The sequence below is a fragment of the Nitratireductor aestuarii genome (genome assembly GCF_014641695.1).
In the GTDB taxonomy this organism is placed as follows: Bacteria; Pseudomonadota; Alphaproteobacteria; order Rhizobiales; family Rhizobiaceae; genus Chelativorans; species Chelativorans aestuarii.
In genome coordinates this window covers 1-56222 of the sequence record NZ_BMIF01000010.1, presented here as the reverse complement: position 1 = coordinate 56222, position 56222 = coordinate 1, and the positions used below count along the sequence as shown (strand labels likewise).

The window sequence follows — 56222 nt, the reverse complement described above, 5'->3', positions numbered from 1 at the left end:
TTCCGCCGCACATGAAGGTGAGCGTTCCGGCTGCAGCACCACCAACGCCGCCCGACACCGGCGCATCGAGCGAGGCAAGCTGCCGGTTCTGCGCAGAAGCCAAATCGTGAGCCTTGCGGGCACTTTCAACGTCGATGGTCGAGCAGTCGATGACAAGTGCCCCAACCTTTATGGATGGCAGGATCTCGTTCCAGACGGAGAGCACGTGCTTGCCGGCGGGCAGCATGGTGATGACGATATCGGCGCCGTTGACGGCTTCAATCACCGACCCCACGATCGAAGCACCAGCCTCTTTCGCTTTGGCGCAAGCTTCTGCCGACAGGTCGAAGCCGGTAACGCAATGCCCGCCCTTCACCAGATTGGCAGCCATCGGGCCACCCATGTTGCCCAGCCCTATAAAGGCAATCGTCTCAGCCATGCTCGCTCACTCCTCCCAATCTACTTGTCAGCCCCGATGGTGGACCACCGTGCGCTGCCTGAACTGCGGCTCCGCTTCGCGCGGCAGGAAACATCGATTGATCTCCTGCTCCGGCACGCCGGCCAGCGTGGGCGGGTTCCAGCGCGGGTTGCGGTCCTTGTCGATGACCGCAGCGCGCACGCCTTCGAGGAAGTCCGGTCGTTCGATCGCGCGCGATCCCGAGCGATATTCGTTGAGCAGACACTCCTCGACGGTTTCGGCGTCCCGGGCGAGACGCACCAGCCGCAGCGCGAGCTTCACGCTGAACGGGCACTTCGATGCAATCGTGGCTCGTGTTTCGCGTGCAAATGGCGTCACCGAGCGTTCCAGCGCCGCCATGATCTCTTCGGCATCGTCATGGGCAAAGGCCGCATCAATCTCGTCGCGATAGGTGGGAAGGACGATGCCATAGGCCGGCTCCTCGAAGCGTTCGAGGATGCCTTCGATTTCGCTTACGGTTTCGATCCTGCCCAGCTCTTCCACCAGCTCTTCCAGCTTGTCAGAAGGGATCATCCGATCGGCAAAGCCGAGCTGGATCGCATCGCCCGCCGCGAAACTCTCGCCGGTCAACGCAAGATAGGTCCCAAGCTCACCTGAAGCGTTGGCCAGATACCAGGTGCCGCCCACGTCCGGCACAAAACCGATGCCGACCTCCGGCATGGCAAGGCGGGAACGTTCCGTCACGATCCGGTGGCGGCCATGAACGGATATGCCGATGCCGCCGCCCATCACGATGCCGTCCATGATGGCGATATAGGGCTTGGGGAAATTCGCGATGCGGGAATTGAGCTCGTATTCGGTGCGCAGGAACCCCGCGCCTTCATCGGTGCCGGCGCGGCCTGCATCATACATGGCGCGGATGTCACCGCCCGCGCAAAGCCCACGCTCGCCCGCGCCATCGAGCAACACCGCGACCACATCATCCTCGGCCTCGAAGCGGTCCAGAGCCTCCATGACGAGACCCACCATTTCGTTGCTGAGGCTGTTCAGCGCCTTGGGCCGGTTGAGCCTGATCCGGCCAAGTGCCCCTTGCCGGAAGACGAGTACAGGCCCTTCAAGCACTTCAGTCATATTGTCCTCTGCAATCCATCAACGCCCAATGAGACTGCGCGCCACGATCAGCCGCATGATCTCGTTGGTTCCCTCCAGTATCTGGTGCACCCGCAGGTCACGCACAATCTTTTCAATTCCATAGTCGGCGAGGTAACCGTATCCGCCATGAAGCTGCAGCGCCTGATTGGCAATCTCGAAGCCACGATCCGTGGCCACGCGCTTGGCCATGGCGCAGAGTTTTGTCGCTTCGGGAACCTTGGCGTCGAGCGCCGCCGCTGCCCGCCACAGCAGAGATCTCGCCGCCTCCAGTTCGATCTCCATGTCGGCGAGCCGGAACTGCGTGTTCTGGAAATCCGCGATGCGCTGACCGAAGGCCTTGCGCTCCTTCGTATAGGCAAGCGCCTTGTCGATTGCCGCCTGCGCGCCGCCAAGCGAACAGGCGCCGATGTTGAGACGACCACCATCAAGGCCCGCCATGGCGATCCGGAAACCCTGGCCCTCCTCGCCGATGAGGTTTTCAGCCGGGACGCGCACATTTTCGAAGATCACAGCGGCGGTCGGCTGGGCGTTCCAGCCCATCTTCTTTTCCTGTACACCGAAGGAAAGCCCTGGCATGTCCTTCTCGACGACAAAGGCCGAGACGCCAGACGGTCCGGCACCTCCGGTCCGCGCCATGACCAGATAGATGTCGGAGGTTCCGGCGCCGGAGATGAACTGCTTGACGCCGTTCAGCACATAATGGTCGCCGTCGCGCACTGCGGAAGTCGAGAGTGCGGCAGCATCGGAACCCGCGCCCGGTTCGGTCAGGCAATAGCTTGCCAGCATCTCCATGGAGCAGAGCGGGGGTACGTAGCGGGCGCGCAGCTCCTCCGAGCCGAACCGGTCGATCATCCATGTCACCATGTTGTGGATCGACAGATAGGCCGAGATTGCCGGGCAGCCTGTGGCAAGCGCTTCGAAGATCAGCGCCGCATCGAGGCGGGTGAGCTCGGAGCCGCCGAACTCGTCCCGCGTATAAATGCCGGCCATCCCCAGTGCTGCTGCCTCCCGCAGCACGTCCACCGAGAAATGCTTCTGCTGGTCCCAGTCGAGCGCATGGGGAGCAATGCGCTCCTGCGCAAAGGAGAGCGCCATGTCCCGGATGGCGATCTGATCCTCGTTCAGCGCGAACTGGCTCATGGCAGGCCCTCCTCCCTGGCGGTCGCCCTACTTCATCGTCGGGATCGAAAATTCCGCGCCGCTGCGGATGCCCGAAGGCCAGCGGGAGGTCACCGTCTTCGTCTTGGTGTAGAAGCGGATCGAATCCGGGCCGTGCTGGTTCAGATCGCCGAAGCCGGAAGCCTTCCAGCCGCCGAAGGTGTAGTAAGCGATCGGCACGGGGATCGGCACGTTCACACCGACCATGCCAACGTCCACGCGCGAGGTGAAATCGCGGGCGGTGTCGCCGTCACGCGTGAAGATGGCGACGCCATTGCCGTATTCGTGCTCCGTCGGCAGGCGCAGCGCTTCCTCGTAATTCTCGGCGCGGACAACCGAGAGCACTGGGCCAAAGATCTCTTCCTTGTAGATGCGCATGTCGGGCCGCACTTCGTCGAACAGGCAGCCGCCCATGTAGAAGCCGTTTTCGTAGCCCTGCATGGTGAAGTTGCGTCCGTCGACCAGCAGCTTTGCGCCTTCCTGAACGCCGAGGTCCACATAGGAAAGCACCTTGTCGCGGTGCGCCTTGGTCACCATCGGGCCGAAGTCGGCGGTCGGATCGGTCGAAGGTCCAACCTTCAGCGCCTCGACGCGCGGGATCAGCCGCTCAACCAGCGCATCGGCGGTCGCCTTGCCAACAGGGACGGCGACGGAGATCGCCATGCAACGCTCGCCCGCCGAGCCGTAGCCCGCGCCGATGAGTGCATCGACCGTCTGGTCCATGTCGGCGTCCGGCATGATGATCATGTGGTTCTTCGCGCCACCAAAACACTGGGCGCGCTTGCCCGATGCCGTTGCCCGCGAATAAACATATTGCGCAATTGCCGAGGAGCCGACGAAGCCAACTGCCTTGATGTCCGGATCGTCCAGGATTGCGTCGACGGCTTCCTTGTCGCCGTTGACGACGTTCAGGATGCCAGCCGGAAGCCCAGCCTCGATCATCAGCTCGGCAAGCCGCATCGGCACGCCCGGATCACGCTCCGACGGCTTCAGGATGAAGGCATTTCCACAGGCGATCGCCGGCGCAAACTTCCACATCGGGATCATCGCCGGGAAGTTGAAGGGCGTGATGCCGGCAACGACGCCGAGCGCCTGGCGCATGGAATAGATATCGATGCCGGGACCTGCACCTTCGGTGAACTCGCCCTTCATCAGGTGCGGGATGCCGCAGGCAAATTCGACAACTTCAACGCCGCGCTGAATGTCGCCCATCGCGTCCGGCAGGGTCTTGCCGTGCTCACGCGCCAGGAGTTCGGCCAGCGAATCCATCTCCTTGGAGATCAGCTCCAGGAATTTCATGAGCACGCGGGCGCGGCGCTGCGGATTGGTTGCCGCCCATGCGGGCTGTGCGGCCTTTGCGTTTTCCACGGCCTCACGCAGTTCGGCTTTCGACGCGAGCGCTACCTGACCGATCACCTCGCCGGTCATGGGCTGGTAGAAATCAGTCGTCCGGCCAGACTTGCCCTCGACGTGCTTGCCTCCGATGAAATGCCCAACCTGGCGCACGGTAACCTCCCTCAGCATTGCTTTGCATTGATCATTGGACTGATATCAGCGATATGATGCGCAGCGAAGAGCCAATTTTCCAGAATGGCTGTGCAAAAATGAGCCAACCTTCGAAGAACCTCGAGTGGGACGACATGCGCTTCTTCCTCACGGTCGCGCGTCTCGGCACTCTATCAGCCGCCTCTGTTTCCCTGAAGGTCGACCACACGACGGTCGCCCGCCGCATCAGCCGCCTCGAAACCTCGCTCAACACCAGTCTCTTCCTGCGCAAGAACAGCGGCTATGAGCTGACGCCCGCAGGCGAAAAGCTGCTCACCACCGCCGAAGCCATGGAAGCCGCCATGATAGCCGCGGAAACAGAGCTTGGCGACCGCAACCATTCGCTCGCCGGCGTGGTGCGCATCGGTGCGCCCGATGGCTTCGGCAGCTACTTCATCGCGCCGAGGCTCAAGGAACTCTGCGACGCCAATCCGTCGCTCGAGATTGAACTTGTGGCAACGTCGCGGATCTTCAACCTGACGAAGCGCGAGGCCGATATTGCGATCAGCCTCGCCATGCCACAGCAGGGGCGCGTCGTTGGCCGCAAGCTGATCGACTACACGCTCTACCTGTACGGCACTGACGAATATCTGCAGTCCACCCCTGCCATCCGGACGCCGGACGACCTCGCCCGGCACCGGCTGATCGGCTATATCGAGGATCTGCTGTTCTCGCCGGAGCTGAACTACCAGCCGAAGGTAACGGCCAATCATGTTCCCCAGCTTCGCAGCGCGAACCTCATCGCGCAGCTGAATGCGGTGCTGGCAGGCCTCGGGCTCGCGGTCCTGCCCGCCTTCATGGCGAAGTCGTTCCCGAACCTCGCCCCGGTGCTGCCGGGCAGGATCAAGCTCATCCGCACCTTCTATCTGCACCTGCACGAGGATGGTCACCGCATATCGCGCATCCGCGAAACCGCCGACTTTCTCATCGCTGAGGTCGCGAAGAACCGAAACCTGTTCAACCCGCCGATGTGAGGCGCGTGCGCAGCTCGGTCTTCAGCACCTTGCCGTAGCTGTTCTTCGGCAGTTCATCGATGAAGACGTAACGCTTCGGCTTCTTGAACGAGGCGATCTCCTGCTTGCACCAGCCCTCAAGGATCTCATGGCTGAGGCTCGCGCCCGGTTCTGCCACGACGAAGGCCACCACCTGCTCACCCCATTCCGGCTCGTGTTCTCCAACCACAGCCACCTCGAAGACATTCGGGTGACGCAGCAGCACCTCCTCCACCTCGCGGGGATAGATGTTCGTGCCGCCGGAAATGATGACGTCCTTGGAACGGTCGGTAAGGTAGAGGAAACCTTCTTCGTCGAGATGACCGAGATCGCCGGTGCGCAGCCAGCCATCCTTGATGGCATCCGCCGTCGCCTGATCGTTGTTCCAGTAACCCTTCATCACCGTCGGGCTCTTTACGCAGATCTCGCCTGTTTCGTTCGGTCCCAGAACTTCACCGTTCGGACCCATGATTTGCAAAGACACGCAGGCATGGGCGATGCCAACCGAAGTGCGGCGGTCCCGCCAGCGAGCTTGAGTCTCATCCGCAACGAGGTCACGTGAAAGCGTCGAGATCGTCATGGGCGTTTCGCCCTGGCCATAGATCTGCACGAAACGCGGGCCGTAGAGCTCCAGCGCCTCATCGATATCGTTGGCGTACATGGGGCCACCACCATAGACGATGGTGCGGATGCCTTCGCCCCGATAGCCAACCTGTTTGGAGGCTGTGATCAGGCGCTTCACCATGGTGGGTGCAGCGAAGAACGTGAGGTTGCCGCAGGATTTCGCCAGCGCGATGATCTCGTCGCAGTCAAACCCGCGCGAGGCGGGAACCAGATGCCGTCCTGCGGCGCGGATCTGCGCCAGCATGTAGAGCCCCGCGCCATGGGACATGGGCGCGGCATAGAGCATGTGATCGTCGCAACGGGGCAGATCCACGTCCATCGCATAGCAGAGCGACATGACGAGCAGATTGCCATGGGTGATCATGACGCCCTTGGGTCGCCCGGTCGTGCCGGACGTGTAGAAGAGCCACGCGGTCTCATCGGCGTTGGCCGTCACGGGTGGTGTCACCTCCGCCCTGGCTTCAACCGGGGCGGCAACCTTCGTCTCCTGCACGCCTGGCGTATTCGAAAACAGATTGCCATCATCGGTATAAACCAGCTTCGCTCCGGAATTGCCGATGATCCACTCGGCTTCTTTCGGATGCAACTTGGCATTGACCGGAACCGCAACGGCACCGATCCACCAGCAGGCGTGTAGGATCTCGATATACTCCGGCGCGTTCTTGGCGAAGATGGCGACGCGGTCGCCTTCCCCAATGCCGTACCGCGTTGAAAGCTCTGCCGCACGGTTGCAGACCGCCTGCAGAAGCTCACGATAGTTCTTGAGAACTCTCTCCCCCTCGAGCACGGCAGGTCGTTCAGGCCAGCTGAGAGCCGCCTGGTAAAGCCAGTTCGCGATGTTCATGCTTTCCTCCTCCGGACGATTCCCGCCCTACAAGAGACGGGAACCGCTATTTCAAAAGCGCGCGCTCAAGCCCGATCGGCCTTGAGAACGCTCGCGTAATTGGCGACGGCTGCGCCGCCCATGTTGAAGATCAGACCGAGCTCGGCGCCCTTGCGCTGCATCTCGCCCGCCTGGCCGGTGAGCTGCCGATAGCCCAGCGCATGCATGGAAACGCCCGTCGCTCCCACCGGATGACCCTTTGCCTTGAGGCCACCCGACAGGTTGACCGGCGTCTTGCCGTCGGCAAGCACCCGGCCCTCCTCGATTGCCCGGGCGCCCTCGCCCTTCGGCGCAAGCCCCATGGCCTCGTAGATCAGCAGTTCGGCGATGGTGAAGCAGTCGTGCACCTCGGCGAAATCCACGTCATCGATCGTAATGCCGGCATTCTTGAATGCAGTCTGGATGGCCCGCTCCGGACCTTCGAAGGCGAGAAAATCCCTGCGGCTCATGGGCAGATAGTCAGAAACGTGCTCAGCGGCCGCCATGCGAACGCGACGCTCGGCCGATGCCGCCTTGCCTTCGCCGCTGCTCAGCACGATTGCCGCCGCGCCATCGGTGATCAGCGAACAGTCGCTCAGCCGCAGTGGCGGAGCGATCAACGGATTCCTGTCAGAGACATCACGGCACTGTTCGAAGGTCAGCGGACGGTGCATCTGCGCCAGCGGGTTCTTCATTGCGTTGGCGTGGTTCTTGGCGGCAATGCGCGCCATCGCATCCATCGGATCCTGGTAACGTTCCTGATAGCTTTGCGCGGCGATCGCAAAGACCTGAGGGAAGCTGAGGCTCGCCTCATGCGGGTCGTTTTGGTAGCCGGCACCGGCAAGCGCCGTCGTCACGTCAGCGGTGGAGCGATGCGTCATCTTTTCGACGCCCACGACCAGCACGTTCTTCGCCTTGCCCGCCTCAATCAGGTTCATCGCGTTGAAGATCGCTGCAGCGCCGGAAGCGCAGGCGTTTTCACAACGCGTCGCGGGCTTGAAGCGGAGTGCGGGATGCGCCTGCTGGACAAGGGAAGACGCGAAGCCATCGGAGACCAGGCCTGAATTGAAATGGCCGAGGTAAATCGCGTCGATCTCAGCGGGATCGATTGCGGCCTCCGCGATCGCCTCCTGCGCGGCTTCCACCAGCAGTTCCTCAAGGTTCTGGCTCAGCCGTCCGAACTGGGTGTGCCCGCTTCCGATGATATAGATGTTCGAACTCATTAGGGCTCCTCTTCCGCCTAATTATTTAGACAATGCAGGTGTCAAACAATACGAGCAAATACGTAAGTATCTACGTATAATCTACGTAGGTACCTGCTTCGCGCGACCGATACCAATCTGCCAAGGTGAGACAAAGTGATGGATGCTTCCGCCCTTCCCGAGACCGAGCTGTTGCTGACCGGTTTCCTGCACGCTCCCGCTGCCATTCTCGTGTTGTCCAATCGACACATAGTGGCTGCGAACGAGGAAATCGAGAGAACGTTTGGCTGGCCACGCGAAGATCTGGAGGGACAGTCGATCCGCATCCTCTATCCCTCCAATGTTGATTTCGAGAAGGTTGGCACCCGCTGGCAACGCTGGCTGAAGGCGCAGGACACCTACGAGGACGAGCGGTTCATGCAGCGTCGCAACGGCGAGATCATCTGGGTACGCGTTCGCGGACGTACGCTGACGCCGGAGGAACCGTTCAAGCTGACGGTCTGGACGCTCGAACACCTGAAGGACCGCGCGCCGGTGACGGCAGCGCTGACCGCCAAGGAACGCGAAGTGGCGCGCGGCATGGTCAATGGCTACACCAGCAAGGAGATCGGGCTTGCCATGGGCATCTCGCCGCGCACCGTCGAGGTCCATCGCCGCTCCGTCAAGCGAAAGCTGGGCGTCCACAAACCGGCCGAGCTTGCTGCAAAGCTCCTCTCCTCGCGCCCGCTGGATCTGCACGAGTAGAAGTGGACTTGCCTCAAACCTGCTCTGACAGCACGAAGACCGGCACGGAAGTCCCGTTGCGTTCTTCCCGAAAGCGGACGCGGACCCGCTTGCCGATCGCAAGATCGTCCGGATCGCAGTCGACGATGTTGGTGAAGATGGAGATGCCCTCGTCGAGCGTCACATAACAGGGGATCTGTCCGCCGTTCCGCCGCAGAACGGTGAAGGTGTAGATGCTGCCCTCCCCGCGCGACTCCACCCATTCGGTCTCTCCCGAGCCGCAGTGCGGACAATGGGTGCGCGGATACCAGTGATGCTCATCACAGGCAGTGCAATGCTTGATGAGCAGCCTGCCCTCCTTGGCGGCGTTCCAGAAGGTCGCCGTCTCGGCATTGCCAAAGGTCTGCGGATCGAGCTGTTCCGTATTGGTTTCGCCAGCCATCAAGCTTCCCTTTCCAGAATGACCACACTGCCGGCGTGGCGGGCACCAAGCCAGCCGCCGATGCCGCTGGCGAGCGCCAGATCGCAGTTCTTTACCTGCACCGCAGGATGCGCTTCGCCGCGTAGCTGCCGCACCGCCTCGATGATCTTCGTCATGCCGCCGCGGTTGTTGGGATGGTTGTTGCAGAGCCCGCCGCCATCGGTGTTGAACGGCAGCCGGCCGACGCCCGAAATCAGATTGCCGTCGGCCACGAAGCGACCACCCTGCCCCTTCTCGCAGAAGCCGAGATCCTCGATCTGCATCAGCACCGTGATCGTGAACGAGTCATAGAGCGAGACGTATTTGATGTCCTGGCGGTCGATGGCGGCTTCCTCGAAAGCCGTCCGCGCTGCCTTGGCGACCGCAGAAAAGGAGAGATCAACCTTACCGCCGTTCTGACCCTTGATCGTCTCACCCATGCCGATGACGCCGACCTTTGGCCGGTTGAGCCGTGCCGCCACTTCCGGGCTGGTGACGATGAGCGCACCGCCGCCATCCGTAATGACGCAGCAGTCGAGACGGTGCAGCGGGTCCGCCACCAGAGGCGAGTTCACCACCTCCTCCACGGTGACCACATCGCGCAGCAGCGCGCGTTCGTTGTGCTGCGCATGATGGGAGGCTGCGACCTTGACCCACGCCAGCTGCTCGCTCGTGGTGCCGAACTCGTACATGTGCCGCTTCGCGCACATGGCATAGGAACCGACGATCATGTTGCCATAGGGCAGCTCGAACGGGATTTCCGGCTGGGCATGGTGGTAGGGCCGAACCATCGTGCCGGTGTTTGCACCTTCCGCGCGTGGCCTGCCGCCGAGCGTGATCAACGCGACGCTGCACTTGCCAGCCTGTATAGCTTCCACCGCATGGGCCACATGGATCATGTAGGAGGACCCGCCAGTGTCCGTGACATCGATATGGCGGAGCTTCAGGTTAAGGTAATCGACGATTGCAAAGGCGCCGATGCCCGGCATGTCATTGCCGCAGAAGAACCCATCAACGTCGAGCAGCGAGAGTCCGGCGTCTGCGAGAGCGCCAAGCGCGGATTCCATATGAAGCTGGGCAATGGTCTTGTCCGTGGCAAGACGCGTGGGGTGTTCGTAAGCGCCCATGATATAGGCGCGGGCTTTTCTCCTGCTCATGCTACTTCTCCCCTGCTTCATAATCCGCGAGACGCTGGCTCTTGTCGGCCATCTGCCGCAACAGAGGTGCGGGCCGCAGGTCTTCATCTCCAAGGCTCTCTGCCAATGCGTCGAGCGCGTCGGCTACGGCTTTCAGGCCTTGCGTCTCGGCGTAGTGCATGGGCCCACCCTTGTCGCGCGGCCAGCCGTAGCCGTGGAGATAGACCACGTCGATGTCGCCGGGACGCTCGACAATCCCTTCGGCGAGGATCTTGAAGCCTTCATTGATGAGCGGGTAGAGCAGCCGCTGGTGGATCTCTTCTCGGCTCACCTCGCGCTGGGTCACACCCAGTTTGCTGGCGACGCCGGCGACCATTTCCATGACTTCCGGGTCGTCGACGGCCGTACGGCTGCCTTCGGGGTAGAGATAATAGCCCTTGCCCGTTTTCTGACCCCAGCGCCCGGCATCCGCGATCGTGTCCACCGGCTCCATGCGCTCGCCGCGTGCCTTGCGCAGCCGCCAGGCAACATCCACGCCCGCCAGATCCTGCATCTGGCAGGGACCCATGCGGAAACCGAAGTCCGTCAGAACCGTGTCGATCTCGCGCGGCGAACATCCTTCGAGCAGCAGCTTCTGGGTCTGCACGGTGCGCTGCCATAGCATCCGGTTGCCGACAAAGCCGTAGCAGACGCCGACAACCACGGGCACCTTTCCGGTCTTGCGGGCGAGGTCAAGCACGGTGGCGAGCGTCTCCGGCGAGGTCGCCTCGCCGCGCACCACCTCAAGAAGCTTCATGACGTTGGCCGGGCTGAAATAATGCATGCCCAGCACCTTGTCCGGCCGGTCGGTCTCGCGCGCCAGTTCGTCGATGTTCTGATAGGACGTGTTGGACGCGAGGATCGCATGTTTGGGTGCAAGCCGTGACAGGCCCGCAAAGACCTGCTTCTTGAGTCCCATGTCCTCATACACCGCCTCGATGACGACGTCAGCATTGGCGACCCCGGCTGCCATGTCGGTGGTCCAGTGGAAGCGGGCCTGCGCTGCCTCCGCAGTCTTGATGCCCATGCGGCCGCGACGGACCTGGTCTTCATAGGTGGCCGCGATGCGCTCCTGCGCAGCTTTCAATCCGTCTTTGGAAGCGTCCACGACCTGAACGGAATAGCCGGCGTTCGCCAGCGTGATGGCAATCCCGCCGCCCATGGTGCCGGCGCCGATCACCGCAACCATTTCGACCTTCGAACGGGGTGTTTCACGCGTTACGCCGCGTACGTGATTGGCCGCACGTTCCGCGAGGAACGCATGGATGAGCGCCTGTGCTGCCGGACCATTGCGCAACTTGTGGAATGCCTCGAACTCCCGCGTCAGCGCATCATCGAAGTCGCCGTCGAACGTGTCGGCAACCGCGGCAATGGCCGCCCGCGTGGCCTCCCTGCCATCCTTGGCAAGCTCAGCCGCCCGAGTGTCAAAGGCCGTGCGCGCTTCTTCCAGAGAGGCTGCCTTGCCCTGCGGCGAGCGATCGCGAGCACGCGGCAACGGATTTTGACCCGCCAGCTGGCGGACAAGCCTCACGGCTTCGTCAATAAGATTGCCGGAGACGACCGCGTCCACGGCGCCAAGTTCCAGCGCTTCCTCGACCGGGATAGGCTTTCCCGTCACGATCATCTCGAGCGCCGTCGCTGCACCGACGAGGCGCGGCAGACGCTGCGTGCCTCCAGCACCCGGAATGAGCCCGAGCGTCGTTTCCGGCAATCCGACCTTGATGCCGGCGAGCGCCACGCGGCCATGGCAGCCCATGGCGATCTCAAAACCACCGCCGAGTGCCGTCCCCTGCATGGCAGCGACGACGGGTTTATCCATACCCTCCACATAGGCCAGCAGGTCGCCGATCGTAGGTCCTGTCCTGGGCTGGTTTATGAGCTTGATGTCAGCTCCTGCGATGAACACCTTGCCCGTGCCCGTGAGGACGACGCCCTGAACCGCGCCATCCTCGTTTGCCTGCCGCATGCGTTCGTTGAGCCCGATGCGCACGTGAGGCGACAGCGCATTTACCGGCGGATTGTCGACCCTGAGGACAGCGATGCCATCCAGAACCTCGTAAACAATTCCCTCAGCCATGCGGCCATTTCTCCGATCTTGCGAACTATCAATCTTTTTGATGTATCTATGCCGCGATGGTCAAAGTGCTAGTATACAGGCTGCCAATCCCCTTGCGGTAGTATACAGGCGATCCAATAAACACGTTTAAGTGCATAATTTTCTTCACGTAAACACTCACATCGCACTCGTGGGTGTAGCCGATCGCGCCGTGCATCTGGATCGCCCCGCGTGCAGCCAGAAAGGCAGCATCACCGCAGCGCGCCTTGCAGGCGGCGATCCGGCTGGAGGCGTTTTCGGCATCCGAAGCGAAGAGTGCCGCAGCATTGGCGAGCACCGAGTTGGCAAGTTCCAGCTGAACGAAGATGTCGGTCGCGGTAAACTGCAGAGCCTGGTTGGCGCCGATCGCGCGTCCGAACTGCTTGCGCTCACGCAGATAATCGAGCGTCATCTGAAAGACGGTCTCCCCTGCTCCAACCATTTCGGCGGAGACGGCGAGCCGGGCGAGATCCAGAACCCGATCGAGACAGGCCGCACCCTCGGCGCCAGACGTGATCACGGCGTCAGATGGCAGGGTCACGTTCTGAAGCTGAACGGTGGATGCCTCAGTCTTGTCGACGCTATAGGCGGGCTGCACGGTGAGCCCATCGGCGCCAGCAGGCAGCCAGCCAAGAACCACACCGTCTTCTGATCGGGCGGCGACGATAATGGCGTCGCTGCGGCTCGCCCATGGCACGAAGCGGGCTGTGCCGTTCACCGTCCAGCCGTCAGCCGTCCGTTCGGCGACCGGACCGCATCCGGAAGCATCAAGTGCGCCACTAGCGCCCTGCCATGCCAATGTCGCGACGATCTCCCCGCTACAGATGCGATCAAGGTTTTCGGCAAACGCAGGGTTCTTTGCGTCCGCGAGAACACCTGCTGCGAGGATCCCGCAGGCCACGACCGGCTCCGGCAGAACCCTGCGGCCAAGCTCCCGGTGCAGCGCCACAACATCGCTCGCATCAAGCTCGCCTTCAGACATGTGCATCATGCCGATCCAGCCGAGCTCGCAGAGCTTCTTGTGAAAAGCGAGATCGAATGAGCGCTCCTCAGCGAGCCTGCGCACTTCGGTCAATGGACGGTCGGCGAGCAGATCCGCAGCGCTCGCGCGCAGCATCCGCCGATGTTCCGGCTCATGGGTGATGATTGCCTTTGCGAACATGCATGCTCCCCTTTCAAGTTTGCGAATTTTATTGCATGCACATTCCAGATGGTCAACAATACGAATACTGTTTTAATATCTGAATAAAGGTTGCAGGCGAGGAAACGGGATGGCGACGTTTGATTATAGGGGTGCGTCTGTCTTCGTGGCGGGCGGAACCAGCGGCATCAATCTGGGCATTGCGGACGCGTTTGCGGCTGCAGGCGCCAATGTGGCCGTAATGAGCCGCAAGGCGGAGAATGTTGAAACCGCGACGCGCCAGCTGGAGCGGCATGGCGGCAAGGTCCTGGGGCTTGTTGGCGATGTGCGTCACATGGATCAGGTCGAGGCTGCCATGAAGGCTGCCCACGACGCGCACGGGTCGTTCGATGCGCTTGTCTCCGGCGCGGCCGGCAATTTCCTCTGCCCTGCCACCGATCTTTCACCCAATGGGTTCAAGGTCGTCATCGACATCGACCTCAACGGCACGTTCCACGTCATGCGGGCCGGCTTTGATCATGCCCGCAAGCCCGGCGCCTCCTTCATCAACATCTCTGCGCCGCAGTCGATCTCGCCCGCGCCCATGCAGGTGCATGTCTGTGCCGCCAAGGCAGGACTGGACCAGGTCATGCGGGTGCTGGCCATGGAATGGGGTGAATACGGAATTCGCGTCAATTCCATCATGCCGGGACCGATCGAGGGAACAGGCGGGCTCGACAAGCTGCTTGCCGAGACCGAACGCGACCGGTTCGAGAGCCGCGTTCCGCTCCGCCGTGTGGGCCAGAAGGAAGACATCGCCAACATGGCGCTGTTCCTCGCCTCCCCACTGGCCAGCTATGTCACCGGCGCGCTCATCCCGGTCGATGGCGGCACCGCACTGCTCGGCGGCCGCAACTACGCGGGCGAGCCAAAGCCGACGCCACGCACTTAAAGTAGATCATCTGTTGGATGAAATGATCCGGTAAAGTTATTGTTATATCTAATCCTGAGGGACAAACCCGATGTCACAAGAGGTCACGGAAAGCGCGGTCGCAGAAGCATTGGCCGTTTCCACGGAAGGCGGGGTAACCGTGTGGCAGATGAACCTGCCGCATCTCAGAAACCCGCTGTCGCTCGAACTGAAGACCGCGTTCGCACAGAACATCGAGCTCTTCGCCAACGACCCTTCTCAGCGTGTGCTCATCATCACCGGCAAGGATAATGCCTTCTGCGCGGGCGGCGACCTGCGCACCATGGACGACACCCCCGGTACCGTCGCCACGCGCGAGCGTATGGCGCTGTCGCACAGTTTCGTCCGCCGCTTCGCCCGGGTGGAAAAACCCATCATCATGGCCGTCAACGGCGCAGCCGTAGGCGCCGGCGCTTCGCTAGCCATGCTGGGCGACATCGTCGTTGCCTCGCAGTCCGCCTATTTCGCTGCCGGCTTCCCCCGCGTCGGCGTTCTGCCGGATCTAGGTCTCCTCTGGACTCTGCCTCGCGTCATCGGGCTTGCACGAGCGAAGGATTTCGTCCTAAGCAACCGCACCTATAGCGCTGAGGAGGCACTGCAGATCAGCATGGTGAGCCGTGTGTTGCCGGACGAAAGTTTCCTTGATCAGGTGAAGGACCTTGCCGCAAGCATCGCACGGGGACCCGGAGTGTCGATCGGCATGTCAAAGCTGCTGATGGACGCGGGGCTCAACGACACGCTCGATGCCTATCTCCTGCGCGAGGAAATGGGACAGGCGGTGGTGTTCGGGACCCAGGATTTTCTTGAAGGAACGCGCGCCTTCCGTGAAAAGCGCAAGCCGGTGTTCACCGGACGATAGACATGGCACGCAGCATGCGACGCAGCATGGCAACCCGGAACTGGGCAAAGAATGACTGAACCAAAGACAGCGCAGCACGCAACTCCCCGCTCTGCCGACCGGTTGCTGGCAATTCTCGAGATGCTTGCAGAGGACGACAAGGGCATGACGCTCGCCGTCCTCAGCCGGCGCATGGAGACGCCAAAGAGCAGTGTCCTCAATCTCATGCGCGCCCTTACCCAGTCCGGCTATGCCGAATATTCGAATGGCGTCTATCGGCTGGCGGGCCGCTCGTTCAGCCTCGCCTCCGCTATTGTCGCGCGTCGCCGCTTTCCCGAGGCTGCCCTGCCGACGCTCCACCGGCTGGCCGAGCGGACGCAGGAAACTGCCATGATCTGCGAGCTTGCCCCCGGCGGCGAGGAGTTTTCCTATATCGCCAAGGCGGAGTCGAACCAGGCACTGCGCTTTGCCGCGACGGTCGGCGATCGCCGTCCGCTCTATGCGACGGCGGGTGGGCTCATCCTGCTCGCCTATTTGCCCAAGCGTTTTGTCGACGATTACCTGTCGCGTACAGAGTTCCGCAAATTGACGGAACACACGGTCACCGACCGCGCCTCGATCGAGGCGCAGCTGCAGGAAGTCCGCGAGCGAGGATATGCGCTGACGATCGGCGCTTCCACGGTGGGGCTCGCCGGTATTGCGGCCCCCATCTTCGGCAGCGGCGGGCTGGTGGGCGGCGTGGTGCTTGGCGTGCCGGTCGAGCGCTTCAAGCTGAACAGCGAACGCCTTGTTGCCGAGACCATCGCGGCTGCCAAGGAGATCTCGCAGGTGCAGGGTCAGATCAGCGAGACGCAATCCCTCTGACATTTCGCCGTTGTAGAAGGCACAAATAGCAAGAGCGGCCCGCGAGCCGCTCTTTTTGTTTTGCTGTCTGTCAGACCGGCTACATCCGGTTCGGCAGCACCATCACGATGTCGGGGAACAAGGTCAGCAGGACGACCACCACCACTTCCGCACCGATGAACCATGTCAGGCCCTTGAAGATGGTGCCGAGGCTGATCTTGTCGCCAACGATCCCCTTCACCACAAAAGCGTTCAGGCCGACGGGCGGCGTTATCAGGCCGATCTCGATGAACTTCACCACCATGATGCCCATCCAGACCTTGTCGTAACCGACGGCCTGGAAGAATGGCAGGAAGATCGGCACGGTGAGCAGCAGAAGCCCAAGCGGATCGAGGAACATCCCGAGGATGAGATAGATCATGCCCACGAATAGCAGCAGCAATAGCGGACTATAGGCCATTGTCTCGGCAAGTCCGGCCATATATTGCGGCAGGCCGCAGAAGGTCAGGAACCGGCTGAAGAAGATCGCCCCAAACGAGATGAAGAGGATGGTGGCAGTGCTCTTCAGCGCGTCGACGACCGATTTCTGCATGACGTCGAAAGTCAGATTTCGGCTCATGGCGGCCATGACAAGGGCAGCAAAGGCGCCCACGGCGGCTGCCTCGGTCGTGGTTGCGAGGCCCGTATAGAGCGAGACGACCACGATCAGGATCAGCACAGGCAATTGCCAGGTGTCGGCCAGCGCCCACAACCGTTCAGACCATGTCACCCGCTCCTTGAGTGCTGGCGCCAGTTCCGGATTCCAGCTGCAGCGGGCAACGATCATGATCGTATAGACAACGGCCGTCAGGATGCCCGGCAGGATACCCCCGATGAAGAGCTTGCCGATGGATGTTTCCGTCATCATGCCGAAGACGATCAGCATGATGCTTGGCGGAATGAGCGAGCCGAGCGTTCCCGCCGCCGCGACGACGCCTGTGGCAAGCCCCGGATTATAGCCGTAGCGTTCCATCTCCGGCAGCGTCAGTCGGCCCATGGAGGCTGCAGTTGCCATGCTGGAGCCGGAGGCAGCTGCAAAGCCTGCGCAACCGAAATTGGTGGCGACGGCAAGCCCGCCCGGCAGCCAGGCAAACCACAAGCGCATGGTCTTGAACAGGGAGGCGGTAAGGCCTGAGTAATAGGCAATGGAGCCCATCAGCAGGAACATCGGAATGGCGGAGAGCTCCCACTTCGCCACGAAGGCATAGGGCATGCTGCGAGCGGCGCCATAGACGGCATCGACGCCGCGAATGAGGCCGATCCCGATTAGCGACACGGCACCCAATGCCACCGCAATGGGAACCCGGAGCGCCAGCAGCACGAACAGCACTGCGATCCCGGAGAATCCAATCATCAAGGGGGTCATCGTAAGCTCCAGGTCAGTGGGTCACTGTTTCACGCGGCGGAAGACGCCCCGAGCGAAAGCTTTGGGCAAGTTGCGCGAGGATCACCACGCACATGGCAGCGAGCCCTACCGGCACCAGCAGCCGGGTCGGCCAGAGCGGCAGGTCCGACTGCAGGATGGTGACCACCTCGTTGCGGGTGAACGACCGCATGGTCTCCTGCCAGCCCCAATAGCCAATGAAGGCGGTGTAAACGAATGTGAAGCACTGGGCGAAGCGGTCGATCCAGACATTCGCACGCTGCGTGAAGAGCTGGCTAATCACCTCCACGAAGACATGACCGCGCTCTTCCTGAACGCGACCCAGAGGGAGGAAGACCACGACCACCATATAGAAATAGGTGACGTATTCGAGGGTGCCGACAATATGCGCGCCGAAAAGGAAGCGGCTGAAGACATCGATGCAGATGTGCAGCATCATGGCTGCCATGCCCACCGAACCGGCGATCATGAGCAGAGAAGAAGTTGCCCGGACGACGCCGGGCAATTCATCTTTCTGAACGACGGGCGTCCCCATGCCGCGCTCAGTCGACTTTGCTGTAGATTTCGGTCTGTAGCGCCTGGGCATAGGCATCCCAGTCGTCGCCGATCTCCTTCATCTTGTCGTCCCACTTGGCGATCAGTTCCTGGAACTTAGCGAAAAGCTCGTCGACATTCTTGAGGCCGCGGCTCTCTGCAAGCTCCTTGGCACGCTTCAGCTCGTCCTTCTTGAACTGCTCAAGAGCTTCCACAAGTGCCGGATCAGGATCGGCGAAGACAACTCCAGCCGCCTTCGACTTCTCGACCGCTTCCGCGTCGGTCTTGATCGCACCCTCGGTCAGGTTCGCCATGGCCTGCGGGATGTTGTCGATGAAGGCCTTGCGCTCCTCGTCGGTCAGCCCTTCCCACACGCTCGTGTTGGCGTTGTAGACATGGGCGCCGTGGAACGTGCCGATCGGCAGGTTGATCACGTATTTCGCCACTTCGAAGAGCGAATAGTTGGTAAGCGCGGGAATGTTGATGAGGGTGCAGTCCACCTGCCCGCGCTGCAGCGCTTCATACTGCTCGCCGGACGTGATGTTCACCGGCGTCGCGCCGATGGCCTGCGAGAAGATTGCCCAGGCGCCCGTCGCCCGGATGCGGGCGCCCTTGAAGGACTCGAGCGTCTCGAACGGCTTGTTGCAGATCAGGTGATACGGAGAGCTGGCGTAGACCGCCAGGATCTTCAGGTTGTTGTCTTCCGCTTCCTTGACGCAGCCTTCGCAATTCAGGACCTGCATCTCGTTGATGGCCGCGGTCATGACGGCAGCATCCGTGCCGAGCATTGCAAGCTCGGTCAGGATCGTGCTCGTCTTGAGGTCGTTCGGCGTATAGAAGTCGACGATGGTCGACATGTCGATCAGGCCGTCGCGGATACCCTGCAGAGAGTCTCGGCCGCTTACCAGCGTGCCGTCAGCTGCCAGTTCAAAGGTCAGCGAGCCGCCTGTCGCCTCTTCCACAGCCTTCATCCAGGGAAGAACGCTGTCGACATTCGTGGAATGGCGGGCGCCGAGATAAGTACCGTATGTGAGCGTTTTCGCTTCAAGGGCCGTCGGAGCAAATGCCATTGCAGCAATGCCTGCAGCCAGGCAAATTGTATGCTTCATTTCTTCCTCCCTAACACGCCTCCGTCCTCCCGGCGTGTAATGAAAACTCAAATGTGTGTGTCGCTTTCAACAATCATTTTCGAGTACATTATGCGTAGCAGGCACCCGGGCATCGTTCAAGAATAAAAATACCGTTCTGATAATTGACCGATGGAAATTCGGCGGCTACGTTTTCCCGGACGATGCCATCAAGTGGCACGTCGAGGGAGAGCCTGCAGACATGACCGACTACAATTCTATGCCGGAAGCTGAATTCCGGGCCATGGTCCGAAGCTATGTTGACAGCATATTTCCGCCGGACCTGCTTCACGCCACCCGCCGCATCGGCCCGCTTGAGGTCGCTGATTATAACAAGAAGATGTCGGAGCGGGGCTGGATCGCACCAGCCTGGCCCGTGGAATACGGCGGCATGGGCCTCGATATTCCGCACCAGATCGCCTTTGCGGAAGAGTTGAGCGCCATCGGCGTTCCCCGCCTGCACGAGATGGGTCTGGTGATGCTCGGCCCCCTGCTCATGCAATTCGGCACCGAGGAGCAGAAGCAGCGCTACCTGCCCAAAATCATCAGCACCGAACACATCTGGTGCCAGGGCTATTCGGAGCCGAATGCAGGATCGGACCTTGCTTCTCTCCGCCTTTCCGCCGTTCAGGAAAATGAACACTGGGTGCTGAACGGCCAGAAGATCTGGACCACCATGGCGCACCAGTCGAGCATGATGTTCATGCTGGCGCGCACGGACCCCAATCCGCGCATCCGCCAGGAAGGGATCAGCTTCTTCCTGGTTGATCTCGCGACGCCCGGCATCACGGTCCGGCCGATCCGCACGCTTTCCGACGAGCTCGAATTCTGCGAAGTGTTCTTCGACAATGTCCGCATCCCCCTCGACAGCCTCGTGGGTGAACTCCACAAAGGCTGGACGATTGCCAAGGCGCTGCTCGGCCACGAACGGCTTTTTGTCGGCAGCCCGCGCTATATCAAGGGTGCGATCGACCAGCTTGATGCGATCGCGGCACGCGGCGAGGACGAGCTTCCGGGCTTCAGCCTGGAACGGTACACGAAGCTCCGCCTCGACTATGAGGACTTCCTGGCGCTCTATGCCGACTATTCCAACTTCGTGAAGAATGGCGGCGAGCTCGGGCCGGAAGCTTCGATCCTGAAGCTGCTCAGTTCCGAAACCTATCAGGCGGTGACCGAGGAAATCCTCGCGATCACCGGCGAAGATGGCGTGGTTGCGGACGGCGACAACGCCGGTCAGGCGGACAGCGCGACCATGTTCTTCCAGTCGCGGCCCTCCACCATCGCCGGCGGCACCAGCCAGGTCCAACGGAACATCATCGCCAAGGCGGTCCTGAACCTGCCGGGCAACTGAGTAAGACACCCAACTGCATCCATCTGCGGGCGAGTTCGAATGAACGCACCATCGATTACCAAGTCGTACGACTTTGCTTCCATCAATGCCCTTCTGGAGCCCCGGTCCGTTGCCGTGATCGGGGCCTCCGCCGAGCGAAGCCGTATCGGCGGCAGGCCGATCTGGTGGATGCTGGAGGCCGGCTTCAAGGGCACGATCTATCCGGTCAATCCCAATCGGGACGAGATCCAGGGCCTTAAGGCCTATCCCTCCATCGAGGACCTTCCGGAAGCGCCCGATGCGGCCATAGTCGCCCTTCCCGCCCAACACGTGGCCGATACTCTGCGGCGGCTCGGACAACGCGGATGCAAGGCGGCGATCGTCTTCTCGTCGGGCTTTGCCGAAATGGGAGCCGAAGGAGCCGCCGCACAGGCTGAACTCGCCCGGATTTCACGGGAGAGCGGCCTGCGAATGCTTGGGCCGAACTCGCTCGGGCTTTTCAACGCGCGCTGTGCTTGGTTTCCGACCTTCACGACCACCTTCGAGACAGGCTGGCCGATCGATGGCGGCGTCAGCATCGTCAGCCAGTCAGGCGCTTTCGGCTCGCATCTGGCAACGCTTGCGCGCAATGCGGGCATAGGCGCCCCGCTCTGCGTGATGACCGGCAACGAGGCGGACGTTTCCGTCGGCGAAGTCATCGGATGCCTGGCATCGGATCCGAAAACCCGCGTGATCGCCGCCTATATGGAAGGCATCAAGGACGGCAGTGCGCTCATGGCTGGCCTGGCCGCCGCACGCGACGCCGGCAAGCCGGTGCTCATCATGAAGGTGGGACGAAGCCAGCTCGGAGCCAAGGCAGCAGCATCCCACACCGCCTCCATCGCCGGTGACGATCTCGTGGCTAATGCCATTTTTGAGGAATTTGGCGCAATCCGCGTCCAGTCGGCCGACCAGCTGCTCGATTTCGCGCGAGTGGCGGCACATGGCATCTATCCAGAGCCGAACCGTCTCGGCGTGCTGACCGTGAGCGGCGGTGCCGGCGTCCTGATGAGCGATGCAGCCGAGGACCGTGGCGTAGACATGCCGGAAATGCCGAAGGCAACGCAGGAACGTCTGCACGACGTCCTGCCCTTTGCTTCGTTCCGCAACCCGGTCGATTGCACGGCCCATATCGTCAACGATACGTCGCTGCTCCACACCTGCCTTGAGGCAATGACTACGGAGGCTGACTACACCTCGATCATAGCCTTTTTCGCGCAGGTGGCGGGCACGGAGTCCTTCGGCAAGCTGCTCTATTCAGAGCTTCTTGAGAAACGGCAGCGCTTCCCTGACAAGCTGTTCGTGCTCGTCGCAGTACTGACGGCAGCGCAGCGTAAGGCCTATGAGGACATCGGCATCGCCATCTTCGAGGATGCTGACCGCGCGGTTGCTGCTGTCGCGGCCATGGGCAGGCTTGGTCGTTCCTTCGCCAACCGAAAGCGTAGGGAAGAGGCCGAGGGCCTCTTGCCGGTGGAGCTTCCAGCAAGCACGCCGAGCGAGGCGAAAGCCAAGAAGCTGCTTGCCCGGCACGGTATCGGTTTTGCCCGCGAGCAGGCTTGCGCGACCGTCGAGGTGGCGCTGGCTGCAGCGGAAAGCATCGGTTTCCCCGTGGTGATGAAGATCCTCTCGCCCGATATCCTCCACAAGACCGAGATGGGCGGCGTGCTCGTGGGTCTCAACAGCGCGGATGAAGTTGCGAGCGGCTTCGCGACGCTAATGGAACGCGCACGCGCCAAGGCGCCAAATGCGCGCATCGAAGGCGTTTTAGTGGCCCAGATGGTCAAGGGCGGCACGGAAGCGATCATTGGCATCAAGCAGGATCCGGTGTTCGGACCGATAGCGATTTTCGGCCCCGGCGGCATCTTTGCCGAACTGATGCCCGATGCCGTGCTCGGCCGCTGCCCGTTCTCTGTCGATCAGGCGCGCTCGATGATTGAGCGCAGCAGGCTCGCCCCGATACTGAAGGGCGCGCGCGGCAAACCAGCCGCTGACATCAATGCGGCTGCAACGATGCTGTCAAACCTCTCGAAGTTCGCTGTGAGCGCCGGGCGCCGCCTGAAGAGCATCGACCTCAACCCGGTCGTGATCCTCGATGAAGGTAAGGGCGCGGTAGCGCTCGATGCGCTGATCGAGGTTGATCGCGTTTAAACCGTTCAGGCGGAAGGTGGGGGCAATTCCCTTGCGTCCACCAGCCGCCGCGTCAGCGTGAACGGCGCGACGGCCAGGAACACACTGAGGCTCGCGACAAAGAAGCCAACCATGTAGTCTCCCGTCAGATCGTGCAGCAGGCCGGACAGCCACGCGCCGAAAGCCGATCCAAAAGACATCAGCATGAAGATCAGCCCGTAGATGGAGCTCACCCTGCCCCGCGCAAAGATGCGGGCGTTTAGCGCGCTGATCACCGGCCCGCGCGCCCCCTGGCTGGTGCCGAAGGCCAGAACCCAGAGCAGCACCCAGGAGGGATGCGGCCAGAGCGCGAAAAGAAACAGGCCGAAAATGCCCAGGAACGTGCCGAAGAAGGAAATCACCGTCGCGCGGCGGATGCCGAAATGGACATTGGCCCAGCCCGACACCATCACGCCGCCGATCGACAGCATTCCGGCCACGCCGAAGGCAAGAGCGGCCTCAATGGCCGGATAGCCCCGGTCAATCAGGAAGGCGATCACCTGTATCGTGGTGAGGTAGGCTGCAACTGCCGTGAAGAAGAACGCCTGCACGAGCAGCCAGAATTCCAGCGTCCGGATGGCGCTGCGCACGTCCCATTGCCGAGCGGGCGTTTCCTCCGCCGAAGGCTTCTTAGGACGGCGTGCCGCCATGGCGCGCGGGTTGCCGGGAGCGCCGTGGGCAATCCGCTTCCACGGCAGGATCGCAATCAGCGGCACCACGACCAGCATGCATAGGAAAATGATGCGGTAGGTCTCGCGCCAGCCGAACGCATCGATACTGGCCTGCGCCAGCGGTACGATCGCCAGCATGCCTGAGCCGAAGCCGGCATAGGCAAGGGCGATACCAACACTCATCTGCCGGTCGTACCAGCGGCCGACAAGAGCTGCGGCTGGAACCATGCCCATCAGAGAGGAGCCCATGCCGCACATGACGCCGACCGTCAGGTAGAAATGCCAGATTTCAGACGCCTGAGAGGCGATCCACATGGCAGCCGTCATCAGGGTGGCCCCGGCGAGGTAGGACACGCGCGGCCCCCAACTGTCGAGGATCGCGCCTGTCAGCGGCGAGAACACGCCGAGGGTAAGAAGGTAGATGGAGTAAGCCTGGGTCAGCGCGCCATGACTCCACCCGAACTCCTTCTCCAGTGGCAGCATGAACACGAGATACGTATCCACGATGCCTCTTGCCACGAAATTGCAGAGGAACCCGATGATGACGACAAGAGCCGCGATCCGCGTCGTGTTCCAAAAACCCTGCGACAGATCCCCCTCGGTCGTCGTCATTGCCTGCCTTCACCCCCGCCGCATGAACCCCGGATTACTTCACCATCGCAAGGATCTTGCGCGCCGCCCGCTCGTGGGGCTTGTCGATCATCTTGCCGTCGATGTTGACCACGCCCTGATCCGGATTTGCGTCAAAGGCCTGCACGACCTTGCGGGCCCAGGCGATTTCCTCTTCCGTCGGCTGGAACGCGGCGTTGACCGGGTCGACATGGTTCGGGTGGATGACGGCCTTGGCCGAAAAACCGTCGCGTCGCGCCGCCCGCGCCTCGGCTGCCACATAGTCGAGGTCGCCAAGATTGGTGCAGACCGTGTCTATGGCGCCCACACCTGCCTGGGAAGCCGCCATCAGGCACAGATTGCGCGCGAGCAGGAACGGACCGCTATAGACCTCGCCGTCGCGATTTCTCGTGGCGTTGATCGAAGCGATCAGATCCTCGCCGCCCCACAGCAGACCGCGCAGGCGCGGATCCGGCTTGTAGGTCGAGAGCCCCAGCACGGATTCGCCCGTCTCCGTGGCAACGGCCACGATGCCGGTCTGGCCACGCTCGATGCGGTTAGCCGCCTCAAAGGCGCTCAGGTAATGGCCGAGCAGTTCCACGTCGGCGCCACCCCGGCACTTCGGCAGCATCACCGCATCCGGTGCATAGGGCATGACCGCCGCCAGATCATCGAGCGTGATGCCCGTATCGAAGGCGTTCACGCGCACAATCAGGATCTTCCCGGCGCGGTCAGCCTGCAGCATGTCTGCAACCGTCACGCGCGCACCGACCTTTTCCGATGCGGCAACGGAATCTTCCAGATCAAGCACCAGCGCATCGGCATTGGTGCCCATGGCCTTGGCGAATTTGCGTGGGCTGTCGCCCGGAACAAACAGCAGCGAGCGCATCATGCCGCTGGCCTCTTGTGCATGAGGCCCATGCGGCGGCAGCTCGCGACAACCTCGCCACGCTGATTCAAGCAGGTATGTTCAAACTCGACGATGCCGGCGGTCGGCCTTGACGCGCTCTCACGCTTGCTGACGATCCTGGTGGTCGCCCTGAGCGTGTCGCCTGCAAACACGGGCTTCGGGAACTTCACGTCGCTCATGCCAAGATTGCCGATGGTGGTGCCGAGCGTTGTGTCCTGCACCGACATGCCGATCATGATGGCAAGCGTATAAAGGCTGTTGAAGAGCGGCTTGCCCCATTCCGTCTGTTCGGAAAAATGGTTGTCGATATGAAGCGGCTGGGGGTTCAGCGTCATCAGGCTGAACGAGATATTGTCGTATTCCGTAACGGTGCGCGAGAGCGGGTGCTCGAACACGTGCCCCACCTCGAACTCTTCATAATATAGTCCTGCCACTTCTCTCTCCCATGCTGGTCGATGCGCCAAAACCGGCGCTGAATTTCAAAACCTAATCAATCACTCCGGCAGCCTTGAGGCTTTCGACCCTGTCGCCCGAAACGCCCCAGCCTGCCAAAACTTGTGCCGCCTCATCGCCGCCCCTGCCCTTCATTTCCGGAATGCCCGCTGGCGTGCCGGAAAATCTTGGCGCAGGTGCTGGCTGCAGCTTGCCGGAAACCTCGACATGCGCGCGGCGTGCCCGGTTGTGCTCGTGCGCCTGAGCTTCATCGAAGTCCAGCACCGGGGTCACACAGGCATCCGTGCCCGCAAAGACCATCTCCCAGTGAGCACGAGGCTTCGAAGCGATCTGCGCTGCAAGGATGCGGCGAGCCTCCGGCCAGTTCTCCTTGCTGCCCACATCCGGAAACGTATCAGCCGCAAGGCCCAGACCTTCCAGCAGCTGCATTCTGAACTTCCCTTCGATCGGAGCGATGGACAACCACTTGCCGTCCGCACACTGATAAACATCATAGTGCGGCGCGCCGGTGTCGAGCAGATTTTCGCCCCGCCCGCCATTATGGATGCCAGCGCCGATGAGACCCAGCAGAGGCACAGCCAGGAGCGACACGCCGTCCACCATGGCAGCGTCCACCACCTGCCCCTTGCCGGTTTCGCGCGCCGAGATGATAGCCGCGAGCATGCCGAAAGCCATGAGGAAGCTGCCGCCGGCATAATCGCCCAGAAGATTGATGGGCGGTGTTGGCGCCTGTCCGGCTCGCCCGAGCCGATCCAGAACACCGGTCAGCGCCAGATAGTTGAGATCATGTCCGGCGGTCTCAGCCAGCGGGCCATCCTGCCCCCAGCCGGTCAACCGCCCATAGGCGAGCTTCGGATTGCGCGCGAAGCAAGGCTCGGGCCCAAGCCCCAGCCGCTCCATGACACCGGGACGAAATCCTTCGATCAGGCCGTCAGCCTTGGCAACCAGATCAAGAACGAGCCCGCGGCCTTCCGCCTGCTTCAGATCCACCGGAATGGCCACGCGTCCGCGCAGGCCAAAGTCGAAGTCACGCGGTCGCGCAATGCCGGCGTCACCCGGAGCAAGGCGCTCGATGCGGATCACCTCGGCACCCAGATCCGCCAGCATCATGGCGGCGAGCGGTGCGGGGCCGATGCCCTCCATCTCCACGATGCGAATGCTTGCAAGCGGACCGCCTCTCTTCGCGCTCAAAGCTCGGCTCTCCCCTCAAACCACGCCCGTTCCAGCGCCTCGCGCCATTGCGGCGCGGCGATGGCGATCAGCCGCTTTGCGCGCTCATCGAGGCTTTGGCCCCGCAGTTCCGCCGCGCCATGTTCGGTGACAATGACGTCGACGTCCGAGCGCGCACAGGTGACGGTGCCGACTTTCGGCACGATGCGGCTCCTGCCGTCGCGGGTCGTCGATTGAAATGCGATGATCGCCCGGCCGCCTTCCGAATAGCGGGCGGCGCGAACAAAATCGACCTGCCCGCCGACTGCGCCGACGTGGCGTCCGCCGACTTCCTCGGCGCCCACCTGGCCCGTCAGGTCCACTTCAAGGGCCGAATTGATGGCGAAGAAATTCTTGAGCTGCGCGATATAGGAAAGGCTGTGCGTCTTCTGCGGTCCGGCAAGACGGAAAGCGGGATTGCGATGGGCGAACTCATAGAGCTTGCGGCTGCCGAGAAGAATGCCCGTCACCGAGACGCCCTGATCCACTTCTTTCTTCGCGTTGTTGATGACGCCACTTTCGGCAAGATCGACCAACTCGTCTGGAGCGGCGCCCGAGTGGAAGCCCAGATCCTTGTGGCTGACAACCGCCCGCAGCACCGCTGTCGGAATGGCGCCCACGCCCACCTGAATGACTGCCCCATCGGGGATGAGTGCGGCCACGATTGAGGCGATCTTCTCCTCCGTTTCGCCGACCACGGCCGGCGGAACTTCCACGGGCGGATGCTCGGCCTCCACGATATGTGTCAGTTCGAGGTCATAGCCTATTTCGCCGCCCCGGCAGGCCGGAAGCCACGGGTTGATCTCGGCGATCACATGCTTGGCGCGCCGCGCTGCATCGACAACAAAATCACGTGCAAGACCAAGATTATAGCCGCAACCCTTCAACGAAGATCTGAGCTGAAGAAGAACCGTTTCGACCGGCAATGATCCATCTCGGAATGCCTCCGCGAGGCTCGAGAAATGCTCCGGAAAGACGTGCAGTCGCTTGTCGCGCGCGAGCTTCGATGCCGCGCCGATCGCCCCATAGCTCTCGAACCGGATGTGCTCCGGTGCCTGGCCTGCGAACGTGTCCGAGAACGTTGGTCCGATGAAAAGGCTGCAGGGAGGCAGTTCGCCCGCCTCCCGCATGAACGCCCGCGTCAGCGTGAGCGGCTCGGCCGTTCCCTGCCCGACCAGCACGCGACTGCCCTCCGTCACGACGGAACGCAGTTGCAGATCTTTGGCAAGGATGGCGCTCATGGCTCAGTATGACTTCGGCATGCCGAGGACGCGTTCCGCGATAAAGCTCAGCACCAGCTGCGGGCTGATCGGTGCGATACGCGGAACCATGACCTCGCGCAGGTACCGCTCGACATGGTATTCCTTGGCATAGCCGAAGCCGCCGTGCGTCATCACAGCCGTCTGGCAGGCCTCGAAGCCCGCCTCGCCCGCGAGGTACTTGGCGGCATTGGCCGCCTCACCGCAGGGCTTGCCATTGTCGTAGAGCCAGGCGGCCCGCATCACCATCAGCCAGGCGGCCTCAAGCTCGCACCAGCTTTTCGCCAAGGGATGCTGAATGCCCTGGTTCTGCCCGATCGGCCGATTGAAGACGACGCGTTCGCGCGCATATTGGCTTGCCTTCCTGAGGGCTGCCATGCCGAGACCAACCGCTTCTGCCGCGATCAGGATGCGTTCCGGGTTCATACCCTGCAGGATGTACTCGAACCCGCGTCCCTCCTCGCCGATCAGGTCCTCTTCAGGGATCTGGAAATCATCGAAGAACAGTTCGTTGGAGTCGACGCACTTGCGGCCCATCTTTTCGATCTCGCGGGCGCGGATGCGCTCCCTGTCGAACTTCGTGTAGAACAGGCTCAGGCCGTGCGTCGCCTTCTTCACTTCTTCCAGTGGCGTGGTGCGCGCCAGAAGCAGGATGCGGTCGGCCACCTGAGCGGTCGAGATCCAGACCTTCTGCCCAGACACGTGATAGACGCTGCCGCGCTTTTCGGCCCTGAGCTTGAGCTGCGTGGTGTTGAGGCCGGTGTTGGGTTCCGTAACGGCGAAGCAGGCCTTCTCCCGGCCTTCCGCCATCGGGCGGATCATCCGGTTCTTCTGCTCTTCCGTGCCGTAGATGTCGACAGGCTTCAGACCGAAGATGTTGATGTGAACGGCGGAAGCGCCGGACATGCCTGCACCGGATTCCGCGATCGTGCGCATCATGATCGCTGCCTCGGTGATGCCGAGACCCGCCCCGCCCTGCGCTTCCGACGTGCAGATGCCGAGCCAGCCTTCCTTGGCCAGCGCATCATAGAAATCCTGCGGGAAGCCACCCTCGCGGTCGCGCTTCAACCAGTAGGCGTCATCAAAACGGGCGCATATCTGCCCCACGGCTTCGCGAATGGCTTCCTGTTCGCTCGTTAGACCAAAATCCATGTTCAACCTCTTTTTGCTGCCAGCGGCGCAGATGGCGCTGCGACAATCCCTTGTTCCAGAAGCTCTGCGATCTGGCCTTCGTCCTTGCCCATGTCCCGCAGCACCTCGACCGTATGCTCGCCCAGCACGGGGGCGAGACGGTTGGTCTGTGTGGGCTTTCCGGACATGAGCACCGGATTGGCCATTGAAATGATGTCACCCTCGCTCGGGTGCGTAACGCGCTGGAAGAAGCCCACCTGCGACAGGTGCGGATCCTCCAGCACAGTCTCGAACGTGTGCATCGCCATGACCGGGATGTCGTTCTCGTCGAGAAGCGCGATCCACTCGGCCGACGTACGCGTGAGGAAAAGCTCCTTTAGCCAGCCATAGACGTGATCGACGTGCTCCATGCGCGAGGAAAAATTCGCAAAGCGGGGATCACGCTCCATCAGGTCTGGTTCGCCGATCGCCTGAACGAAGCGTTGCCAGTGCTCATCCGTATAGACCAGCGCGCAGACGTAGCCATCCGAAGTGCGGAAGGGCTTGCGGTCCTTGGCAAGCTGGCGGGGATAGCCGCCCTTGTCGAGCGGCGGGTCAAACGTCAGCCCGCCCAGATGATCGCCAAGGATGAAGCTCACCATGGTCTCGAACATCGGCACGTCGACACGCTGGCCGCGACCGGTCTTGTGACGCTCGAGAAGTGCGGCAAGGATGCCGCTCAGCGCGGTGAGGCCCACGATACGGTCGGCGATGGCGGCTGGAACATAACGGGGTTCCGGCGAACCTGAGAGGTTGAAGAGGTAGCCGAGAGTGGCGCCGCCCTGGATCAGATCATCATAGGCCGGGCGTTTGGCATATTGTCCGTCCTGACCGTAGCCATAAAGTCCGGCATAGACGATCCTCGGATTGATGGCCGAAACTTCCTCGTAGGACAGACCGAGACGCGCCATGGCCGCCGGACGCACGTTATAGACCAGCGCATCGGCTTCCCGGCAAAGATCCAGCAGAAGCGCACGGCCTTCCGCCTTCTTCAGGTCGATGACGATGGACCGCTTGGAGCGGTTGGCGTTCAGGAAGATCGGCCCCATGCCTGGCGAACGGCTTGGCCCGATGCTGCGGACGAGGTCCCCCTTCGGCGGCTCGATCTTAATGACGTCCGCACCGAAGTCTCCCAGGAACTGGGTGGCGTACGGCCCCATCAACACGGCCGTCAGGTCTATGATCTTTACTCCGGCAAGCGGCCCCATCGGAAATGCCACTCCTGTTATGGTTCGCAACTATGAATTATTTGTACATATATTTGGATCATATGGTTGCGGCGTGTTCAAGCATCAATTTGCTGCAGCACCCATTTTTTGAACCTGATGGCGATTTTTCGAGCCGTCGTCAGCCTCTTTGTTCACAAATATGAACAAATGCTACTCGCCTGGCTTGTCCTGCGGCGGGCCTTCCATCAGCCGCAGCGGGGTGTAGACCATCACCGTCTCGCCGCGCTGATTCACGACATGATTGCGCGTTCGGACCAGCCCTCGATTGCCTTTGGAAGCCGCACGCTGCTCCACAACGGTGAGTTCGACGTGGATCGTGTCGCCCTGTTGAACCGGCTTTTCGACCGACAGCTCCATGTGCAGGAAGGCTAGCCCGGTGCCCTGCGCACTTGCGTTCAGCACCAGCCCTTCGCTCAGAGCAAGCACCAGCGCGGCAGGCGCCGGTCGCCCAGGGATGGCCGAGTGCGCGGCGCGGTATTCGGAATCGACGAAAAGCGATTCAAGCATCCCGGCGACAGAGACGAAGTTGACGATATCGGTTTCAGTGATGGTGCGTCCGAAGGTGCGGAACGAGGAACCTACCTCCAGTTCCGTCCAGTAGAGGCCCTTGCCGACCAGTTTCATGAAAAATCGCCCGGATCGCGGGAAGCCGGACTGTTGCCCGACCTCACAATTGCGATCAATTGGAAAGAGATAGAGCGGGATGGGGTAGCAAATTGCTTTCCTCATCCCGCTCCACGCAGCTCCCGGGACGGGAATCCTTGGGAACTGCAAGCACCAGGACTTTGTGCAATGCCGGCCGAAACCGGCGCACAGTGCCCGGAATTTCACATGGACCGGATCAGAGCGCGTTGCGGAACGCTTCCAGGATTTCTGTGCCCGGCTTGCCGCGCTTGTCGAGGTCCTCAGCCCAACGCTGGCTCACCGTGCCGAGAACTTCTTGAAGCTTTTCCTGATCGGCTTCTGAGAACGTTACGAATTTCACGCCTGACTCGGCGATCTTCTGCTTGTCCTCACCGTCCATGCGGTCGGCAACTTCGCAGCCGTGCAAGGTGGCAGCTTCACCCGCGTCCGCCAGGATCTTTTGCGTGGACTCGTCGAGCTGGTCCCACTTGTTCTGGCTGATCACGTAAGTCACCACGAACGAGCCGAAGTTCACATCCTGCGTTGCGTATTTCAGGAAGGGCAGCACCTCGTAAGGCAGGATCGAGGAATGCGGGAAGAGCAGTGCGTCAAGCGTGCCGCGGGACAGCGCATCACGCGTGTCGGGTGCAGCGATCTGGATCGGCACCGCACCCACCAACTGCGAGGCAAGCTCCTTGGCGCCGCCCGTGCTGCGGATCTTCAGACCCTTGAGGCTGTCGAGGCCCGAAATCTCGCGGTTGGAGGTGAAGACCTGATACGGCGGCAGCACCATCACCATCAGAACGCGCACGCCGTTCGGCGCAAACTCCGCCTGATCCAGCGCACCGCCGGGCTTGGCGATCTGCCAGAAGGCTTTTGTGCCCTGGCAAGAGGTGGTGAAGGCTTCCGGCATCTCGCCGACGGAGGAAAGCGGCAGCTTGTCGCTCACGTAGGACGCGCCAACGTAACCGATGTCCATGACACCGCTCTGGGTCAGCGAGAGCAAATCCTTGGCCTTGCCCAGCTGTTCGGCCGGGAAATATTCGAAGTCGACCTCGCCGTTGGAAGCCTTCTTCACCTCTTCCATCCAGACCTTGGTCATGTTCTCGGAGATGTAATGACCGACGGGGAATGAATCGCCGATCCGCAGCGTTTCAGCCGATGCCGGCATCGCCCATGCCGCCGTAAGCGCAAGAAGTGTGACGCCTGCCTTGAGTAAGTTCTTCATACTAGTCCTCCCAGTTTCAGGTTCCAATGTAGACGAGGCAGCCATCTCCCAAGGCCGATCGCCCGCTTCAAATTCGTTCCTCAGTTCATCGTTGACGGCAGCCACAGGACGAGGCCCGGGAACAGCGTCAACAGGGCAATCACGATCAGGTGCGCCCATACGTGGGGCATCACGCCCCTGAACAGTTCGCTGATCGGTCGCCGCGTGTAGCGGGCAACCACGAAAACGTTCATCCCCAGGGGTGGCGTGACCATGCCTACCTCCGCCGTCACAACCACGATCACGCCGAACCACACCGGATCAAATCCAAGCGCGATCACGGTCGGCAGCACCACGGGCACCGTCAGGATCAGGATCGCAATCTGGTCCATGAAGAAACCGAGGATGATGTAGCCGACGAGGATCAGCGCCATGATCGTCAGCGGCGCCAGCGGCAGTGCGGCGACCCAATCCGTCAGGTCGTTGGTGACCCGCGTCAGGGTGATGAAATAGCCGAAGACATGCGCGCCCAGGATGATGAACAGGATCATGCAGCTCGTCTGCGCCGAGGTGCGCAACGCAATCCAGAGCGTCGACAGGTTGAGCTTGCGCTCCCAGATCGCAAGCAGCATGGCGACAAACGCGCCGATGCCGGAGGCTTCCGTCGGCGTGGCGATGCCGGAGTAGATGGTGCCCGTGATCGCCACGAACAGCACCAGCATGGGGCCTACGCGCTTCAGGGACGCAATCTTCTCGCGGAAGGAATAGGGCTGTCCCGCGGGAGCAGATTCCGGCCAAAGAATGACCAGGATCCAGACGGTGAGCACGATCGCAAGCGTCACGATCAGGCCTGGGATGACGCCGCCGATCAGCAGGGCCGAGATCGAAACATCGGCCAGAATGCCATAGAGGATCAGGGCAACCGACGGCGGGATCAGCATCGCGAGCGTTCCGGAAATGGCAACAACGCCGCCTGCAAGCTTGGCCTCATAGCCCTGCTTCATCATCTCCGGCAGCGAGGTAGCAGCCAGAGTTGCCGCCGCTGCGGTGCTGGATCCGGAGATCGCTCCGAAACCCGCGCCGGCAATGGCCGTCGCCATGGCGACACCACCCTTGATGCGCCCCACCCAGATGGTGGCTGCCTTGAAGAGGTCGCCTGCTATCCCGGAAAGGATCACGAATTCCGCCATCAGGATGAACATCGGGATGGTGATCATTTCGTAGGAATTGGCGGTCGTGAGCGGTGTCGTGTTCAGGATGCCGCCGAGAATTGGCATTCCGCCGTAAAGATAGAGCCCAATAGCGCCGGAAACGGCCATGGCGAAGGCAACCGGAAGCCCGATGAAGAGCAGGAAGCCCAGGAGCAGCAGGACGAATGTTACGAGCATAGGCTAGATCTCCTCCGCGCCCATTTCGGGCGGCGGTGGCATGTCCACCAATTCTCGTCCCGTGATCGATGAAGCCAGATGGCCGTAAACCCGCACGAGGCAGCGCAGCACCAAGGCGGCGGAGCCAAGGGCTACGAGGAAATAGGCGATCCACGTCGGCCAGGGGATGAGGGCAGCGATGTGCTCACCCCGCACAAAGGCCGTATGGAAACGCGTAATCCCGCCCCAAGCGATGAGGACCACAACCCAGGTCGAAAGCGCGTATCCGATGCCCAGGAAGAAGTGTCGCGCGCGGAACGGGATGAGGCGCTGGAAAAGATCGACGGCGATGTGTCCGTGATGGTGCAGCGTGTCAGGCAACGCAAGGAAGAACACGGCCACCATCAGGTAGAGGCCGATGAGGTCATAGGACCATGTCAGCGGCGCCGACATCGTATAACGCAGCGTTGCATCGAGCGTCACGACCAGCATGATGATGCCCATGGCCGCAGCCGCCACCAGCATCAGACTGAAATCTATGATTTCCAGACTGCGTTCGAGACGCGTGCTCTCCCCGCGCGCGGAACTTCGTATCATTCTTTCCTCCCGGCAGCGGATCTCGGAATGACACGAGACCCCGCGCTGACATATGCTTGTTGGCAGATTGCATTCAGCAATATGAATATTCGCCAGAATGTGGGCAACGTCAACAGTTCTCTGAACAGTATGTCCACATATATGGAATTTTGCCCAATTGGAGACGTTGAAGACATTTTATTGCTTAACGCAGCCATATAGTTCATATATATAGACAACCGCTGGCATTGCCGGCTTAGAACAACGTGGCGGCAGGTGGGGCAGACGTGGTACAGGTTCGGCAGGTTGCAAACGTACTAGACCTACTCGAGTTTTTCGCCGAGCACGGCAAGCCTGCTAGCCTGGCTGAGATTTCGCAGCACTTCGATTGGCCGAGATCATCGACCTTCAACCTTCTGTCGACGCTCACCACACGCGGCTACCTGTTTGAGCCGGAAATGCGTGGTCGCTTCTATCCGACGCCCCGCTGGCTTTCGATTTCCCAGACGATCGCTTCGGCGGAACCTGTGCCGGAAGCACTGGTACGGCTTGCGACCGACCTGAATCAGCGGACGGGAGAAACCGTCTGTATCGGTAGCGCGTCGGGCAATTACCTGATCTTCCTCGAAGTCATTCAGTCGAGGGCCATCGTGCGCTATGCCGCTGAGGTAGGCCAGCGGATCCCGATCCACGCAACCGCTTCCGGCCATGCCGTGTTGAGTCAGTGGCCTGCGCGCCAGCGAAGCGCCCTGCTCCGCAAGGTGACCTTCGAACGCTACGGTTCCGGAACACCCATGAGCGTCCAGGCGGTTGAGGACCAGATCCAGGCTGGCCTGTACCGAGGCTGGTTCCGCTCGGCCTCCAATTACAGCGTAGACCTTGGCGGTGTGTCGCTGCCAATCATTCTTTCGGAGCGGATCTTCTCCATCACGGTCGCGGGACCGTTGAACCGCATGGAGAGCCGGATGGTGGAAGTCGCCAAGATCATGCATGAGGCGGTCGGGCAGCATCTCGGCCCCCGTTTTCTCTCCGAGAAGATCAAGGGGCTCACCGTTCCGCCGCTCGATCGGCTCTAGATCAGGCCACTTGCAGCAACCAGCACCGGCAAACTTTTGCCTTTTGGGTGGAATTCATCACGCGGGTCAGCTTTATTGCTGATCGTGCGCGAGAGCCCCACTGAACCGAATGAGGGTTTGGATACATGGAACCATGCGCTGGTTTCATGCATTATTTGCCGCCTATTCTATATTTGTGCAGCTGTATTTTCGTAGTACGCTGCACCAATTCTGCCGTCGACGCTTGTGACTATTGCTCAGAACTGAGGGGACAGCGATGCAAATGACGAAGTCCGGAATTCTTGCCGCTGCCTTGTTCGCCATCACCACATTCGGCGCGAATGCCCAGGTTGTGGTCTCGTCCAAGATCGACACGGAAGGCGGCATTCTGGGTAACATGATCGTCCTGATGCTGGAGGCCAACAACATCGAGACAGAAAGCAGGCTGCAGCTTGGCGCAACGCCGATCGTCCGGCAGGCGATCCAGGCAGGCGAAATCGACATCTATCCCGAATACACCGGCAATGCCGCGTTCTTCTATGATCGCGCAGGCGATGCGGTGTGGAACGACGCGGCCAAGGGCTATGAAGAAGCCAGGAAGCTCGACTACGAGGGCGCCAAGATCGTCTGGCTGAAGCCGGCGCCCGCAAACAACACCTGGGCGATTGCGATCCGCGAGGAAGTCGCCAAGGAAAACAACCTCACCACGATGAGTGAGTTCGGCCAGTGGGTCGCCAACGGCGGCGCGGTGAAACTCGCGGCCTCCGCGGAATTCGTCAATTCCGATGCCGGCCTCCCCTCCTTCGAGAAGACATACGGTTTCAAGATTCTGCCCGAAGGACTGGTGACGCTTTCCGGCGGTGACACGGCGGCAACCATCCAGGCAGCCGCTCGCCAGACCAATGGCGTCAACGCAGCGATGGTCTATGGCACCGACGGCGGCATAGCGCCTTCCGGTCTTGTTGTTCTCGATGACGACAAGAGCGTGCAGCCGATCTACAACCCCGCTCCCATCATCCGCGAGGAAGCGCTGAAGGAGCATTCCGAGATCGAGACCATTCTGGCGCCTGTTTTCGAATCGCTCGACCTGAAAACTCTGCAGGAGCTGAACGGACGCGTTCAGGTGGGCGGCGAGCCGTCTCAAGCGGTGGCGGAAGATTATCTGAAGAGCGGCGGCTTCCTGAAATAGCAGCTCGGGAATCCCGCGCATGAACAGCGGAGCAACCCAGACGTCCGAGGACTTGCGTGATGGCGGGCGCGCGCTCTGGTACGACAAGGTAGGGCTGCTCGTAGCACCCATCGCCGTCGCGGCGATGTTTCTGCCGTTTATGAGCTTTGCCGCAAACCGCATTGTTGAAGCGGAATCGCGGTCCATCCTCGCATCACTGCCGCAAACTTATGCCGTTATGCTGTTGGCAGCCCTTGGCGTCGCGGCCCTCCTTCTGCTGGTCCGCACGTCCACCAAGCTCCGCGCAGTTTCAGCTGGCGCTGCGATCGCATTGCTACTCGTGGCGGCGGGCCTGGCAGCGGATCACCTTTCCGCTGATGCAAACACCTATGCGCGGGTGCGGCCGGCGAGTGGCTTCTGGCTGCTGCTCTTTGCCTTCTCGCTGGGCCTGACCGACGCCATTACCCGGCTAAGGCTTCGCCCGACCACACGCATTGCGCTGGCGACAGCCGCTTTGGGCGCGCTGTTGCTTCTGGTTTCAAGCGGGCTCTGGTCGAACATCTCGTTCCTCAAGGAATATGAAAACCAGGCGCAGCTATTCTGGCGCGAGGCGCGGCAACACATCACGCTTTCCGTCGGTTCCATGCTGGCTGCCTGCATCGTCGGGATTCCGCTCGGCATCACCTGCCAGAACCAGCGCGGTACACGTTCAGCGATCCTGAACACGCTGACCTTCGTCCAGACGGTCCCGTCGCTGGCGCTCTTCGGGCTCCTGATCGCGCCGCTGTCGTGGCTCGCAAGCAACGTGCCCGTCGTCTCAGCACTTGGCATCCGGGGCATCGGCACGGCACCGGCGCTCGTAGCGCTCTTCGCCTATTCACTTCTGCCAATCACCGGAAATACGCTTGCCGGTCTTGAAGGCGTCTCAACAAGCGCACGGGAAGCGGCGCGCGGCATGGGCATGACGCGGCATCAGCGTTTGCTGCGCATCGAGCTTCCGCTGGCGCTGCCCGCCATCCTTGCCGGCATCCGCATTGTGCTCGTGCAGAACATTGGTCTTACGACGATTGCCGCGCTTATTGGCGGCGGCGGCTTCGGCGTCTTCGTCTTTCAGGGGCTTGGCCAGGCGTCGATCGATCTGGTGCTGCTCGGCGTCATCCCGACAATCATCCTCGCATTTGCATCCGCCGTGCTGATGGACGCGTTCATCGACATGAGCCGCAAGGAAAGGCGTGAACACCGATGATCGAAATCGATGCCGTTTCGAAGATTTATGGCGCGATGACCGCGGTGGAGACTGTGAGCTTCAACGTCGAAGCCGGCACGGTTGCGGCCATCGTCGGCACATCGGGCTCCGGAAAGACCACGTTGCTCCGGATGATCAACCGCCTTGTGGAGCCTTCTTCGGGCGCAATCAGGATCGACGGAGAGGACACGCGGACGGTGAAGCCATTCGAGCTGCGCCGGCGCATCGGCTACGTGATCCAGGGCTATGGCCTTTTCCCGCACAAGACGGTGGCTGAGAACATCGCGACCGTGCCGCAGCTTGTGGGTTGGGAGCGCGCCCGTATTGATCAGCGCATCAATGAACTGCTCGATGTTTTCCAGCTAAACCCCGCCGAATATCGTGACCGGCTGCCAAGTGAACTTTCGGGCGGCCAGCAGCAGCGCGTCGGCGTCGCCCGAGCACTTGCCGCCGAGCCGCATATCCTGCTGATGGATGAGCCCTTCGGTGCGCTCGACCCGATCATCCGCAACAAGGCGCGGGACGACCTTTCCGCGATTCAGAAGAAGTTCGGGACGACCGTCATCCTCGTTACCCATGACATGGATGAAGCGATCCAGCTCGGCGACATGATCGCCGTCATGGATGGCGGGCGGCTTCTCCAATATGACACTCCTCAGAACATCCTGCTCCATCCGGCCCACCCATTCGTCGCAGACCTCATCGGCCAGAATGAAAGGCCCTTCCGGCTTCTGTCGCTTGCGCCGGTCAGCACCGCTGTCGAAAGCGGTGACGCGGAGGGCGCTCCGGTTGCCGAGACGGCAACGCTGCGCGATGCCTTTGCAGAAATGCTCTGGTCAAGGCGAAGTGCCCTGCCCGTAGTCTCTGCGCGCAACGAACGCATCGGGCGCGTGACCATGGACGCGATTTCCAGACGAGCCGCGAAGATGCAATGAGGGCGGCATGGCTCATCCGCCTATGCTTGTGGCTTCTGCTCTGCCTGTTTCTGGCTGAACCGCAACTGTTCGCGGATATCCTGAGGCCGCTCAATCGCGAAAACGCACCCACAATCTATACGCAAGGCGTGCTTTGGCAGCTGACGCTGATCCACCTGACGCTGACTGCCGTTGCCACACTTGCGGCAAGCATCGTCGCCATTACGCTCGCAATTCTGGTGACGCGGCGTTCCGGACGGGATTTCCTGCCACTTTCCCGCAGCGTCGCAAATATCGGCCAGACCTTTCCGCCCGTGGCCGTGCTGGCGCTCGCCGTTCCGGTGCTGGGCTTCGGCTCCGCGCCGACGCTGGTCGCGCTTTTCCTCTACGGGCTGCTACCGATCTTCGAGAATACGGTGACGGGTCTCACCACCATCCCGCCCTCTGTGAGCGAAGCCGCGCGTGGCGTCGGCATGACCGCCGCCCAGCGCCTTTTCAAGGTTGAACTGCCGCTCGCAGCGCCGCTGATCCTGACCGGCATTCGAGTATCCGCCGTTATTTCGCTCGGCACGGCGACGATCGGTTCAACGGTCGCGGCGCGCACGCTCGGCGAAGTCATCATCGCCGGGCTGCTCACCAACAACATGGCCTTCATCGTTCAGGGGGCGGCCCTTGTAGGCGTGCTGGCGATCCTGATCTTCGATCTGCTAACCGTGGCGGAGCGCGCCTTTGCAAATCGCTTCGGTGCGTCCGCCACGGCCTGATCGATGGGGGCGCCCCCCGCCCCATCTCTCAAACTTGACATCAGACGGTCAGGTGCCGCCTCGCCTCCGACGTATCCAGCGTCTCTGCTGAGCCCTCGTGCACGATCTCGCCGCGATCCATGATGTAGACGTGGTCGGCAAGCTCGCGGCAGAAGTCGAGGTACTGTTCCACCAGCAGGATCGCCATGCCGGCGGAATCGCGCAGGTAACGGATCGCCCGGCCGATATCCTTGATGATCGACGGCTGGATGCCTTCAGTGGGCTCATCCAGAACGAGGATCTGCGGGCGCATGACCAACGCCCGGCCGATGGCGAGCTGCTGCTGCTGGCCGCCCGAAAGGTCGCCGCCGCGACGGCCAAGCATCGACTGCAGCACAGGAAAGAGGTTGAAGATCTCCGGCGGGATCGAGCGTTCCGACCGCTTCAGCGGAGCGTAGCCCGTTTCGAGGTTCTCCTTCACCGTCAGCAGCGGGAAGATTTCGCGTCCCTGCGGGACATAGCCGACGCCCTGTCGCGCGCGGTTGTAGGGCGCCATGCCGTTCAGCTGCGTTCCGTTGAAGCTGACCGAGCCTGCGGAAAGAGGGTGCTGGCCGACGATGGCGCGCAGAAGGCTCGACTTGCCGACGCCGTTGCGTCCGAGCACGCATGTGATCTTGCCCATTTCCGCCTTGATGGAAACACCGCGCAGGGCCTGGGAAGCGCCGTAATGGAGGTTTGCGTTTTCAACCGTCAGCATATGCTTCTTCCTTTACCGGCCCAGATAGTTCTCGATCACCTTCGGATCGCTCGACACGAAGTCGATCGATCCTTCGGCAAGCACGGAGCCTTCGGCCAGACAGGTGACCTTCACGCCGAGATCGCGGATGAAGCCCATGTCGTGCTCCACCACAACCACCGAGCGCGTCCTGGCGATCTCCCGAAGCAGAACGGCGGTTTCCGCCGTTTCCGCGTCGGTCATTCCGGCGACGGGCTCATCGACCAGAAGCAGCTTCGGCTCCTGCGCCAGCAGCATGCCGATCTCCAGCCATTGCTTCTGCCCATGGCTCAAATTGGCTGCCAGTTCATCCTTTCTGTGCGACAGGCGGATGGTGGCGAGGATCTCCTCGATGCGGTCCTTGTCTTCACCGGAGAGGCGATAGAAGAGCGTCGAGTAGACGCCGCGCGGGCGGTTCAACGCCAGCTCCAAGTTGTCCCAGACCGTGTGGCTTTCGAAGACAGTCGGCTTCTGGAACTTTCGCCCGATGCCGAGCTGGGCAATGTCGGCCTCGTCTCTCTTTGTGAGATCGATCGTATCTTCGAACAGAACGGTTCCGGTATCCGGTCGCGTCTTGCCGGTGATCACGTCCATCATGGTGGTCTTCCCGGCACCGTTCGGACCGATGATCGCGCGTAACTCACCTGGTTCAATCACCAGCGACAGCGAGTTCAGCGCCTTGAATCCGTCGAAGGAGACCGACACGCCATCGAGGTAGAGCAGGCTGCGGGGTGCATTCGTTTCTTCAGTCATTGTGCCTACTCCGCCGCCTGTGGCTGGGCTGTAAGAACGTCTCCGCCCCTGCTGGTTTCACTGGCCTTCCTGGTCGCCTTGCGCGCCTGCCAGTATTTCTCGACCGTTCCAACGATGCCCTTGGGCAGGAACAGTGTGACTGCGATGAAGAGGCCGCCGAGCGCGAAGAGCCAGAATTCCGGGAACGCGCCGGTGAAGAAGCTCTTTCCAGCATTCACCAGAACCGCGCCGATGATCGGACCCATCAGTGTCCCGCGTCCGCCCACTGCCGTCCAGACGACCACCTCGATAGAGTTCGCGGGAGCAAATTCGCCGGGGTTGATGATTCCGACTTGCGGAACGAACAGAGCCCCGGCGACCCCCGCCATCATGGCTGAAACGACGAACGTGAAGAGCTTGATGTTTTCGACACGGAAGCCGAGGAAGCGTACGCGGCTCTCCGCATCACGTACGCCCACCAGAACCTTGCCGAACTTGGAATTGACGATGGCCGAGGCGAGCAGCAGGCAGAGCGCCAGCATCACCGCCGAGGCAGCGAACAAAACGGCGCGCGTGCCCTGCGCCTGAACGGAGAAGCCGAGGATTTCCTTGTAATCAGTCAGGCCGTTGTTGCCGCCAAAGCCCATGTCGTTGCGGAAGAAGGCGAGCATCAGCGCGTAGGTCATCGCCTGGGTGATGATCGACAGATAAACGCCGTTGACGCGGGAGCGGAAGGCGAACCAGCCAAAGACGAAGGCGAGCAGTCCCGGCACCAGCAGCACCATCAGCATGGCAAAAGGGAACATGTCGAACCCGTACCAGAACCAGGGAAGTTCCTTCCAGTTCAGGAACACCATGAAATCGGGCAGGATCGGGTCCCCATATACGCCGCGCGGGCCGATCTGGCGCATCAGGTACATGCCCATGGCGTAGCCGCCGAGCGCGAAGAACGCGCCGTGGCCGAGCGAGAGGATGCCGCAGTAACCCCAGACCAGATCCAGCGCCAGCGCCAGCAGCGCGTAGCAAAGATACTTGCCCATCAGCGAGACGGCGTAGGTTGGGATGTGGAAGGGATTGCCCGGCGGCACCAGGATATTCAGTGCCGGAACCAGAGCGGCGACAGCGAGGAGGATCGCGATGGTGATGGTGATCCGGCCGTTGAGGGCACGAAGAACAAAGCTGGTGATCATGCTTCCACCGCCCTTCCCTTGAGCGCGAACAGGCCGCGCGGACGCTTCTGAATGAAGAGGATGATCAGTACGAGCACGAGGATCTTGCCGAGCACGGCGCCGACTGATGGTTCGAGGAACTTGTTGAGGACGCCGAGCGAGAGCGCTCCGACGAGCGTACCCCAGAGATTGCCGACGCCACCGAACACCACGACCATGAAACTGTCGATGATGTAGGCCTGTCCGAGGTTTGGCGAGACGTTGTCGATCTGGGAGAGCGCCACGCCTGCGATGCCTGCGATGCCTGAGCCAAGCGCGAAGGTGAGCGCGTCAACCCAGGGGGTGCGGATGCCCATGGAGGATGCCATGCGGCGGTTCTGCGTCACCGCGCGCATCTGCAGACCGAAGGAGGACTTCTTCATCAGGGCAAGCAGCGCGAGGAAGATTGAAATCGAGAAGAGGATGATCCACATGCGGTTCCAGGTGACGGTCATGCCGCCGAGAGGAAACGAACCGGACATCCACGACGGGTTGCCCACTTCCTGATTGGTGGGACCGAAGATGGAGCGCACGGACTGCTGCAGGATCAGCGAGATACCCCAGGTGGCAAGCAGCGTCTCGAGCGGGCGACCGTAGAGGAAGCGGATCACGCCACGTTCGATTACCAGGCCAACGATACCAGTGACGAGGAAGGCGACCGGCACGGCGATCAACAGCGACCAGTCGAAGAGTTGCGGTGCGTTGGTGCGGATCAGCTGCTGCACGACAAAGGTGGAGTACGCGCCGATCATCACCATCTCGCCGTGGGCCATGTTGATGATGCCCATTACGCCAAAGGTAATGGCAAGGCCGATGGCTGCGAGCAGCAGGACCGAACCGAGCGACAGGCCATACCAGACGTTCTGCGCCACGTCCCACGCCGCGAGATTGCTCTCAAGCTGGCGGATGGCGTGGTTCAGATCTTCCTTGAGCGCCGGGTCAACAGCCGGAGCGGCTGTCATCAGGATCGCGATGGCAGGACGTCCGCCGAGGCTCCGGATGGTGTCGATGGCCGCGCGCTTTTCTTCAACGCCACGGTCAGAGGCGAGGAGCGAAACGGCGCGGGCCTGCTCCATGCGGGCCTTGACTGCTCCGTCGCTTTCCTTTTCCAGAGCGGCTTCAATGAGTTCGAGGTTTTCCGCGCTGGGGCTGCGCATGACCGCTTCAGCTGCCCGCAGGCGCGTGGCCCGGTCCGGGCTCAGAAGCGTCAAACCGCCGAGCGTGGAACGGATCACGCGGCGGAGGTTATTGTTGATCTTGATCTTGGCAACAGCACCCTTTCCAGCCTCTTCCACTTCCTCGCCGCTCAAGGGGTCGATCAGCTTGAAGTTCTTGCCAGCCGGCTTCGCGATGAACACCGCCCCGTCGGACTTGCGGGCGTAGAGATCGCCAGCCGCGAAGGCTTCAAGCGCAGGCGCGACACGCGCGTCTCCGGTTGCAGCGATCTGGCCAAGCAGTTCTTCAGCCTGCTTGAAGTTCGCCTTGCCGAGCGCATCAATGAGAGGTCGGGGATCAGCTCCACCCTGCGCATGCCCCGAGACCGCGAGCGTGAGAAGCAGAATGAGCGAAGAGAGAAAGCGGATCATGTTCACGGGTTCCTTAAACCACCCGGCGGAGATGCCGAACCCTCTTCCCTGGCGGGAAGAGGGATGTTGTATGAGGGGCCGAGCCCATCATATTTCGGGTGTCGTCTGGCTTAGCTGCCCTTGCCGCCGCACTTTCCGGTCGCGACATTGAAGTTGCCGCATTCCATCGGCTTCCGCCAATCGGCGATCAGGTCCTTCGAGTCCGGCAGGTAGTCGGACCACTCATCGCCTACGACGGCCGGCGTTTCCTGAACCACTTCGAACTGGCCGTCGGCCTGGATTTCACCGATCAGCACCGGCTTGGTGATGTGGTGGTTCGGCATGACGGTCGAATAACCGCCGGTGAGGTTCGGGACGGACACGCCGATGATGGTGTCGAGAACCGCGTCCGTGTCGGTCGTGCCGGCTGCCTCAACGGCTTTCACCCAGGCATTGAAGCCGATGTAGGTTGCTTCCATCGGGTCGTTGGTGACGCGCTCGGCATCGCCGGTGAAGGCATGCCAGGTCTCGATGAACTCGGCGTTGGTCTCGGTGTCGACGGACTGGAAGTAGTTCCAGGCTGCCAGATGGCCGACCAGCGGCTCGGTGTCGAGACCGGCGAGCTCTTCTTCACCGACCGAGAAGGCCACAACCGGAATGTCTTCGGCCTTGATGCCCTGGTTGGCGAGTTCCTTGTAGAACGGAACGTTCGCGTCGCCGTTGATGGTGGAGACAACTGCAGTCTTCTTGCCGGCCGAGCCGAAGTTCTTGATGTCGGTCACGATCGTCTGCCAGTCGGAGTGGCCGAACGGCGTGTAGTTGATCATGATATCTTCTTCAGCCACGCCCTTGGACATCAGGTAGGCTTTGAGGATCTTGTTGGTGGTCTGCGGGTAGACGTAGTCGGTGCCGGCCAGAACCCAGCGCTCGACGCCTTCAACATTGGCGAGGTAATCAACGGCGGGGATTGCCTGCTGGTTCGGAGCAGCACCCGTGTAGAAGATGTTGCGCGAGGATTCCTCACCCTCGTACTGAACCGGGTAGAAGAGGATCGAGTTCAGCTCTTCGAAAACTGGCAGGACTGACTTGCGCGACGAGGAGGTCCAGCAGCCGAACACGGCGGCGACCTTGTCCTGGGCGATCAGCTGGCGGGCCTTTTCAGCAAACAGCGGCCAGTCCGATGCCGGATCGACAACCACAGCCTCAAGCTTCTTGCCGAGAACGCCGCCCTTCTTGTTCTGCTCTTCGACGAGCATCAGGACCGCATCCTTCAGCGTGGTCTCTGAGATTGCCATCGTGCCGGAGAGCGAATGGAGAACGCCGATCTTGATGGTGTCGTCGTCTGCCATGGCCCCTTGCAGCGCGGTGGTGGACAGGATTGCACCGAGAAGAGCTCCGGTGAAACGCGTCTTGAAAATCATGTTCGTGATCCCCTCTGATCGAACCCACAATGGAGGTTTTGCTCTGTTGGCCATTGCTTGGAGGGGATCATCTGTCAGTTCTGCTGCACTGCACATACGACATTCTACGTAGATGCTGGGGGAAAGAAGTGCACCTTCGTCGCGCCGCAGCAATTTCCGAGCGGGACCCGCTATGCTAGAACCTCGCGCAGCTGCATTTCCCACCCGTCCCGGCAAAGGATCACAATGGCCGCCCGACAGCGCATCATTCCGGTTCGTCGGCAATACAACCGCTGGGTTGCCGACCAGACGCTGGAAGATTATGCGCTGCGGTTCACCGCCAAGAGTGCGCGCCGCTTTTCCTCCAACCGGATCTCCCACACGGCCATTGGCGCGATCTCGTTCCTGGCGCTGGAAGCGATCGGCGGTACGATCACACTCTCCTACGGCACCACCAACGCGTTCTTTGCGATTCTCGCGGCAGCCGTGGTCATGCTCATCGTCGGCTTGCCGATCAGCCGCTACGCAATCCGCTATGGCGTGGATATCGACCTGCTCACGCGCGGCGCGGGCTTCGGCTATATCGGGTCAACGATCACATCGCTGATCTACGCCAGCTTCACCTTCATGCTGTTTGCCATCGAGGCCTCCATCATGACCGGGGCGCTGCACCTCACCTTCGGCATACCGGCATGGCTCGGCTACATCATCAGCGCGGCTGTGGTGATCCCGCTCGTGGTCTATGGCGTGCGCCTCATTTCGCGCTTCCAGCTGATCACCCAGCCTATCTGGATCATTCTCAACATCCTGCCCTTCGTCTTCATCGCCTTCGTTGACTGGGAGAAGATCGAGCTCTGGCGCGCCTTTTCGGGCGTTGGACATTCGAATGGCGAAGTCTCTGGCGTTGCCGCCTTCGACCTTCTGGAATTCGGTGCAGCCTCGGCTGTCATCCTCGCGCTGATGCCGCAGATTGGCGAGCAGGTGGACTTCCTGCGCTTTCTGCCCTCCACGGGATTGCAGAAGCAGCGCCACAGGCTTGCCGTGTTCCTTGCTGGAGCCGGTTGGGTTTTGGTTGGCGTCCCAAAGCTATTGGCCGGATCGTTCCTCGCAGTTCTGGTGCTCGCCACCGGCGTGGCAGTGGATCAGGCGTCCGACCCGGCGCATATGTATCTCGTTGCCTTCGGCTACATGATACCGAACGAGACGGCGGCATTGCTGCTGATGGTCGCCTTCGTGGTCGTCTCGCAGCTCAAGATCAATGTGATGAACGCGTATGCGGGCTCGCTCGCGTGGTCGAACTTCTTCTCGCGGCTGACGCACAGCCACCCTGGCCGCGTCGTCTGGCTGATCTTCAACGTGACGATCGCGCTGCTCCTGATGGAGCTTGGCATCTACCGGCTGCTTGAAGAGACGCTCGGCATCTTCTCGATCATTGCCATGAGCTGGCTCTGCACCATCTCGGCGGACCTTTTCATCAACAAGCCACTCGGCCTTGCCCCGCCCGGCATCGAGTTCAAGCGCGCGCATCTTTATGACATCAATCCCGTTGGCCTTGGGGGCATGGTGGGCTCGGCAGCGATCGCACTCGCCGCGCATTTCGGCCTCTTTGGATCAGTGATGGCGTCGCTTTCGACCTATCTGACGATGACGACCTTCGTCATTTCCCCCGCAATCGCCTACCTCACCAAGGGCAAGTTCTACCTTGCGCGCAAGCCGCGTCAGGAGTGGAAGAACCTCAGCTCTATTACCTGCTCCATCTGCGAACATCCTTTCGAGCCGGAGGACATGGCATGGTGCCCGGCCTATGCCGCGCCGATCTGTTCGCTCTGCTGCTCGCTTGACAGCCGCTGCCACGACATGTGCAAGCCAAGGGCGAGTGCCAAGGCGCAGGTTGCCGCCGTCGCCCGCACCACCCTTCCGCATGCGGTCGTAGAAAAGCTCGGCACGCGGCTCGGCCGCTACGGTATCACGGTGGCGCTCTCCGTATCCGGGATTGGGGCGATCCTTGCGATCGTCGCGTGGCAGGCAGCGCTTGCCATTCCCGCAAACGCGGACGTGATCTACAGTACCATCCTCATCGTGTTCTTCGTCTTCGCTGTAATCGCGGGAATCGTCTCATGGTTTTACGTGCTGGCGCATGACAGCCGCGTTGTCGCTGAGGAAGAATCCTCGCGCCAGAACACGCTTCTGCTCAAGGAAATTGCCGCGCACAAGAAGACGGACGCCGCCTTGCAGGAAGCCAAGGAAGCTGCTGAATCCGCCAACCGCGCCAAGAGCCGCTATGTGGTGGGCTTGAGCCACGAGCTGCGCACGCCACTCAATGCGGTGCTCGGCTACGCGCAGCTGATGGAGCGCGACGAGACGATCCCGCCGCCGCGACAATCTGCGGTGAAGGTCATCAAGCGCAGTGCCGAGCATCTCTCTGGCCTGATCGACGGGCTGCTCGATATTTCCAAGATCGAGGCTGGCAAGCTGCAGGTCTATTCCAACGAGATCAACATCCAGGATTTCCTCGACCAGATCGTGGAGATGTTCCGCCTGCAGGCGAATGCCAAGGGGCTAACCTTCGAGCATACGCGCAGCCCCTCCCTGCCCCAGTATGTGCGGACCGACGAGAAGCGGCTGCGCCAGATCCTCGTCAATCTTCTTTCGAACGCCATCAAGTTCACGGATACGGGAACTGTTCGCCTCGACATAGAATATCGCAGCCAGGTTGCGACCTTCACCATCAGCGACACAGGACGTGGCATTGCGGAAAAGGATCTGCCGCGCATCTATGAGCCCTTCCATCGCGGCGAGGCCGAAACCATCCAGCGGATGCCGGGTCTGGGTCTTGGCCTGACAATCACGCAGTTGCTGACCAATACGCTCGGCGGCGAGATCACCGTCTCGAGTGAAAAGAACAAGGGCACCACCTTCCGCGTCCGCCTGATGCTTTCGGCGGTGGAGCGGCCGAGCACTGCGCCGGCTCCCGAGCGGCAGATCCTGTCCTATCTCGGCCCGCGCCGGACCATCGTTGTCGTCGACGACAACGAGGATCACCGCGACCTGATGCGAGAAACACTCGCTCCGATGGATTTCATCGTGCTGACGGCAAGCAGCGGGCCGGAGTGCCTGACGCTAATCGAAGGCGTGAAGGCGGACCTGTTCTTTGTCGACATTTCCATGCCCGGCATGAACGGCTGGCAGCTGGTTGCCAAACTGCGCGACGCGGGGCAGACGGCGCCGATCGTCATGCTGTCCGCCAATATTGGCGACGGTACGGGGATTACGACAGAAGGCCACAATGACACGCTGGGCAAGCCGTTCAACCTGCGGCAGCTCTGCGACAAGCTCGCGCTGCATCTCGGCCTGCAGTGGACCTATCGCGATCAGGCGGGCAGCGCCAAGGCGCCAGAGCGGCAGGGTCGCATCGTGCCGCCGGCACCGGCCCATGTGGCCGAATTGATCAAGCTTGGGGAAATCGGCTACGTGAGGGGCATCGAGGCGAAACTCGCCGAGATTGCACGTCAGCCGGAACATCAGCCTTTTGCCGAGGCGCTGCGCGAATATGTGCGCGCGTTCAATCTGTCGGGTTACGACAGCTTCCTGCGGCGGTTCGAGAATGAGGGGGAACACCGGAATGACTGACGCATCCCATCCGCGGGATATCGTGCTGCTCGTGGACGATTCACCTGAGACACTGGGGTTCCTGACCGAAGCGCTGGAGCAGTCGGGGTTTTCGGTGCTCATTGCAACGTCGGGCGCGTCAGCCCTGAGCGTAGTGGAGCGCATCACGCCGGACCTGATCCTGCTTGATGCAGTCATGCCAGAGATGGACGGGTTTGAGACCTGCATGCGCTTGAAGCGCGACCCTGCGGTGGCGCAGACGCCCGTCGTCTTCATGACCGGTCTGACCGAAACCGAGCACGTGGTGCGCGCGCTGGAATCCGGCGGCGTCGACTATCTCACCAAGCCTATCAACATTGACGAGCTTCGCGCCCGCATCCGCGTGCACCTCACCAATGCACGTTCGGCGCAAAGCGCACGCGTGGCGCTCGATGCCGCCGGTAGGCACCTTCTAGCCGTAAGTGCAGATGGAACCGTGCGCTGGTCGACACCGCAGGCAAACCGCCTCATCAACACCGCGACCGGCTCTGACGAAGGGCTGCGGATGGTCACCGCGCAGATCGCCCGATGGATGGCGGCCCGCAACGCGGCCTCAAGTACGGACAACAGTTTTTCCATCGATCAGGACGGAAGCCCGAGCCTGCAACTCGCCTATCTGGGCGCCGTCGGGCCGGATGAGTATCTCTTCCGCCTGACCGCCGCGAGCCGCTACACGGAAGACGAAATTCTGCGCCAGCATTTCGGCCTCACCCATCGCGAGTCGGAAGTCCTGCTCTGGATCGCCAAGGGCAAGTCCAACAAGGATATCGGTGATATCCTGGGGCTCAGCGCACGCACGGTCACCAAGCATCTGGAGCAGATCTATGTGAAGCTTGGCGTGGAGAACCGCGCCTCGGCGGCCATCAAGGCCACCAACGCGCTGCATTCTTCATAAGCAGGGCTAAGCCGCTTTGGCCTGCAGGCCACCATTCTCGATGATGAAGTCGATCACCTCGTCGAGGCCCTGACCGCGATGCAGGTCGGTAAAGGCGAAGGGACGCTTGCCGCGCTGGCGCGCTGCGTCGCCCTGCATCACGTCCAGATTGACATGCACATAGGGCGCGAGGTCCGCTTTGTTGATCACCAGGAAGTCAGAGCGTGTGATTCCAGGGCCACCTTTGCGTGGAATTTCCTCACCTTGGCAGACGGAGATAACGTAAAGCGTGAGGTCCGCGAGGTCCGGCGAGAAGGTCGCGGCCAGATTGTCGCCGCCAGACTCGATGAACACGATGTCGAGACCAGGGAAGCGTTTATTCATCTCCGCGATCGCCTGCAGGTTGATCGAGGCATCCTCGCGAATGGCCGTGTGCGGGCAACCACCCGTCTCCACGCCCATGATCCGCTCTTCGGACAGCGCCTGGCAGCGCGCAAGAATGTAGGCGTCTTCCTGCGTGTAGATGTCATTGGTGATGACCGCAATGGAATAGCGGTCACGCAGCGCCTTGCAGAGTTTTTCGGTCAGCGTCGTCTTGCCCGAACCGACAGGTCCGCCGATGCCGACGCGAAGGGGGCCGTTCTTGTTTGTCATGATCGAAAAAGCCTCGAAGGTTGTGTCTCGTGTTTCATGGCCATGACTTCCGCCATGAATGTGGCCGACCCCAGATCATTGAGATCCGAGAAGGCGGCGCGAGCAGCCGTCTCGATGAGCGTCGGCTCAAGCGCCACCATGATAGCAGTGACGCCATTCTGTCCCGTAACCGATAGCCGAACGGATGCCTGTAACTGATTGATGCAAAAGGCCTGCAGGAAGGCTGAAAGCGTCGCCGCGAGTGGGACACCATGCGCACCTGCGACGGCTCCAACCGCTACGGGATAGGCACTTTCTTCCGGCAGACGATCGAACACGTTGCTTTGCCAGCTGCGGGCAGCTGCAAGAAAAGCCCCACCCTGCAGCATGGTTTCCATGTGGCGTTCGCGCGAGCCTGCCAGGGCCTCTGCAAGCTCGGCCAATCCTGCCAGATCGCCATCAGTCGAGGCTGCCCGCCAGCTTTCGGCGCAGAGCACCGCATCGTTCCAGCCTGAACCTCGGGTCACCAGCCAGCGAAGCCAGGTTTCGAGGCTTTCCGCATTCGCTGCGTGACCGTCATGAACCGCCCTCTCCAACCCATGGCTGTAGCTGAAGGAGCCAACCGGAAAAACCGGCGACAGCCAGGCCATCAGCCTCAGCAATGCGGTGTTGGAATCAATGGTCATGATCGTGCGCGTGGTGGTGATGATCATGGTCGTGGTGGTGACCATGCGCGTGATCATGCCCGTGCCCGTGACCGTGATCATGCCCGTGCGAGTGTCCGCCGGAGTACGCGCCACGTAGCGGACTGAAGATCGCTTCCACGTCCGTCACCGTCGCGCCCAGGCCCTCCAGCATCGCCTTGATGACGTGGTCGCGCAGGATGAAGATCCGGTCCGTCTCGATCTGTGCCGCCAGATGGCGATTGCCGATGTGCCAGGCAAGCTCCGCGATATGGAGCGTGTCGCGGCCCCTGATCTCGTAGAGATCTTCCTGCGCCGCGCGGATCTCCACAGAGCTTCCGTCTTCCAACAGAAGGCGGTCGCCATGCTCCAGCACCACCGCCTCGGGAAAATCGGCGAGAACCTTCGCGCCGTTTTCCAGAGCAATGGCCTTGCGACGCAGGTGCCGCTCGTCGCGCTCCAGCACGGCATGGCCGATGGAGACGGCGTCGGCGGGCTCGCCCGCACGGATGATCGATGTTGCCCTCAGCATGGGTCGCCTTTCGAACTCAGAACAGGAAGTAGCGCTGTGCCATGGGCACGACGTCAACGGGTTCGCAGGTGAGCAGTTCACCGTCCGCCCGCACTTCGTAGGTTTCGGGATCCACTTCCATCAGCGGCATCGCATCGTTGAGGATCATTGAGCGCTTGCCAATGCCGTCGCGGGTGTTGCGCACCGCCACCATCTGCTTGGAAACGCCAATCCGCTCGCGCAGTCCGTTATCGAGCGCGGCCTGCGACACAAAGGTGACGGACGTGTTGGTCCGCGCCTTGCCGAAGGAGCCGAACATCGGGCGATAGTGCATCGGCTGCGGCGTCGGGATCGAGCCGTTCGGATCGCCCATGGATGCCGTGGCAATCCAGCCGCCGAGCAGCACCATGTCAGGCTTCACGCCGAAGAAGGCAGGCGACCAGATCACGAGGTCCGCACGCTTGCCCACCTCGACCGAACCGATCTCGTGCGAGATGCCATGCGCAATCGCCGGGTTGATCGTGTACTTCGCCACATAGCGGCGTGCGCGGAAGTTGTCGTTGCCCGGCTTGTCTTCGGCCAAGTTGCCGCGCTGGCGCTTCATCTTGTCTGCCGTCTGCCAGCAGCGGATGATCATTTCGCCGACGCGGCCCATGGCCTGGCTGTCCGAGGAGATGATCGAGAAGGCACCCATGTCGTGCAGGATGTCTTCAGCAGCGATCGTCTCTTTGCGGATACGGCTTTCGGCAAACGCGATGTCTTCCGGGATCGACGGCGACAGGTGGTGGCAGACCATCAGCATGTCGAGATGCTCGGCCACGGTGTTGACCGTATAAGGCCGGGTTGGGTTGGTCGAAGCCGGCAGTACGTTCGGGAACTGGCAGACACGGATGATGTCCGGCGCGTGGCCGCCGCCCGCACCTTCCGTGTGGAAGGAGTGGATCGTGCGTCCCTTGAAGGCCGCGACCGTGTCCTCAACGAAGCCCGCTTCGTTGAGTGTATCCGTGTGGATTGCCACCTGCACGTCGAAGCGGTCGGCGACGGAAAGACAGCTGTCGATGGCCGCGGGCGTCGTGCCCCAGTCCTCGTGCAGCTTCAGGCCGCAGGCGCCCGCCAGCACCATCTCTTCCAGCGCGTTCGGCAACGAACTGTTGCCTTTGCCGAACAGGCCGAAGTTCATGGCCATGCCGTCGAAGGCCTGGATCATGCGCTCGAGGTGCCAGGGTCCAGGCGTACAGGTCGTGGCCAGCGTGCCGTGGGCCGGGCCGGTACCGCCGCCGATCATGCAGGTGATGCCTGCGTTCAGCGCTTCGTCCACCTGCTGCGGCGAGATGAAGTGAATGTGCGAGTCGATGCCGCCCGCCGTGATGATCTTGCCTTCGCCCGCGATGATTTCAGTGCCGGGGCCGATGATGATCGAGACGTTCGGCTGGATGTCCGGGTTTCCGGCCTTGCCGATACCCGCGATGCGGCCATCAAGAATGCCGATGTCGGCCTTGTAGATGCCCGTGTGATCGAGGATCAGCGCATTGGTGATGACGGTATCGACTGCTCCGGCCGAGCGCGGAAGCTGGCTCTGGCCCATGCCGTCGCGGATCACCTTGCCGCCGCCGAACTTCACTTCCTCGCCATAGGTGGTGAGGTCGTCCTCGACTTCTATGAAAAGCTCGGTGTCGGCAAGCCTGACCTTGTCGCCGGTGGTCGGGCCAAACATTTGCGCGTAGGTCGCGCGGCTAATTCTGGCTGGCATGACTGTCTCCCACCGTTCCTAGAGCTTGCCCATGATCATCTGGCGGAAGCCGTAGACCTCGCGCTTGCCGCGCAGCGGAACAAGCGTCACGTCCCTCTCCTGCCCCGGCTCGAAGCGGACCGCCGTGCCTGAGGCAATGTCGAGCCGGTAGCCGCGCGCCTGCTCGCGGTCGAAGGTGAGCGCCGCGTTTACTTCATAGAAGTGGAAGTGGCTGCCGACCTGGATGGGCCGGTCGCCGGTGTTGGCGACCTTGAGCGTGATGGCCTCGAGCCCTGAGTTGAGCTCGATGTCGCCGTCCTGCGTGATGACTTCGCCCGGTATCATGATGACCTCACCCGGCGATCAGCATCAGGCCGCCAAACGCGGTCGCGCCGCCGGCGATGCGAACGAGCGTCGTGCCAAAGCGGCCGAAGGCCATGCCCGCAGCGATACCAGCGACATGCAAGACGATCGTGGCAGCGGCAAAGCCTGCGCCATAGGCAAGGAAGGAAGCATCGCCGATTTCAGAGCCATGAGCGTGGCCGTGGAAGAGCGCGAAGAAGCCGACCAGCGCACCGCCTGCAGCTGCGGAAACCGGAAGCGCCAGTGCCACGAGGAGGCCCAGCACGACGACCGAAGCAAGGATCGCAGGCTCAACGAAGGGCAGCGACAGGCCGAACATCGATCCGGCAAAGCCCAGCAGCATCACGCCGACGAAGGCGGCGGGAACGGTGAACATGGCGCGCCCGCCAAGCACCGAGGCCCAGAGGCCGACCGCAACCATCGCCAGCATGTGATCGACACCGGAGAAGGGATGGGTGAAGCCGGCCGCGAAAGAGCCATGCTCCGCCGGATTGACGTGGGCGAGCGCCGGGCTCGCCGCCAGTGCCAGAACCGCCGCTGGAACAATTACCTTCAACTTCTTCATTTTGTTACCCTCTGGATGTTTCGCTTCAGCGGATTGGTTCATGCACCGTAACGAGCTTGGTGCCGTCCGGGAAAGTGGCTTCGACCTGGATGTCGTGGATCATCTCGGCAACGCCTTCCATGACCTGCTCACGGGTGATCACATGGGCGCCTGCTTCCATCAGGTCGGCAACGCTGCGGCCGTCGCGCGCGCCTTCGACGACGAAGTCGCTGATGAGCGCAATGGCTTCCGGATGATTGAGCTTCACTCCCCGTTCCAGGCGGCGGCGCGCAACCATTGCCGCCATGGCAACCAGAAGCTTGTCTTTTTCCCTTGGCGTCAAATTCATTTCTTCGTCCTAAGCTTTCTCACCGCGAGACTAAATTGACCAAACTTTAGGCAGCCCTGCCCGCCCATTAAGCAGAGCCAGCAATGGTGCGAGACGCTTGCGCAGGGCGTAGCTGTCCGGCGCATAAAGCCTCACCAGCAGTTTCGACCCGCCGCCAACCTGCCAGAAGCTTGCCGCACCCTCGTCACCGACGATTCCGCGCACCGCTTCCAGCGGACAGTCGTCCCTGCCGGAAACCTGAAGAACGGTCGCCACGGCCAGGTTTCCGTCTGTCACCGGCACCGCCTGCAGTTCCGTCGAAGCATCTGGTCCGATGAGGAACTCTTCCGCATGCACCAGCTTGCCCCCGAGCCGCACCCGCCAGCGGTCGCTGAACTGCGCCTGTTCGACCGTCTCGCCCATGGCAAGCCGGCCAAACACCGTCGCCTCAACCAGCAGCGCTTCTGCCCCGTGCTCAAGATCAACATCCAGGCTTCGCGACAGCCGTGACTGATCGAACACGATTGTCTCCTGGGGAAGCCAAGCAAGACGCGTGCCGTTTGCACCTTTGATGCGCGTAGCGATTGTCGCCTCGCCGCCGCCGGATCGGTAAATGCGCTCGCAAGCCTGGGTGGTGAAAACGGCGGAAGCACCTTCATCCAGCTCGATATCCCAGGTCAGTCGGTCACCACCGGTCAGACCTCCCGCCATGTTGATGAGGATGGCTTCCAGCGGATCGCCTGCCACCTGCGGCATGCGAATTTTGGATGCCCCCTCCTGGTAGAGCCTGCGGATGCGCGAGCGCCCTTCCTTGAACTGCACGGCAATGCCGCCAACACCCTTGACGCGTTGGGACGATAACCTTGTGAAACTGGATTCATCCATACCTGTGTTGGCCCCGCATTTTGCCAGCAGGATATCGTTTCACGATGTAACCGAACAGGGAGGGAAGTTCCCCTTTGCGTATACAAGATGTGCAGAAACCGCATGTCTCCCTGACACCAGGTTGTCAGCAGAGTTCGTCTTGACAACCGTATCGGCGTTGCCACGAAGGAAAGCGCGGGTCATCCTGATCTCAGGTGGGCGAAACCCACAACTCACTGGGAGGTGTTGATGACATATTATGCATGCACGGTCGCAGCCGTGCCGACAGCAAACCGCCAGAAATATATCGAGCATGTGCATGAGGCATGGCCTTACTTCCAGCGCCTCGGCGCCACGCGCATGGTGGAGGGCTGGGGCGTGGACGTGCCAAAGGGCAAGATCACCGACTTTTACCGCGCCGTGGAAGCGCAGGATGATGAGACCCCGGTGTTCTCCTGGATCGAGTGGCCGGACAAGGCGACAGCGGATGCGGCCTTTGAGAAATTGATGGCTGACAACTCAATGCCAGCGATGCCATTTGACGGAAGCCGCATGATCTATGGCGGCTTCGAACCGGTGTTCACCGGCGGCAGCGACGGGGAAGCGAATTACATCCAGGGTTTCCTGCTGGCCGTGCCGGAGAAGAACAGGCAAGCCTACATCAAGATGGCGGGCGAAGCGTGGTCCGACGCCTTCGCCCCGAACAAATGTCTCGGGATCGTCGAGAACTGGGGCGTCTACGTTCCGCACGGCAAGAAAACCGATTTCTATCGTGCAACGAAGGCCGAGGATGGCGAAATCCCAATGTTCAGCTGGACAGCCTGGGCGGACCGCGCCACTTGCGACGCAGCCGCGAAAGCCATGGAAGCCAGCATGGAGGGCAAGGAATACCCCGAGATGCCGTTCGACGGCATGCGCATGATGTGGGGCGGCTTCGAGGTGGTGTACGATACAAGCAGGCAGGTCTGACATCCGGGCAGTTGAAAGCGTGGCGGCCCGTAAGGGCCGCTCAGACCGCTGACAAACCCGCCGATTTTTTTGGCGGGTTTTTCGTTGGAGCGGGAAGGCGTCGCTGCGGGTGTTGACGCAGAGAAGATGAAGAAGGAGCCCGCGGGCTCACGCCCCGGCCATGTGTGGTTTCCGGGTGAGTGCCAGGGCGATCTTCTTCATGTTCTGGCTG

53 protein-coding genes (1 of these 53 running past the window's edge) are annotated in these 56222 nt (G+C 61.6%); 15 read left to right on the top strand and 38 right to left on the bottom strand.

Going from position 1 to position 56222, the window contains the following annotated elements:
• The 4 genes in view from mmsB to IEX27_RS15580 are tightly spaced (at most 27 nt apart) and all read right to left on the bottom strand, a layout consistent with a single transcriptional unit that may run on beyond the window.
• Window positions 1–418, bottom strand: the beginning of a protein-coding gene (mmsB, locus tag IEX27_RS15595) for a 3-hydroxyisobutyrate dehydrogenase (RefSeq protein ID WP_188722008.1). It extends 485 nt beyond the left edge of the window; the window shows 418 of its 903 coding nt (coding positions 1–418); the start codon lies at window positions 416–418; the stop codon falls past the left edge of the window.
• A gap of 27 nt (window positions 419–445) precedes the next feature.
• Window positions 446–1528 (bottom strand): enoyl-CoA hydratase/isomerase family protein, encoded by a 1083-nt coding sequence (locus IEX27_RS15590; protein ID WP_188722007.1) that lies wholly within the window; start codon window positions 1526–1528, stop codon window positions 446–448.
• An 18-nt stretch (window positions 1529–1546) separates the two neighbouring features.
• Complete coding sequence (locus tag IEX27_RS15585; RefSeq protein ID WP_188722006.1) at window positions 1547–2689, bottom strand: isobutyryl-CoA dehydrogenase; 1143 nt, start codon at window positions 2687–2689, stop codon at window positions 1547–1549.
• Between the two features lie 27 nt (window positions 2690–2716).
• Window positions 2717–4213: a CoA-acylating methylmalonate-semialdehyde dehydrogenase gene (locus tag IEX27_RS15580; RefSeq protein ID WP_188722005.1), complete on the bottom strand. Its 1497-nt coding sequence runs from the start codon at window positions 4211–4213 to the stop codon at window positions 2717–2719.
• A gap of 98 nt (window positions 4214–4311) precedes the next feature.
• Here IEX27_RS15580 and IEX27_RS15575 point away from each other — a divergent pair, with 98 nt between their 5' ends.
• Window positions 4312–5226, top strand: coding sequence for a LysR family transcriptional regulator (locus IEX27_RS15575; RefSeq protein WP_188722004.1), 915 nt, complete (start codon window positions 4312–4314; stop codon window positions 5224–5226).
• On the opposite strand, the gene IEX27_RS15570 is transcribed toward IEX27_RS15575, so the two are convergent.
• Together IEX27_RS15570 and IEX27_RS15565 are read right to left on the bottom strand one after the other, a co-directional pair.
• On the bottom strand, window positions 5210–6712 hold the full coding sequence (locus IEX27_RS15570) for a class I adenylate-forming enzyme family protein (RefSeq protein ID WP_188722003.1): 1503 nt from the start codon (window positions 6710–6712) through the stop codon (window positions 5210–5212). The two genes, IEX27_RS15575 and IEX27_RS15570, sit on opposite strands and share 17 nt — an antisense overlap.
• A 65-nt stretch (window positions 6713–6777) precedes the next feature.
• Window positions 6778–7953: a thiolase domain-containing protein gene (locus IEX27_RS15565; protein ID WP_188722002.1), complete on the bottom strand. Its 1176-nt coding sequence runs from the start codon at window positions 7951–7953 to the stop codon at window positions 6778–6780.
• 138 nt (window positions 7954–8091) lie between these two features.
• Here IEX27_RS15565 and IEX27_RS21405 point away from each other — a divergent pair, with 138 nt between their 5' ends.
• Complete coding sequence (locus IEX27_RS21405; protein WP_188722001.1) at window positions 8092–8676, top strand: LuxR family transcriptional regulator; 585 nt, start codon at window positions 8092–8094, stop codon at window positions 8674–8676.
• A gap of 13 nt (window positions 8677–8689) precedes the next feature.
• On the opposite strand, the gene IEX27_RS15555 is transcribed toward IEX27_RS21405, so the two are convergent.
• From IEX27_RS15555 to IEX27_RS15540, 4 genes are read right to left on the bottom strand one after another with little or no spacing between them, the layout of a single operon-like run.
• A complete protein-coding gene (locus IEX27_RS15555; protein ID WP_188722000.1) occupies window positions 8690–9097 on the bottom strand; it encodes a Zn-ribbon domain-containing OB-fold protein in 408 nt (135 codons plus the stop codon).
• A complete protein-coding gene (locus IEX27_RS15550) occupies window positions 9097–10272 on the bottom strand; it encodes a thiolase family protein (protein ID WP_188721999.1) in 1176 nt (391 codons plus the stop codon). Before IEX27_RS15550 ends, IEX27_RS15555 begins: the two co-directional genes overlap by 1 nt.
• 1 nt (window position 10273) lies before the next feature.
• Window positions 10274–12367 carry a 3-hydroxyacyl-CoA dehydrogenase NAD-binding domain-containing protein gene (locus tag IEX27_RS15545; RefSeq protein WP_188721998.1) on the bottom strand — a complete coding sequence of 698 codons (2094 nt, stop codon included), beginning with the start codon at window positions 12365–12367 and terminating at the stop codon, window positions 10274–10276.
• Between the two features lie 46 nt (window positions 12368–12413).
• Window positions 12414–13547 carry an acyl-CoA dehydrogenase family protein gene (locus IEX27_RS15540; RefSeq protein WP_188721997.1) on the bottom strand — a complete coding sequence of 378 codons (1134 nt, stop codon included), beginning with the start codon at window positions 13545–13547 and terminating at the stop codon, window positions 12414–12416.
• A 109-nt stretch (window positions 13548–13656) separates the two neighbouring features.
• Between IEX27_RS15540 and IEX27_RS15535 the strand changes: the two genes are divergently transcribed.
• The 3 genes from IEX27_RS15535 to IEX27_RS15525 all read left to right on the top strand — a co-directional run bounded on the left by IEX27_RS15535 (window position 13657) and on the right by IEX27_RS15525 (window position 16177).
• Window positions 13657–14457, top strand: coding sequence for an SDR family oxidoreductase (locus IEX27_RS15535; protein WP_188721996.1), 801 nt, complete (start codon window positions 13657–13659; stop codon window positions 14455–14457).
• A 70-nt stretch (window positions 14458–14527) separates the two neighbouring features.
• A complete protein-coding gene (locus IEX27_RS15530) occupies window positions 14528–15334 on the top strand; it encodes an enoyl-CoA hydratase/isomerase family protein (protein WP_188721995.1) in 807 nt (268 codons plus the stop codon).
• A 51-nt stretch (window positions 15335–15385) separates the two neighbouring features.
• Window positions 15386–16177, top strand: a complete 792-nt coding sequence (locus IEX27_RS15525; protein WP_188721994.1) for an IclR family transcriptional regulator — start codon at window positions 15386–15388, stop codon at window positions 16175–16177.
• A 79-nt stretch (window positions 16178–16256) separates the two neighbouring features.
• On the opposite strand, the gene IEX27_RS15520 is transcribed toward IEX27_RS15525, so the two are convergent.
• Genes IEX27_RS15520 through IEX27_RS15510 form a run of 3 tightly spaced genes read right to left on the bottom strand, consistent with a single transcriptional unit; the run spans window position 16257 to window position 19222 of the window.
• Entirely contained in the window at window positions 16257–17561 is a 1305-nt protein-coding gene (locus tag IEX27_RS15520) for a TRAP transporter large permease (protein ID WP_188721993.1), read from the bottom strand.
• A 13-nt stretch (window positions 17562–17574) separates the two neighbouring features.
• Window positions 17575–18114, bottom strand: coding sequence for a TRAP transporter small permease (locus IEX27_RS15515; RefSeq protein ID WP_188721992.1), 540 nt, complete (start codon window positions 18112–18114; stop codon window positions 17575–17577).
• Between the two features lie 7 nt (window positions 18115–18121).
• Window positions 18122–19222 (bottom strand): C4-dicarboxylate TRAP transporter substrate-binding protein, encoded by a 1101-nt coding sequence (locus tag IEX27_RS15510; protein ID WP_188721991.1) that lies wholly within the window; start codon window positions 19220–19222, stop codon window positions 18122–18124.
• Window positions 19223–19442: 220 nt separating this feature from the next.
• Between IEX27_RS15510 and IEX27_RS15505 the strand changes: the two genes are divergently transcribed.
• Window positions 19443–20591 (top strand): acyl-CoA dehydrogenase family protein, encoded by a 1149-nt coding sequence (locus IEX27_RS15505; protein WP_188721990.1) that lies wholly within the window; start codon window positions 19443–19445, stop codon window positions 20589–20591.
• Window positions 20592–20630: 39 nt separating this feature from the next.
• Window positions 20631–22757, top strand: a complete 2127-nt coding sequence (locus IEX27_RS15500; protein WP_188721989.1) for an acetate--CoA ligase family protein — start codon at window positions 20631–20633, stop codon at window positions 22755–22757.
• Window positions 22758–22762: 5 nt separating this feature from the next.
• Here the strand turns inward: IEX27_RS15500 and IEX27_RS15495 are convergent, their stop codons facing one another.
• From IEX27_RS15495 to IEX27_RS15445, 11 genes are all read right to left on the bottom strand, one after another.
• Window positions 22763–24058: an MFS transporter gene (locus tag IEX27_RS15495; RefSeq protein WP_188721988.1), complete on the bottom strand. Its 1296-nt coding sequence runs from the start codon at window positions 24056–24058 to the stop codon at window positions 22763–22765.
• 34 nt (window positions 24059–24092) lie between these two features.
• Window positions 24093–24944 carry an HpcH/HpaI aldolase/citrate lyase family protein gene (locus IEX27_RS15490; RefSeq protein ID WP_188722105.1) on the bottom strand — a complete coding sequence of 284 codons (852 nt, stop codon included), beginning with the start codon at window positions 24942–24944 and terminating at the stop codon, window positions 24093–24095.
• A complete protein-coding gene (locus IEX27_RS15485; protein WP_188721987.1) occupies window positions 24944–25399 on the bottom strand; it encodes a MaoC family dehydratase in 456 nt (151 codons plus the stop codon). The genes IEX27_RS15490 and IEX27_RS15485 overlap by 1 nt, the downstream gene beginning before the upstream one ends.
• 52 nt (window positions 25400–25451) lie before the next feature.
• Window positions 25452–26609, bottom strand: a complete 1158-nt coding sequence (locus IEX27_RS15480; RefSeq protein WP_244630397.1) for a CaiB/BaiF CoA transferase family protein — start codon at window positions 26607–26609, stop codon at window positions 25452–25454.
• On the bottom strand, window positions 26606–27868 hold the full coding sequence (locus tag IEX27_RS15475; protein WP_188721986.1) for an acetyl-CoA hydrolase/transferase family protein: 1263 nt from the start codon (window positions 27866–27868) through the stop codon (window positions 26606–26608). Before IEX27_RS15475 ends, IEX27_RS15480 begins: the two co-directional genes overlap by 4 nt.
• A 3-nt stretch (window positions 27869–27871) precedes the next feature.
• Window positions 27872–29038, bottom strand: a complete 1167-nt coding sequence (locus IEX27_RS15470) for an acyl-CoA dehydrogenase family protein (protein WP_188721985.1) — start codon at window positions 29036–29038, stop codon at window positions 27872–27874.
• Window positions 29039–29040: 2 nt separating this feature from the next.
• On the bottom strand, window positions 29041–30264 hold the full coding sequence (locus IEX27_RS15465) for a CaiB/BaiF CoA transferase family protein (protein WP_188721984.1): 1224 nt from the start codon (window positions 30262–30264) through the stop codon (window positions 29041–29043).
• 171 nt (window positions 30265–30435) lie between these two features.
• Window positions 30436–30909 carry a MaoC family dehydratase gene (locus tag IEX27_RS15460; RefSeq protein WP_188721983.1) on the bottom strand — a complete coding sequence of 158 codons (474 nt, stop codon included), beginning with the start codon at window positions 30907–30909 and terminating at the stop codon, window positions 30436–30438.
• A 217-nt stretch (window positions 30910–31126) separates the two neighbouring features.
• Window positions 31127–32137, bottom strand: coding sequence for a TRAP transporter substrate-binding protein (locus tag IEX27_RS15455; protein ID WP_188721982.1), 1011 nt, complete (start codon window positions 32135–32137; stop codon window positions 31127–31129).
• An 80-nt stretch (window positions 32138–32217) separates the two neighbouring features.
• Window positions 32218–33504 (bottom strand): TRAP transporter large permease, encoded by a 1287-nt coding sequence (locus IEX27_RS15450; protein ID WP_188721981.1) that lies wholly within the window; start codon window positions 33502–33504, stop codon window positions 32218–32220.
• A 3-nt stretch (window positions 33505–33507) separates the two neighbouring features.
• The gene (locus IEX27_RS15445) at window positions 33508–34080 is read right to left on the bottom strand and encodes a TRAP transporter small permease (protein WP_188721980.1); all 573 of its coding nucleotides are present in this window, start codon (window positions 34078–34080) and stop codon (window positions 33508–33510) included.
• 266 nt (window positions 34081–34346) lie between these two features.
• Between IEX27_RS15445 and IEX27_RS15440 the strand changes: the two genes are divergently transcribed.
• Window positions 34347–35135, top strand: coding sequence for an IclR family transcriptional regulator (locus IEX27_RS15440; RefSeq protein WP_188721979.1), 789 nt, complete (start codon window positions 34347–34349; stop codon window positions 35133–35135).
• On the opposite strand, the gene IEX27_RS15435 is transcribed toward IEX27_RS15440, so the two are convergent.
• A complete protein-coding gene (locus IEX27_RS15435) occupies window positions 35132–35287 on the bottom strand; it encodes a hypothetical protein (protein ID WP_188721978.1) in 156 nt (51 codons plus the stop codon). The genes IEX27_RS15440 and IEX27_RS15435 overlap by 4 nt on opposite strands.
• Window positions 35288–35397: 110 nt before the next feature.
• Between IEX27_RS15435 and osmF the strand changes: the two genes are divergently transcribed.
• From osmF to IEX27_RS15415, 4 genes are read left to right on the top strand one after another with little or no spacing between them, the layout of a single operon-like run.
• Window positions 35398–36303: a glycine betaine ABC transporter substrate-binding protein OsmF gene (gene osmF, locus IEX27_RS15430; RefSeq protein WP_507763575.1), complete on the top strand. Its 906-nt coding sequence runs from the start codon at window positions 35398–35400 to the stop codon at window positions 36301–36303.
• Between the two features lie 19 nt (window positions 36304–36322).
• The gene (locus tag IEX27_RS15425; protein ID WP_188721976.1) at window positions 36323–37528 is read left to right on the top strand and encodes an ABC transporter permease; all 1206 of its coding nucleotides are present in this window, start codon (window positions 36323–36325) and stop codon (window positions 37526–37528) included.
• Window positions 37525–38463: an ABC transporter ATP-binding protein gene (locus tag IEX27_RS15420; protein ID WP_188721975.1), complete on the top strand. Its 939-nt coding sequence runs from the start codon at window positions 37525–37527 to the stop codon at window positions 38461–38463. The genes IEX27_RS15425 and IEX27_RS15420 overlap by 4 nt, the downstream gene beginning before the upstream one ends.
• Window positions 38460–39206 (top strand): ABC transporter permease, encoded by a 747-nt coding sequence (locus IEX27_RS15415; protein WP_188721974.1) that lies wholly within the window; start codon window positions 38460–38462, stop codon window positions 39204–39206. The genes IEX27_RS15420 and IEX27_RS15415 overlap by 4 nt, the downstream gene beginning before the upstream one ends.
• Before the next feature lie 40 nt (window positions 39207–39246).
• Here IEX27_RS15415 and urtE read toward each other — a convergent pair whose 3' ends face one another.
• The 5 genes from urtE to urtA form a co-directional block, all read right to left on the bottom strand.
• A complete protein-coding gene (gene urtE, locus IEX27_RS15410; RefSeq protein ID WP_188721973.1) occupies window positions 39247–39942 on the bottom strand; it encodes an urea ABC transporter ATP-binding subunit UrtE in 696 nt (231 codons plus the stop codon).
• A 12-nt stretch (window positions 39943–39954) separates the two neighbouring features.
• Complete coding sequence (gene urtD / locus IEX27_RS15405) at window positions 39955–40713, bottom strand: urea ABC transporter ATP-binding protein UrtD (RefSeq protein WP_188721972.1); 759 nt, start codon at window positions 40711–40713, stop codon at window positions 39955–39957.
• 5 nt (window positions 40714–40718) lie between these two features.
• Window positions 40719–41882 (bottom strand): urea ABC transporter permease subunit UrtC, encoded by a 1164-nt coding sequence (gene urtC / locus IEX27_RS15400; RefSeq protein WP_188721971.1) that lies wholly within the window; start codon window positions 41880–41882, stop codon window positions 40719–40721.
• Window positions 41879–43492, bottom strand: coding sequence for an urea ABC transporter permease subunit UrtB (urtB, locus tag IEX27_RS15395; RefSeq protein ID WP_244630396.1), 1614 nt, complete (start codon window positions 43490–43492; stop codon window positions 41879–41881). The genes urtC and urtB overlap by 4 nt, the downstream gene beginning before the upstream one ends.
• A 104-nt stretch (window positions 43493–43596) precedes the next feature.
• Complete coding sequence (urtA, locus tag IEX27_RS15390) at window positions 43597–44886, bottom strand: urea ABC transporter substrate-binding protein (protein ID WP_188721969.1); 1290 nt, start codon at window positions 44884–44886, stop codon at window positions 43597–43599.
• Between the two features lie 225 nt (window positions 44887–45111).
• On the opposite strand from urtA, the gene IEX27_RS15385 reads away from it, so the two are divergent.
• Entirely contained in the window at window positions 45112–48495 is a 3384-nt protein-coding gene (locus tag IEX27_RS15385) for a hybrid sensor histidine kinase/response regulator (protein WP_188721968.1), read from the top strand.
• Window positions 48488–49408 carry a response regulator transcription factor gene (locus tag IEX27_RS15380; protein ID WP_188721967.1) on the top strand — a complete coding sequence of 307 codons (921 nt, stop codon included), beginning with the start codon at window positions 48488–48490 and terminating at the stop codon, window positions 49406–49408. The genes IEX27_RS15385 and IEX27_RS15380 overlap by 8 nt, the downstream gene beginning before the upstream one ends.
• 6 nt (window positions 49409–49414) lie before the next feature.
• Here the strand turns inward: IEX27_RS15380 and ureG are convergent, their stop codons facing one another.
• Genes ureG through IEX27_RS15340 form a run of 8 tightly spaced genes read right to left on the bottom strand, consistent with a single transcriptional unit; the run spans window position 49415 to window position 55063 of the window.
• Window positions 49415–50041 carry an urease accessory protein UreG gene (gene ureG, locus IEX27_RS15375; protein ID WP_188721966.1) on the bottom strand — a complete coding sequence of 209 codons (627 nt, stop codon included), beginning with the start codon at window positions 50039–50041 and terminating at the stop codon, window positions 49415–49417.
• A complete protein-coding gene (locus IEX27_RS15370; protein WP_373869889.1) occupies window positions 50038–50733 on the bottom strand; it encodes an urease accessory protein UreF in 696 nt (231 codons plus the stop codon). Before IEX27_RS15370 ends, ureG begins: the two co-directional genes overlap by 4 nt.
• On the bottom strand, window positions 50696–51235 hold the full coding sequence (gene ureE / locus IEX27_RS15365; RefSeq protein WP_188721965.1) for an urease accessory protein UreE: 540 nt from the start codon (window positions 51233–51235) through the stop codon (window positions 50696–50698). The genes IEX27_RS15370 and ureE overlap by 38 nt, the downstream gene beginning before the upstream one ends.
• A 16-nt stretch (window positions 51236–51251) precedes the next feature.
• Window positions 51252–52964 (bottom strand): urease subunit alpha, encoded by a 1713-nt coding sequence (gene ureC / locus IEX27_RS15360; RefSeq protein ID WP_188721964.1) that lies wholly within the window; start codon window positions 52962–52964, stop codon window positions 51252–51254.
• Window positions 52965–52982: 18 nt separating this feature from the next.
• A complete protein-coding gene (locus IEX27_RS15355; RefSeq protein ID WP_188721963.1) occupies window positions 52983–53288 on the bottom strand; it encodes an urease subunit beta in 306 nt (101 codons plus the stop codon).
• A 7-nt stretch (window positions 53289–53295) separates the two neighbouring features.
• Window positions 53296–53871: a HupE/UreJ family protein gene (locus IEX27_RS15350; RefSeq protein WP_188721962.1), complete on the bottom strand. Its 576-nt coding sequence runs from the start codon at window positions 53869–53871 to the stop codon at window positions 53296–53298.
• A 25-nt stretch (window positions 53872–53896) separates the two neighbouring features.
• The gene (locus IEX27_RS15345; protein ID WP_188721961.1) at window positions 53897–54199 is read right to left on the bottom strand and encodes an urease subunit gamma; all 303 of its coding nucleotides are present in this window, start codon (window positions 54197–54199) and stop codon (window positions 53897–53899) included.
• A 30-nt stretch (window positions 54200–54229) separates the two neighbouring features.
• A complete protein-coding gene (locus IEX27_RS15340) occupies window positions 54230–55063 on the bottom strand; it encodes an urease accessory protein UreD (RefSeq protein WP_188721960.1) in 834 nt (277 codons plus the stop codon).
• Window positions 55064–55291: 228 nt separating this feature from the next.
• Between IEX27_RS15340 and IEX27_RS15335 the strand changes: the two genes are divergently transcribed.
• Complete coding sequence (locus tag IEX27_RS15335) at window positions 55292–56011, top strand: DUF1428 domain-containing protein (RefSeq protein WP_188721959.1); 720 nt, start codon at window positions 55292–55294, stop codon at window positions 56009–56011.
• The last annotated feature ends 211 nt before the right edge of the window (window positions 56012–56222 follow it).

What these genes read in the sequence shown, in the direction of transcription:
- IEX27_RS15590 (WP_188722007.1), bottom strand. Translation starts at nt 1,528, where the DNA reads ATGACTGAAGTGCTTGAAGGGCCTGTACTCGTCTTCCGGCAAGGGGCA.
- IEX27_RS15355 (WP_188721963.1), bottom strand. Translation starts at nt 53,288, where the DNA reads ATGATACCGGGCGAAGTCATCACGCAGGACGGCGACATCGAGCTCAAC.
- IEX27_RS15350 (WP_188721962.1), bottom strand. Translation starts at nt 53,871, where the DNA reads ATGAAGAAGTTGAAGGTAATTGTTCCAGCGGCGGTTCTGGCACTGGCG.
- IEX27_RS15340 (WP_188721960.1), bottom strand. Translation starts at nt 55,063, where the DNA reads ATGGATGAATCCAGTTTCACAAGGTTATCGTCCCAACGCGTCAAGGGT.
- IEX27_RS15335 (WP_188721959.1), top strand. Translation starts at nt 55,292, where the DNA reads ATGACATATTATGCATGCACGGTCGCAGCCGTGCCGACAGCAAACCGC.
- IEX27_RS15490 (WP_188722105.1), bottom strand. Translation starts at nt 24,944, where the DNA reads ATGCGCTCGCTGCTGTTTGTTCCGGGCGACAGCCCACGCAAATTCGCC.
- IEX27_RS15530 (WP_188721995.1), top strand. Translation starts at nt 14,528, where the DNA reads ATGTCACAAGAGGTCACGGAAAGCGCGGTCGCAGAAGCATTGGCCGTT.
- IEX27_RS15550 (WP_188721999.1), bottom strand. Translation starts at nt 10,272, where the DNA reads ATGAGCAGGAGAAAAGCCCGCGCCTATATCATGGGCGCTTACGAACAC.
- IEX27_RS15415 (WP_188721974.1), top strand. Translation starts at nt 38,460, where the DNA reads ATGAGGGCGGCATGGCTCATCCGCCTATGCTTGTGGCTTCTGCTCTGC.
- IEX27_RS15425 (WP_188721976.1), top strand. Translation starts at nt 36,323, where the DNA reads ATGAACAGCGGAGCAACCCAGACGTCCGAGGACTTGCGTGATGGCGGG.
- IEX27_RS15510 (WP_188721991.1), bottom strand. Translation starts at nt 19,222, where the DNA reads ATGAAGCATACAATTTGCCTGGCTGCAGGCATTGCTGCAATGGCATTT.
- IEX27_RS15565 (WP_188722002.1), bottom strand. Translation starts at nt 7,953, where the DNA reads ATGAGTTCGAACATCTATATCATCGGAAGCGGGCACACCCAGTTCGGA.
- ureG (WP_188721966.1), bottom strand. Translation starts at nt 50,041, where the DNA reads ATGACAAACAAGAACGGCCCCCTTCGCGTCGGCATCGGCGGACCTGTC.
- urtC (WP_188721971.1), bottom strand. Translation starts at nt 41,882, where the DNA reads ATGATCACCAGCTTTGTTCTTCGTGCCCTCAACGGCCGGATCACCATC.
- IEX27_RS15455 (WP_188721982.1), bottom strand. Translation starts at nt 32,137, where the DNA reads ATGAAGAACTTACTCAAGGCAGGCGTCACACTTCTTGCGCTTACGGCG.
- IEX27_RS15500 (WP_188721989.1), top strand. Translation starts at nt 20,631, where the DNA reads ATGAACGCACCATCGATTACCAAGTCGTACGACTTTGCTTCCATCAAT.
- IEX27_RS15380 (WP_188721967.1), top strand. Translation starts at nt 48,488, where the DNA reads ATGACTGACGCATCCCATCCGCGGGATATCGTGCTGCTCGTGGACGAT.
- IEX27_RS15520 (WP_188721993.1), bottom strand. Translation starts at nt 17,561, where the DNA reads ATGACCCCCTTGATGATTGGATTCTCCGGGATCGCAGTGCTGTTCGTG.
- IEX27_RS15470 (WP_188721985.1), bottom strand. Translation starts at nt 29,038, where the DNA reads ATGGATTTTGGTCTAACGAGCGAACAGGAAGCCATTCGCGAAGCCGTG.
- IEX27_RS15495 (WP_188721988.1), bottom strand. Translation starts at nt 24,058, where the DNA reads ATGACGACGACCGAGGGGGATCTGTCGCAGGGTTTTTGGAACACGACG.
- IEX27_RS15575 (WP_188722004.1), top strand. Translation starts at nt 4,312, where the DNA reads ATGAGCCAACCTTCGAAGAACCTCGAGTGGGACGACATGCGCTTCTTC.
- ureE (WP_188721965.1), bottom strand. Translation starts at nt 51,235, where the DNA reads ATGCTGAGGGCAACATCGATCATCCGTGCGGGCGAGCCCGCCGACGCC.
- IEX27_RS15515 (WP_188721992.1), bottom strand. Translation starts at nt 18,114, where the DNA reads ATGGGGACGCCCGTCGTTCAGAAAGATGAATTGCCCGGCGTCGTCCGG.
- urtD (WP_188721972.1), bottom strand. Translation starts at nt 40,713, where the DNA reads ATGACTGAAGAAACGAATGCACCCCGCAGCCTGCTCTACCTCGATGGC.
- IEX27_RS15545 (WP_188721998.1), bottom strand. Translation starts at nt 12,367, where the DNA reads ATGGCTGAGGGAATTGTTTACGAGGTTCTGGATGGCATCGCTGTCCTC.
- IEX27_RS15385 (WP_188721968.1), top strand. Translation starts at nt 45,112, where the DNA reads ATGGCCGCCCGACAGCGCATCATTCCGGTTCGTCGGCAATACAACCGC.
- urtE (WP_188721973.1), bottom strand. Translation starts at nt 39,942, where the DNA reads ATGCTGACGGTTGAAAACGCAAACCTCCATTACGGCGCTTCCCAGGCC.
- IEX27_RS15460 (WP_188721983.1), bottom strand. Translation starts at nt 30,909, where the DNA reads ATGAAACTGGTCGGCAAGGGCCTCTACTGGACGGAACTGGAGGTAGGT.
- IEX27_RS15540 (WP_188721997.1), bottom strand. Translation starts at nt 13,547, where the DNA reads ATGTTCGCAAAGGCAATCATCACCCATGAGCCGGAACATCGGCGGATG.
- urtA (WP_188721969.1), bottom strand. Translation starts at nt 44,886, where the DNA reads ATGATTTTCAAGACGCGTTTCACCGGAGCTCTTCTCGGTGCAATCCTG.
- IEX27_RS21405 (WP_188722001.1), top strand. Translation starts at nt 8,092, where the DNA reads ATGGATGCTTCCGCCCTTCCCGAGACCGAGCTGTTGCTGACCGGTTTC.
- IEX27_RS15570 (WP_188722003.1), bottom strand. Translation starts at nt 6,712, where the DNA reads ATGAACATCGCGAACTGGCTTTACCAGGCGGCTCTCAGCTGGCCTGAA.
- IEX27_RS15370 (WP_373869889.1), bottom strand. Translation starts at nt 50,733, where the DNA reads ATGATCATCACCACCACGCGCACGATCATGACCATTGATTCCAACACC.
- IEX27_RS15445 (WP_188721980.1), bottom strand. Translation starts at nt 34,080, where the DNA reads ATGATACGAAGTTCCGCGCGCGGGGAGAGCACGCGTCTCGAACGCAGT.
- IEX27_RS15345 (WP_188721961.1), bottom strand. Translation starts at nt 54,199, where the DNA reads ATGAATTTGACGCCAAGGGAAAAAGACAAGCTTCTGGTTGCCATGGCG.
- osmF (WP_507763575.1), top strand. Translation starts at nt 35,398, where the DNA reads ATGACGAAGTCCGGAATTCTTGCCGCTGCCTTGTTCGCCATCACCACA.
- IEX27_RS15475 (WP_188721986.1), bottom strand. Translation starts at nt 27,868, where the DNA reads ATGAGCGCCATCCTTGCCAAAGATCTGCAACTGCGTTCCGTCGTGACG.
- IEX27_RS15535 (WP_188721996.1), top strand. Translation starts at nt 13,657, where the DNA reads ATGGCGACGTTTGATTATAGGGGTGCGTCTGTCTTCGTGGCGGGCGGA.
- IEX27_RS15505 (WP_188721990.1), top strand. Translation starts at nt 19,443, where the DNA reads ATGACCGACTACAATTCTATGCCGGAAGCTGAATTCCGGGCCATGGTC.
- IEX27_RS15465 (WP_188721984.1), bottom strand. Translation starts at nt 30,264, where the DNA reads ATGGGGCCGCTTGCCGGAGTAAAGATCATAGACCTGACGGCCGTGTTG.
- IEX27_RS15585 (WP_188722006.1), bottom strand. Translation starts at nt 2,689, where the DNA reads ATGAGCCAGTTCGCGCTGAACGAGGATCAGATCGCCATCCGGGACATG.
- IEX27_RS15420 (WP_188721975.1), top strand. Translation starts at nt 37,525, where the DNA reads ATGATCGAAATCGATGCCGTTTCGAAGATTTATGGCGCGATGACCGCG.
- IEX27_RS15555 (WP_188722000.1), bottom strand. Translation starts at nt 9,097, where the DNA reads ATGGCTGGCGAAACCAATACGGAACAGCTCGATCCGCAGACCTTTGGC.
- IEX27_RS15435 (WP_188721978.1), bottom strand. Translation starts at nt 35,287, where the DNA reads ATGCATGAAACCAGCGCATGGTTCCATGTATCCAAACCCTCATTCGGT.
- IEX27_RS15525 (WP_188721994.1), top strand. Translation starts at nt 15,386, where the DNA reads ATGACTGAACCAAAGACAGCGCAGCACGCAACTCCCCGCTCTGCCGAC.
- ureC (WP_188721964.1), bottom strand. Translation starts at nt 52,964, where the DNA reads ATGCCAGCCAGAATTAGCCGCGCGACCTACGCGCAAATGTTTGGCCCG.
- IEX27_RS15450 (WP_188721981.1), bottom strand. Translation starts at nt 33,504, where the DNA reads ATGCTCGTAACATTCGTCCTGCTGCTCCTGGGCTTCCTGCTCTTCATC.